This is a genomic window from Staphylococcus sp. EZ-P03 (assembly GCF_003344575.1).
GTDB classification, from domain to species: domain Bacteria; phylum Bacillota; class Bacilli; order Staphylococcales; family Staphylococcaceae; genus Staphylococcus; species Staphylococcus simulans_B.
In genome coordinates this window covers 115344-173014 of sequence record NZ_QPMO01000015.1, presented here as the reverse complement: position 1 = coordinate 173014, position 57671 = coordinate 115344, and the positions used below count along the sequence as shown (strand labels likewise).

At 37.0% G+C, this 57671-nt stretch carries 64 protein-coding genes and 1 riboswitch (2 of these 65 cut by a window edge); of the genes, 53 read left to right on the top strand and 11 right to left on the bottom strand.

Annotated elements, in window-relative coordinates; all coding sequences use genetic code 11:
- On the top strand, positions 1-245 hold the 3' end of the coding sequence (locus DVJ99_RS08530; RefSeq protein WP_114603897.1) for an alpha/beta hydrolase. 778 nt of this gene lie to the left of the window's left edge; only the last 245 of its 1023 coding nucleotides appear in the window; the start codon falls outside the window, past its left edge; the stop codon is at positions 243-245.
- 148 nt (positions 246-393) lie between these two features.
- Here the strand turns inward: DVJ99_RS08530 and DVJ99_RS08525 are convergent, their stop codons facing one another.
- On the bottom strand, positions 394-900 hold the full coding sequence (locus DVJ99_RS08525) for a GNAT family N-acetyltransferase (protein ID WP_105993470.1): 507 nt from the start codon (positions 898-900) through the stop codon (positions 394-396).
- 206 nt (positions 901-1106) lie between these two features.
- Here DVJ99_RS08525 and DVJ99_RS08520 point away from each other — a divergent pair, with 206 nt between their 5' ends.
- From DVJ99_RS08520 to DVJ99_RS08495, 6 genes are all read left to right on the top strand, one after another.
- A complete protein-coding gene (locus DVJ99_RS08520) occupies positions 1107-1787 on the top strand; it encodes a response regulator transcription factor (RefSeq protein ID WP_105993471.1) in 681 nt (226 codons plus the stop codon).
- Entirely contained in the window at positions 1774-2817 is a 1044-nt protein-coding gene (locus DVJ99_RS08515; RefSeq protein ID WP_114603896.1) for a sensor histidine kinase, read from the top strand. Before DVJ99_RS08520 ends, DVJ99_RS08515 begins: the two co-directional genes overlap by 14 nt.
- Positions 2818-2908: 91 nt before the next feature.
- Positions 2909-3670, top strand: a complete 762-nt coding sequence (locus tag DVJ99_RS08510) for an ABC transporter ATP-binding protein (protein WP_114603895.1) — start codon at positions 2909-2911, stop codon at positions 3668-3670.
- Positions 3660-5558 (top strand): FtsX-like permease family protein, encoded by a 1899-nt coding sequence (locus DVJ99_RS08505; RefSeq protein ID WP_114603894.1) that lies wholly within the window; start codon positions 3660-3662, stop codon positions 5556-5558. Before DVJ99_RS08510 ends, DVJ99_RS08505 begins: the two co-directional genes overlap by 11 nt.
- A gap of 397 nt (positions 5559-5955) precedes the next feature.
- Complete coding sequence (locus DVJ99_RS08500; protein ID WP_105993475.1) at positions 5956-6573, top strand: DUF47 domain-containing protein; 618 nt, start codon at positions 5956-5958, stop codon at positions 6571-6573.
- Between the two features lie 12 nt (positions 6574-6585).
- Entirely contained in the window at positions 6586-7593 is a 1008-nt protein-coding gene (locus DVJ99_RS08495) for an inorganic phosphate transporter (protein WP_105993476.1), read from the top strand.
- A gap of 172 nt (positions 7594-7765) precedes the next feature.
- Here the strand turns inward: DVJ99_RS08495 and DVJ99_RS08490 are convergent, their stop codons facing one another.
- On the bottom strand, positions 7766-8569 hold the full coding sequence (locus DVJ99_RS08490; protein ID WP_114603893.1) for a LysM peptidoglycan-binding domain-containing protein: 804 nt from the start codon (positions 8567-8569) through the stop codon (positions 7766-7768).
- A 366-nt stretch (positions 8570-8935) separates the two neighbouring features.
- Between DVJ99_RS08490 and DVJ99_RS08485 the strand changes: the two genes are divergently transcribed.
- The 22 genes from DVJ99_RS08485 (at position 8936) to DVJ99_RS08380 (ending at position 25867) form a co-directional block, all read left to right on the top strand.
- Positions 8936-9565, top strand: coding sequence for a Bax inhibitor-1/YccA family protein (locus DVJ99_RS08485; protein WP_114603892.1), 630 nt, complete (start codon positions 8936-8938; stop codon positions 9563-9565).
- A 278-nt stretch (positions 9566-9843) separates the two neighbouring features.
- Positions 9844-12018 carry a helix-turn-helix domain-containing protein gene (locus DVJ99_RS08480; protein WP_114603891.1) on the top strand — a complete coding sequence of 725 codons (2175 nt, stop codon included), beginning with the start codon at positions 9844-9846 and terminating at the stop codon, positions 12016-12018.
- A 155-nt stretch (positions 12019-12173) separates the two neighbouring features.
- Positions 12174-12530, top strand: coding sequence for a transcriptional regulator, SarA/Rot family (locus DVJ99_RS08475; RefSeq protein ID WP_105993480.1), 357 nt, complete (start codon positions 12174-12176; stop codon positions 12528-12530).
- A gap of 205 nt (positions 12531-12735) precedes the next feature.
- Positions 12736-13452, top strand: coding sequence for a YebC/PmpR family DNA-binding transcriptional regulator (locus DVJ99_RS08470; RefSeq protein ID WP_105993481.1), 717 nt, complete (start codon positions 12736-12738; stop codon positions 13450-13452).
- A 3-nt stretch (positions 13453-13455) separates the two neighbouring features.
- The gene (locus DVJ99_RS08465; RefSeq protein ID WP_114603904.1) at positions 13456-13950 is read left to right on the top strand and encodes a cupin domain-containing protein; all 495 of its coding nucleotides are present in this window, start codon (positions 13456-13458) and stop codon (positions 13948-13950) included.
- Positions 13951-14398: 448 nt separating this feature from the next.
- Positions 14399-14848, top strand: a complete 450-nt coding sequence (locus DVJ99_RS13120; protein ID WP_162912159.1) for a hypothetical protein — start codon at positions 14399-14401, stop codon at positions 14846-14848.
- A 32-nt stretch (positions 14849-14880) separates the two neighbouring features.
- A complete protein-coding gene (locus DVJ99_RS08455; protein ID WP_114603890.1) occupies positions 14881-15372 on the top strand; it encodes a hypothetical protein in 492 nt (163 codons plus the stop codon).
- 420 nt (positions 15373-15792) lie between these two features.
- Complete coding sequence (gvpQ, locus tag DVJ99_RS08450; RefSeq protein ID WP_114603889.1) at positions 15793-16281, top strand: gas vesicle protein GvpQ; 489 nt, start codon at positions 15793-15795, stop codon at positions 16279-16281.
- A 42-nt stretch (positions 16282-16323) separates the two neighbouring features.
- The gene (gene gvpJ, locus DVJ99_RS08445; protein WP_114603888.1) at positions 16324-16662 is read left to right on the top strand and encodes a gas vesicle protein GvpJ; all 339 of its coding nucleotides are present in this window, start codon (positions 16324-16326) and stop codon (positions 16660-16662) included.
- 81 nt (positions 16663-16743) lie between these two features.
- Complete coding sequence (gvpO, locus tag DVJ99_RS08440) at positions 16744-17013, top strand: gas vesicle protein GvpO (RefSeq protein WP_114603887.1); 270 nt, start codon at positions 16744-16746, stop codon at positions 17011-17013.
- A 51-nt stretch (positions 17014-17064) separates the two neighbouring features.
- On the top strand, positions 17065-17823 hold the full coding sequence (locus DVJ99_RS08435) for a GvpL/GvpF family gas vesicle protein (RefSeq protein WP_114603886.1): 759 nt from the start codon (positions 17065-17067) through the stop codon (positions 17821-17823).
- A gap of 9 nt (positions 17824-17832) precedes the next feature.
- Positions 17833-18087: a gas vesicle protein GvpG gene (locus tag DVJ99_RS08430; protein WP_114603885.1), complete on the top strand. Its 255-nt coding sequence runs from the start codon at positions 17833-17835 to the stop codon at positions 18085-18087.
- A gap of 3 nt (positions 18088-18090) precedes the next feature.
- Entirely contained in the window at positions 18091-18900 is an 810-nt protein-coding gene (locus DVJ99_RS08425; RefSeq protein ID WP_114603884.1) for a GvpL/GvpF family gas vesicle protein, read from the top strand.
- A gap of 17 nt (positions 18901-18917) precedes the next feature.
- The gene (locus DVJ99_RS08420) at positions 18918-19184 is read left to right on the top strand and encodes a gas vesicle protein (RefSeq protein ID WP_114603883.1); all 267 of its coding nucleotides are present in this window, start codon (positions 18918-18920) and stop codon (positions 19182-19184) included.
- The gene (locus tag DVJ99_RS08415) at positions 19162-19446 is read left to right on the top strand and encodes a gas vesicle protein K (RefSeq protein ID WP_114603882.1); all 285 of its coding nucleotides are present in this window, start codon (positions 19162-19164) and stop codon (positions 19444-19446) included. Before DVJ99_RS08420 ends, DVJ99_RS08415 begins: the two co-directional genes overlap by 23 nt.
- Positions 19447-19488: 42 nt before the next feature.
- Entirely contained in the window at positions 19489-19866 is a 378-nt protein-coding gene (locus DVJ99_RS08410; RefSeq protein ID WP_114603881.1) for a gas vesicle protein, read from the top strand.
- A complete protein-coding gene (locus DVJ99_RS08405; RefSeq protein WP_114603880.1) occupies positions 19859-21799 on the top strand; it encodes a hypothetical protein in 1941 nt (646 codons plus the stop codon). The genes DVJ99_RS08410 and DVJ99_RS08405 overlap by 8 nt, the downstream gene beginning before the upstream one ends.
- A gap of 24 nt (positions 21800-21823) precedes the next feature.
- The gene (gene gvpU / locus DVJ99_RS08400) at positions 21824-22204 is read left to right on the top strand and encodes a gas vesicle accessory protein GvpU (RefSeq protein ID WP_114603879.1); all 381 of its coding nucleotides are present in this window, start codon (positions 21824-21826) and stop codon (positions 22202-22204) included.
- Positions 22205-22422: 218 nt separating this feature from the next.
- Entirely contained in the window at positions 22423-23001 is a 579-nt protein-coding gene (locus DVJ99_RS08395) for a ribonuclease FAU-1 family protein (protein ID WP_162912158.1), read from the top strand.
- Positions 23002-23124: 123 nt separating this feature from the next.
- Entirely contained in the window at positions 23125-23994 is an 870-nt protein-coding gene (locus tag DVJ99_RS08390; protein WP_114603878.1) for a LysR family transcriptional regulator, read from the top strand.
- Between the two features lie 173 nt (positions 23995-24167).
- Entirely contained in the window at positions 24168-25376 is a 1209-nt protein-coding gene (locus tag DVJ99_RS08385) for a sugar efflux transporter (protein WP_114603877.1), read from the top strand.
- Positions 25377-25378: 2 nt separating this feature from the next.
- On the top strand, positions 25379-25867 hold the full coding sequence (locus DVJ99_RS08380; RefSeq protein ID WP_114603876.1) for a DUF456 domain-containing protein: 489 nt from the start codon (positions 25379-25381) through the stop codon (positions 25865-25867).
- 148 nt (positions 25868-26015) lie between these two features.
- Here DVJ99_RS08380 and DVJ99_RS08375 read toward each other — a convergent pair whose 3' ends face one another.
- The gene (locus DVJ99_RS08375) at positions 26016-26702 is read right to left on the bottom strand and encodes a DUF1129 family protein (RefSeq protein WP_114603875.1); all 687 of its coding nucleotides are present in this window, start codon (positions 26700-26702) and stop codon (positions 26016-26018) included.
- Positions 26703-26905: 203 nt separating this feature from the next.
- Here DVJ99_RS08375 and DVJ99_RS08370 point away from each other — a divergent pair, with 203 nt between their 5' ends.
- The 3 genes from DVJ99_RS08370 (at position 26906) to DVJ99_RS08360 (ending at position 28412) form a co-directional block, all read left to right on the top strand.
- Positions 26906-27292, top strand: a complete 387-nt coding sequence (locus DVJ99_RS08370; RefSeq protein ID WP_114603874.1) for an SA0632 family lipoprotein — start codon at positions 26906-26908, stop codon at positions 27290-27292.
- Between the two features lie 71 nt (positions 27293-27363).
- Positions 27364-27675, top strand: coding sequence for a hypothetical protein (locus tag DVJ99_RS08365; protein WP_114603873.1), 312 nt, complete (start codon positions 27364-27366; stop codon positions 27673-27675).
- A 191-nt stretch (positions 27676-27866) separates the two neighbouring features.
- Complete coding sequence (locus DVJ99_RS08360) at positions 27867-28412, top strand: GNAT family N-acetyltransferase (RefSeq protein WP_114603872.1); 546 nt, start codon at positions 27867-27869, stop codon at positions 28410-28412.
- Between the two features lie 48 nt (positions 28413-28460).
- Here DVJ99_RS08360 and DVJ99_RS08355 read toward each other — a convergent pair whose 3' ends face one another.
- From DVJ99_RS08355 to DVJ99_RS08340, 4 genes are all read right to left on the bottom strand, one after another.
- Positions 28461-29027 carry an LOG family protein gene (locus DVJ99_RS08355; RefSeq protein WP_162912161.1) on the bottom strand — a complete coding sequence of 189 codons (567 nt, stop codon included), beginning with the start codon at positions 29025-29027 and terminating at the stop codon, positions 28461-28463.
- A 21-nt stretch (positions 29028-29048) separates the two neighbouring features.
- The gene (locus DVJ99_RS08350) at positions 29049-29501 is read right to left on the bottom strand and encodes a YaiI/YqxD family protein (protein WP_114603870.1); all 453 of its coding nucleotides are present in this window, start codon (positions 29499-29501) and stop codon (positions 29049-29051) included.
- A complete protein-coding gene (locus DVJ99_RS08345) occupies positions 29502-30203 on the bottom strand; it encodes a hypothetical protein (protein WP_114603869.1) in 702 nt (233 codons plus the stop codon).
- A gap of 171 nt (positions 30204-30374) precedes the next feature.
- Positions 30375-31274 (bottom strand): undecaprenyl-diphosphate phosphatase, encoded by a 900-nt coding sequence (locus tag DVJ99_RS08340; protein ID WP_114603868.1) that lies wholly within the window; start codon positions 31272-31274, stop codon positions 30375-30377.
- Between the two features lie 411 nt (positions 31275-31685).
- On the opposite strand from DVJ99_RS08340, the gene DVJ99_RS08335 reads away from it, so the two are divergent.
- Both DVJ99_RS08335 and cydC read left to right on the top strand, forming a co-directional pair.
- On the top strand, positions 31686-33326 hold the full coding sequence (locus tag DVJ99_RS08335; protein WP_114603867.1) for an ABC transporter ATP-binding protein/permease: 1641 nt from the start codon (positions 31686-31688) through the stop codon (positions 33324-33326).
- Positions 33323-34990, top strand: coding sequence for a thiol reductant ABC exporter subunit CydC (gene cydC, locus DVJ99_RS08330; RefSeq protein ID WP_114603866.1), 1668 nt, complete (start codon positions 33323-33325; stop codon positions 34988-34990). The genes DVJ99_RS08335 and cydC overlap by 4 nt, the downstream gene beginning before the upstream one ends.
- 367 nt (positions 34991-35357) lie before the next feature.
- Here the strand turns inward: cydC and DVJ99_RS08325 are convergent, their stop codons facing one another.
- Positions 35358-35798, bottom strand: coding sequence for a MarR family winged helix-turn-helix transcriptional regulator (locus DVJ99_RS08325; RefSeq protein WP_105993496.1), 441 nt, complete (start codon positions 35796-35798; stop codon positions 35358-35360).
- A gap of 250 nt (positions 35799-36048) precedes the next feature.
- Between DVJ99_RS08325 and DVJ99_RS08320 the strand changes: the two genes are divergently transcribed.
- From DVJ99_RS08320 to DVJ99_RS08300, 5 genes are all read left to right on the top strand, one after another.
- The gene (locus DVJ99_RS08320) at positions 36049-36978 is read left to right on the top strand and encodes a CobW family GTP-binding protein (RefSeq protein ID WP_114603865.1); all 930 of its coding nucleotides are present in this window, start codon (positions 36049-36051) and stop codon (positions 36976-36978) included.
- A 196-nt stretch (positions 36979-37174) separates the two neighbouring features.
- On the top strand, positions 37175-38083 hold the full coding sequence (locus tag DVJ99_RS08315; protein WP_114603864.1) for an aldo/keto reductase: 909 nt from the start codon (positions 37175-37177) through the stop codon (positions 38081-38083).
- Between the two features lie 27 nt (positions 38084-38110).
- Positions 38111-38398, top strand: a complete 288-nt coding sequence (locus DVJ99_RS08310; RefSeq protein WP_114603863.1) for a hypothetical protein — start codon at positions 38111-38113, stop codon at positions 38396-38398.
- Positions 38399-38563: 165 nt separating this feature from the next.
- Positions 38564-39502, top strand: a complete 939-nt coding sequence (gene mdh, locus DVJ99_RS08305; RefSeq protein ID WP_114603862.1) for a malate dehydrogenase — start codon at positions 38564-38566, stop codon at positions 39500-39502.
- Between the two features lie 321 nt (positions 39503-39823).
- Positions 39824-41365, top strand: a complete 1542-nt coding sequence (locus tag DVJ99_RS08300; protein ID WP_114603861.1) for an SLC13 family permease — start codon at positions 39824-39826, stop codon at positions 41363-41365.
- Positions 41366-41454: 89 nt separating this feature from the next.
- Here the strand turns inward: DVJ99_RS08300 and DVJ99_RS08295 are convergent, their stop codons facing one another.
- Both DVJ99_RS08295 and DVJ99_RS08290 read right to left on the bottom strand, forming a co-directional pair.
- Positions 41455-41730, bottom strand: coding sequence for a hypothetical protein (locus DVJ99_RS08295; RefSeq protein WP_114603860.1), 276 nt, complete (start codon positions 41728-41730; stop codon positions 41455-41457).
- On the bottom strand, positions 41727-42344 hold the full coding sequence (locus tag DVJ99_RS08290) for a DUF1361 domain-containing protein (protein ID WP_114603859.1): 618 nt from the start codon (positions 42342-42344) through the stop codon (positions 41727-41729). The genes DVJ99_RS08295 and DVJ99_RS08290 overlap by 4 nt, the downstream gene beginning before the upstream one ends.
- A 298-nt stretch (positions 42345-42642) precedes the next feature.
- Between DVJ99_RS08290 and norA the strand changes: the two genes are divergently transcribed.
- From norA to DVJ99_RS08225, 13 genes are all read left to right on the top strand, one after another.
- Positions 42643-43809, top strand: a complete 1167-nt coding sequence (norA, locus tag DVJ99_RS08285; RefSeq protein ID WP_114603858.1) for a multidrug efflux MFS transporter NorA — start codon at positions 42643-42645, stop codon at positions 43807-43809.
- Positions 43810-43949: 140 nt separating this feature from the next.
- Positions 43950-44055, top strand: a riboswitch (SAM riboswitch).
- A 97-nt stretch (positions 44056-44152) separates the two neighbouring features.
- Positions 44153-44971, top strand: a complete 819-nt coding sequence (locus tag DVJ99_RS08280; RefSeq protein WP_114603857.1) for a MetQ/NlpA family ABC transporter substrate-binding protein — start codon at positions 44153-44155, stop codon at positions 44969-44971.
- Positions 44972-44990: 19 nt separating this feature from the next.
- Positions 44991-45941 carry a lactate/malate family dehydrogenase gene (locus DVJ99_RS08275; protein WP_114603856.1) on the top strand — a complete coding sequence of 317 codons (951 nt, stop codon included), beginning with the start codon at positions 44991-44993 and terminating at the stop codon, positions 45939-45941.
- Between the two features lie 352 nt (positions 45942-46293).
- Complete coding sequence (locus DVJ99_RS08270; protein WP_114603855.1) at positions 46294-46635, top strand: hypothetical protein; 342 nt, start codon at positions 46294-46296, stop codon at positions 46633-46635.
- 110 nt (positions 46636-46745) lie between these two features.
- Positions 46746-47231 carry a Cys-tRNA(Pro) deacylase gene (ybaK, locus tag DVJ99_RS08265; protein WP_114603854.1) on the top strand — a complete coding sequence of 162 codons (486 nt, stop codon included), beginning with the start codon at positions 46746-46748 and terminating at the stop codon, positions 47229-47231.
- 113 nt (positions 47232-47344) lie between these two features.
- The gene (locus DVJ99_RS08260) at positions 47345-48106 is read left to right on the top strand and encodes a DeoR/GlpR family DNA-binding transcription regulator (protein ID WP_114603853.1); all 762 of its coding nucleotides are present in this window, start codon (positions 47345-47347) and stop codon (positions 48104-48106) included.
- Between the two features lies 1 nt (position 48107).
- The gene (pfkB, locus tag DVJ99_RS08255; protein WP_114603852.1) at positions 48108-49022 is read left to right on the top strand and encodes a 1-phosphofructokinase; all 915 of its coding nucleotides are present in this window, start codon (positions 48108-48110) and stop codon (positions 49020-49022) included.
- Between the two features lie 13 nt (positions 49023-49035).
- Positions 49036-50979: a PTS fructose transporter subunit IIABC gene (locus tag DVJ99_RS08250; protein ID WP_105993511.1), complete on the top strand. Its 1944-nt coding sequence runs from the start codon at positions 49036-49038 to the stop codon at positions 50977-50979.
- A gap of 413 nt (positions 50980-51392) precedes the next feature.
- Positions 51393-52781: a hemolysin family protein gene (locus DVJ99_RS08245; RefSeq protein ID WP_114603851.1), complete on the top strand. Its 1389-nt coding sequence runs from the start codon at positions 51393-51395 to the stop codon at positions 52779-52781.
- Between the two features lie 187 nt (positions 52782-52968).
- Complete coding sequence (locus DVJ99_RS08240; RefSeq protein ID WP_114603850.1) at positions 52969-53397, top strand: DM13 domain-containing protein; 429 nt, start codon at positions 52969-52971, stop codon at positions 53395-53397.
- A gap of 30 nt (positions 53398-53427) precedes the next feature.
- Positions 53428-53904 carry a DoxX family membrane protein gene (locus DVJ99_RS08235; protein ID WP_114603849.1) on the top strand — a complete coding sequence of 159 codons (477 nt, stop codon included), beginning with the start codon at positions 53428-53430 and terminating at the stop codon, positions 53902-53904.
- Positions 53879-54589, top strand: coding sequence for a response regulator transcription factor (locus DVJ99_RS08230; RefSeq protein WP_114603848.1), 711 nt, complete (start codon positions 53879-53881; stop codon positions 54587-54589). The genes DVJ99_RS08235 and DVJ99_RS08230 overlap by 26 nt, the downstream gene beginning before the upstream one ends.
- A complete protein-coding gene (locus tag DVJ99_RS08225; protein ID WP_114603847.1) occupies positions 54565-55599 on the top strand; it encodes a sensor histidine kinase in 1035 nt (344 codons plus the stop codon). The genes DVJ99_RS08230 and DVJ99_RS08225 overlap by 25 nt, the downstream gene beginning before the upstream one ends.
- A gap of 70 nt (positions 55600-55669) precedes the next feature.
- Here the strand turns inward: DVJ99_RS08225 and scdA are convergent, their stop codons facing one another.
- A complete protein-coding gene (gene scdA, locus DVJ99_RS08220; RefSeq protein ID WP_114603846.1) occupies positions 55670-56365 on the bottom strand; it encodes an iron-sulfur cluster repair di-iron protein ScdA in 696 nt (231 codons plus the stop codon).
- 439 nt (positions 56366-56804) lie between these two features.
- Between scdA and DVJ99_RS08215 the strand changes: the two genes are divergently transcribed.
- Positions 56805-57671 carry the 5' end (the start) of a nitric-oxide reductase large subunit gene (locus tag DVJ99_RS08215; RefSeq protein WP_114603845.1) on the top strand. Its footprint extends 1431 nt past the window's final position, so only the first 867 of its 2298 coding nucleotides appear in the window; the start codon lies at positions 56805-56807; the stop codon falls past the right edge of the window.

Sequence of the window (57671 nt, the reverse complement as noted above, 5' to 3'; positions counted from 1 at the left end):
CCGATCCGTTTGCGAGTCAAAACGAAGAATTTGCACAAGTGTTAGATGAAAAAGGCACTTCTGTAGATACCTTATTATATGATGGCTCCCATCGACTCAGACACCAGTACCAATTCCATTTGAATCTGCCGGAATCTAAAGAGAACTTGACACAGGTACAACGCTTCTTAAGCCGCAACACAAGCTCTACAACGATGAAAGAGCAAGATGAACAGACGGATTCTGTTCAACTTAATCCTTATTAATAAAATTGAATAGTAATAGATGAAAAGAGATATTAGATGCATGTGCTTTATCTGATATCTCTTTATGCTATAAAATAATAAATAGTGAGGTGAATGAAAAAGGCAAAATAAAAACCTAATATGCAAAGATACATATTAGGAAAAAGTATTAATGTAATAATTTAGCCATTACATATTCACTGTAGAATTTATTATCTATCTTTAATTTATCGCGCATTTCGCCTTCAATTTGATAACCGGCGGATTTAAATAAATCCACGGCTGTTTCATTTTCAGGAACAACTAATGCTTCTAAACGGCGAATACTGTGGTTATATGCCCATGCATCCACCGCGTTTAGTAACGATTGCCCAACACCTTTGCTGCGGTATTGTTCGCGTATACCGATACGTACGCGTGTTTCATGACGTGTACGCTCGTATTTGCGGGAAGTTACAATTGCAAACCCAATCAGCATACCGTCGATTTCAGCGAGGTAAATGGTATTTGATGGAGAAGTGATGAAATGTTCAAGCTGCTTGAGTGCACTTGAAAGCGAAGGGACATATTCACCAGGACTATACAGCATGTAATTAGACTCATCGTAGATATCTTTCAACAATACAATATAATCATCCGCATCATTTATACTTATTTCTCTAATCGTATGTTCCATAGACACCCTCCATTTTATAAGGTAGTATTACACTGAGTATATACTAATTCGTACCGGACTGCATTGATTTAGTTCAATGCTTATCTAAAATGTATAAAACAATATATTTTAGAGTAGTACGTATTCAATAGTGTAAAAGAAAAACAGTGAAATGTAAATGAAATGTTTTTGCAATGATTTTGAAATAAATACAGGCTGGTGAAAGCATGAAAATTTTATTGGTAGAAGATGATAAATCTTTATTTGAACAATTAAAGAAAGAATTGGAACACTGGGACTTGCATGTATACGGTATAGAAGACTTTAACCATGTCTTAGAAGAATATACAGAAATCCAACCAGAGATTATCATTATGGATGTTGAATTGCCGAAATATGATGGTTTCTATTGGTGTCGTGCCATTCGCAATCAATCGAATGTGCCGATACTCTTCTTATCCGCTAGAGACAATCCGATGGATCAAGTAATGAGTATGGAGTTAGGGGCGGATGATTTTATGCAGAAGCCGTTCTATACCAATGTGCTGATTGCAAAGTTAAAGGCGATTTACCGCCGCGTTTATCAATTTAATATAGAAGAAAAACGTATGATGACATGGGGAGATGTGCAAGTGGATTTGGCAAAAGGTGTTTTAGAACGAGATGGTGAAAGTGCGCACTTGTCGAAAACAGAGATGTTGATACTGGAAATTTTATTGCAGCACCGCAATCAAATTGTCAGCCGTGATGCGATTATCACTGCATTGTGGGATGATGAAGCCTTTGTCAGCGATAATACCTTAACGGTGAATATCAATCGTTTAAGAAAGAAACTGGCAGAATTCGGTTTAACGCATGCGATTGAAACCAGAGTCGGCAAAGGATATATGGCACATGACTTCGATTAAAAGAATTTATCATTATTTAGTGTCGCGGTTGAATTGGCTGGCGCTTATTTTAGGCTTTCAAGTCTTTTTGGTTGTATTAGCTTATTTGGATCCTGATTTATCACTTGGTTCGGTAGGCTATGTGATTTTATGCAATCTGATATTTACACTGGTGTTCTTAATCTTTGCTTACTTTTATGAAACAGCATTTAATAAGCAATTGTCAGAGATGCGCGAGATTGAAGAGTTAAAACATAAAGAAGCAGCAAATACACCGATGGAGAGTGAAGTACTGGATTATCTGTATACGATGATTCAGCGTCAAAAGCACATTGTATCGGAACAAGCCATTCAATTGAATGCACACGAACAAAGCTTAACGGAGTTTGTGCATGAAATTAAAACACCGCTGACTGCGCTGCAGTTATTAATTGACCAAGAAACAGATGAAACACGTCGCAATGAAATGTTGTACGAATGGTCTCGTATGAATCAAATGCTGGATAACCAGCTGTATTTAACAAGACTGAATTCGAAGCAGCAAGACCTCTATTTTGATAAAGTCTCCCTGAAACGAATGGTGATAGGAGAAATTCAGCTCACGCGCAATATCTGCAGGCAGCGCGGTATCGGCTTTGATATGGATTTCGAAGCGGATTTTCAAGTGTTTACAGATATGAAGTGGTGCAAAATGATGCTGCGGCAAGTGATTTCAAATGCGGTGAAATACAGTCATCCAAGTACCGAAATCACAATCAACGCTTATAAAGCACAAGAGCAAGTGTGCTTAAGCGTCACAGATACTGGACGCGAGATTGCGACGAATGATTTGCCGCGGATTTTTGAACGCGGTTTTACTTCTACGCAATATCGTCATGAAACGACTTCTTCAGGTATCGGTTTATATTTAGTGGACCAAATTAAAGATGCACTTCAGATTCAAGTAGAGGTAGATTCAACGGTCAATAAAGGGACAACAGTAACTTTTGTTTTCCCAAAACAAAATGAAATATTGTCACGTATGTCTGAAGTGACAAAATTGTCACTTTAAGCCTGTGTTTTGTAACATCAATCCAACGACCTAAAAGCAGTAGTTGCGTACACTGAAAGTACAATAAGTTAAGAAAAGGAGCGCTATCAAAATGGCAATTCTAACAGTATCCAATTTAACGAAAGTATTTGGAAACAAACAAGTGGCGCAAGAGGTGCTTAAGGGTTTGTCGTTTAAAGTTGAAAAAGGTGAATTTATTTCAATTATGGGGCCATCAGGTTCTGGTAAAACGACATTATTGAATATGTTAAGTTCAATTGATTATATTACACAAGGATCAGTTGAGTTGAATGGACATCAACTTCAGAAGTTAAGCAATAAAGCTTTATCTGAAGTACGCAAGAAAGAAATCGGATTTATTTTCCAAGATTACAATCTGCTTGATACTTTAACGGTTAAAGAAAATATTATGCTGCCGCTATCGATTCAAAAGCTGTCTAAAAAAGATGCGGAAGTACGTTTTAATGAGGTTGTTGAAGCATTAGGTATTACAGAAATCGCACATAAATATCCTTCAGAGATTTCAGGCGGTCAAAAGCAGCGTGTTTCAGCAGCACGTGCATTTATAACGAGACCTGCAATTATATTTGCGGATGAGCCGACAGGGGCATTAGATTCTAAAAGTGCGCAAGATTTATTGCGCCGTTTAAAATCAATGAATGAACGTTTTAATACAACGATTTTAATGGTGACACATGATCCTGCCGCAGCAAGTTATTCTAACCGTGTCATTATGCTGAAGGATGGACAAATTCATTCTGAATTATATCAAGGGGAACGTACAAAACAGGCGTTCTATAAAGAAATCATTCAAGCACAAAGTGTCTTGGGCGGTGTTCAATATGAGTTTTAAGCATATTGTATTCAAGAACCTGAGACAAAATATCAGACATTACGGCTTATACTTATTTTCATTAATTATGAGTATTGCCTTATATTTCAGCTTTGTGACTTTAAAGTATACAGATACCATCAACAACAAAGAAGCAACAGTATTTATTCAAAAAGGTGCGAGCATCGGAAGTACCTTTCTCTTCATTATCATTATAGTATTCCTGCTCTATGTGAATCAGCTGTTTATAAAACAACGCGATAAGGAGCTTGGGCTATATCAATTAATCGGTTTGACCAAAGGTAATATTATCCGCATGTCGATGTTGGAACAAATTGCGATATTCCTTATTACAGGTGCCGTAGGTATGATTGCAGGTTTAATCGGTTCAAGACTATTGCTTTTGATATGTATGAAACTGATGGATATGGATATGAGCATCCATCTGCACTTTAGTATTCAAGCGTTCACTGCTACATCACTGATGTTGTTATTAGCTTACATCTTGATTATTTTGCAGAATACTATTTTTATTCAACGCCGTTCGATTTTAAAATTGATGCAGACACGTCAAACTACGGATGCTAAAACGAACAAAATTAAAGTGTTAGAATTTATCAGCGGTGTTTTAGGACTAGGTATGATTGTTTCAGGATATCTTATGGCACTCAATACGAAGTTATTAATCAGTCTCGTTACGCCATATCTTATCTTATTATTAACTATCGTCGGTGCGTACTTATTCTTTAGAAGTACAGTATCACTGTTATTCAAAACACTCAAGAAAAGAAAGAAAGGCAATGTGACCATCAACGATGTCATCTTTACAGCATCGATTATGCATCGCATGAAGAAAAATGCGTTATCGCTGACGATTATCGCAGTGATTTCAGCGATTACGGTAACTATCCTGTGCTTTGCGGCCGTTACCGTCAAATTAGAACAAGAACAAGTGAATTTGCGTGCGCCTTATGATATTACAATGCAAAGCAAAAAGGATGCTGATCGCTATCAAGAGACATTAAAATCACATGACATTCCTTTCAATTTGAATTATAAAGAGCTGACTATGTTCAAAGGTGAAAGCAGCAACTTGTATGAAAGTCGTATCGGCAGTATGATGGGCATGCGTGTTACGAGTGATAAATATGTTAAAGATGCGAGCCTGTCTGATCATTCGGCTAAATTAGCACATCCGTTTGGTACGGGACAATTTTTAAAGCCGATTACAGACAAATCTTATGTTGAATTTAAAGATAAGCAGCAAAACAAATTGCTGCGATTGAATGTACAGCGTTCAGATACAGATATTCGCTTTAGTTTAGTGACATTGCGCGGCGGTCCATTATTAATTATAGATGATGAAGATTATCAGCTGTTAAAAGAGAAAGGGCAGTTTGAGAAAGATAGTGTTGCCCAACAATACGGTTTCACGATAACAGATGATTCAAAAATGGACGAAGCAACAAAATTACTGCACAAAACATTGCCGCATTATGAAACGAGAGAAGAAGCGGCTAAGGACTTCAGAAACTTCAGTGGTATTTTCTTATTCGTCACATCATTCTTAGGCATCGCCTTTTTAATGGCTGCAGGTTGTATCATCTATATTAAACAAATGGATGAAACCACAGACGAAATCGATCATTTCAAAGTACTGCGCAAACTTGGATTTACGCAATATGATATGCGCAAAGGCTTGAAACTGAAAGTATTGTTTAATTTCGGTTTGCCGCTGGTTGTTGGATTATTGCATGCGTATTTTGCGTCATGGTCCTTCTTAAAATTAATGGGGTCAACTGATCACTCTCCAGTCTTTGCAGTGATGGCAATTTACACAATGATTTATGCTGGTTTTGCGGTGATTGCCTACGTGCATATGAAACGTACAATAAAACAATCGATTTAACACTATGAATGTAAATGTACTCTGGAAACTAAAATTATTTGGTTTTCGGAGTATTTTTTGTGCTGAAAATGTGTGAAAATAAGGAAGTTAGGTAAAAACTTTAGTGGGATGCTTAACAATCAAGGTGAAATTTTATATAGGATACTGATTTTATTACAGTAATCGTACATTACAATTATGTTCAATTGTTAAGATTTTGTAAATATAATTGTAGTGGTGTAAATTTTATGCTATTTTCTTTTTAGGAAGGTAAATTTTATTTGAAGCTAGTGTGAAGATGACATACATATTAGTTTCGAAAGTATCAAACGATTACTTTTTACAACTATATACTTTTGAGTTTCAAATTTACGAAATGTGATTGAAAAGCAATCGCTGAAAATGGAGGATTTTCAAAATGTTTAATAAGAAAAAGGATAAGTTCATGGTTAAATTGGAGGAAATGGTGTTCAATTTAGATCGCGCAGCCATTGAGTTTGGGAAAATGGACTTTAACACACATCTAGATTTGAAAGCTTATTCTGATAATATCAAAACATATGAGTCACACGGTGATGACTTAATGCATCAAGTTATTTCTGACTTGAACCAAACTTTCATTACCCCAATCGAACGTGAAGATATTTTATCTTTATGTAATGCAATTGACGATGTATTAGATGCAATGGAAGAAACATCTGCGATGTTTGAAATGTATTCAATTGAATATTCAGATGAATACATGGCAGAATTCGTTGATAACATTCAAAAAGCAGTAGCAGAAATGAAACTTGCTATTGGTTTATTAGTAGAGAAAAAACTTTCTCATATGCGTATTCATTCAATTAATATTAAAGAATTCGAAACAAACTGTGATGGAGTGTTAAGACAATCTATTAAGCACATCTTCAACAGCGAAACAGATCCAATCACATTGATTAAAATCAAAGATATCTATGAAAGCTTGGAAAACGTTGCGGATAAATGCCAAGCAGTAGCAAATAATTTCGAAACAATTATCATGAAAAATAGCTAAGGAGTAATTTAAATGGATTATATTATAATTATCACTGTAGCTATCGTTATTTTTTCATTGGTGTTCGACTTTATTAACGGCTTCCACGATACAGCGAATGCGGTAGCTACTGCAGTGTCGACTAGAGCATTAACGCCAAGACGTGCAATCTTTTTAGCAGCGATTATGAACTTTATCGGTGCTTTGACATTTACAGGTGTAGCAGGAACAATTACGAAAGATATCGTCGATCCATTTAAATTGACGAATGGCTTAGTTGTTGTATTAGCAGCGATTTTTGCGGCGATTTTCTGGAACTTGTTAACATGGTACTTCGGTATCCCAAGTTCTTCATCACACGCATTAATCGGATCTATTGCTGGTGCAGCTGTAGCATCGCAAGGTTCATTTACAGTCTTGCATTTCCAAGGTTTCACAAAAATTATTATTGTATTAATCGTGTCACCGTTAATTGCGTTTTGTGTAGGTTTCTTGATTTATTCATTTATCAAAGTAGTTTTCAAAAACGCAAACTTAACGAAAAGCAACCGCAACTTTAGAATATTCCAAATCTTTACTGCGGCATTGCAATCATTCTCACACGGTACAAACGATGCCCAAAAATCAATGGGTATCATTACATTAGCGTTAATTGTTGCTAACTTGCAAAATGGTAATAACGTAGAACCGCAATTATGGGTTAAAGTTGCCTGTGCTGCCGCAATGGGTCTTGGTACTGCAGTAGGTGGTTGGAAAATCATCAAAACTGTCGGCGGCAACATTATGAAGATTCGCCCGGCTAACGGTGCTGCTGCGGATTTATCTTCAGCATTAACAATCTTTGTGGCATCTTCATTGCATTTCCCACTATCTACAACTCACGTTGTATCTTCATCTATCCTTGGTGTAGGGGCTTCTAACCGTGCAAAAGGTGTTAAATGGAATACAGCACAACGTATGATTGTGACTTGGGTAATCACATTACCGATTTCTGCAATTGTTGCAGCAATCATTTACTGGATTATGAATATTTTCTTATAATGCAACGCACACATACTTAATTACAACATAAATCTGTTTAGCTTAGAGGCAAACAGTGCGAAATAAAGAACGGACAATCTTCGATTTGTGAAAGATTGTCCGTTTTTCAATGTATATGTGTATATAAAAAAGGCGATGGGGGTTCCATCGCCTTTCGTGTATGTGTTAAAGATTAATGAATGTAATTGTAGCTTGAAGCCATTGAAGCTGGAATTGTACGGTAATCTACCACACCTGGAGGTGTATTGAAGTTCATTTCTGAAATTAAAATACTTCCGTCGCCGTTCACTTGTTCTACATAAGCTACGTGTCCAATCGGACCTTCATAGTTTTGCATGATTGAACCAGCTTGAGGTGTGTTGTTGACTGTATAACCATCCGCTTGTGCATTGGCTGCCCAATGATCTGCGTTCCACCAGTAAGTACTGATTGGTTGGCCTGTTTCAGCACGACGATTGAATACATGCCAAGTACATTGACCCCAGTCATATAAGTTAGCATGATTGAATGTCGGTGATTGGTTTGTAGTTGGTGCTGTCGGTGTACCGCCGCCGCCAGTTCCGCCGGAACTTGGAATAGTCAGTTGCTGACCAGGATGGATAAGGTAACCATTTAAGTTGTTAGCTGACATAATTGCTTCAGCAGAAGTACCATATTGACTTGCAATAATACCTAATGATTCACCAGCTTGTACATTATGTACGCCGCCTTGGCCTGTTGAAACATTAACGCTAGCGCCGCTGTTTGAACCTTGGCTGCTGCCGTTGACTGTAATGACTTGTCCTGGGAATACCATATTGTTCGATAAGTTATTGTCTTGCTTGATACTATCAATAGAAACACCGTATTGATTTGAGATAGACCACAGTGATTCACCAACTTGAACTGTGTGTTGTGTCGAAGCATCAGCATCTTGATGCGTAAGTGCTAAGGCAGCGCCTGTCGCAACTGAGAATGTAACTGCTAACTTTTTCAAAAGAGATTCCTCCTCTATCATTGGTTCTTTATTGACTTATGCATTTGATTTCCTATGTAACTTTGATATTAATCAACATTTCTATACTTCCACATCTTATCAGAAATAATCTCGGATTTGTGTATTGTTACGTTCTTGTAATATTTTTTAATAAAAGATGAAAAGAATTATAAATATCAAAAGCCGTAATACAATCAGGGTTGAACGGTGAAGCAGAAAAGTTTGTGAAAGAGGTAACGTAATGTTTGTAATAAAATTATGAACATCTTTCGAAACATAGGAAATCATTTATGTTTAAATTGGAATTTTGATATACTTATATGACAGAATAATTATTAAGTCGTACCAATGAGGGAGTTGAACAATATGGTTCATTCAGCACATACTGTTTCAAAATCAAGTGCTTATGCAAAAGTATGGCTTTATTTTATGTACTTTTGGATTATTTTCGGGATCGGTACTTATTTTGGCCAGTTCTTACCTGATTCATGGAGAAGACCGCTTTCGATTGGTTTAACTGTGTTGATATTGATTTCGCTCTTTATTAATCGTTCGCGTAAATTCGGTTTTATTATTTCAAATATATATGCAGTGATGATCGGTTTGCTGGCTTATGCGGCATTTGCGACGTATATGCATAATTTAGGTCCAGCACTGTTTTATAAGAACGTCGCTCTTGCAGTAGGTGCTTTCGCAGCATTCGGTATTGTAGGGTATTTCTTTGTACAAAATGCTTCGAGCCTCGGCAAGTATTTATTTGTAGTTTTAGTGGCACTGCTTGTCGCTACATTAATCGGATTCTTTATTCACAATCCGATCTTCTATACGATTATTAATGTTGTCGCAGTAGGGCTTTTCTTGCTTTACACATTATATGATTTTAACCGGCTGAAACGGGGACAGTTTACACCGAGTGAAATGGGCTTTAACTTATTCGTCAATTTATTAAACATTATCATTAATATTCTAAGTTTAGCCAATCGGTTTAGAGACTAACATCGCAGAGGACTGGAACAGTATTGTTATATGTTCCGGTCCTTAAATATATCTGATTGATTTTTTAACAAACTATTATAGTTAATGCGATACAGTTATGCGTTACGTAATTTGAAACAACATAAAAATAGTATTAAAAATTAACATTTGTGTCTAATTCCATTATGTGCTAAATTTGTATAGTATAGTCCTGGAGAAATTACAAGGAAGGAAATAAAATAAAGAGAATATGTATCATTGTGATTATGAACAAGTTTATTTTATTAAAGGTTATTTGAATGAGAAGTAGTATTATTGATCTGTATACAGCCCAAAACTTACCTGTCAATCGTTGTTATGATGGACTTTTATTACTTTGGCCTATAAATAGCACAGCAGAAATCCAACACTCAACCCATACTGATACAGTTGAAGACTGTATTTGCATTATCAATCATAGCGAAGTCTTTCAGGTTAAGAACAATGATAAAATGATGATGCTGTACATTGCGAGTGATTGGTTTTTAGAAAAAGGGTTTGCCTTTTTTAATTATGCATTCAATGCGCAATTGATTCAGTCAAATAAACATGTTGAAAAAGCAATGCTTATTTTATTGAAGAAGTACTTAGAAGGTACGCTTTCCGAAGATAACATCAATCAATATGTGGGCGAAATTTGCGATATATTAATTAATGAAGCCAGTGTTGAATTGCAACATGTGTCGCATCATTTATCGGCCTCTTTGAATAATCGCGATAAAAAAATCGTCGAATATATTCATAAGCATATTGATGAAAAAATCACTTTAGAGACAGTTGCTAAAGAGATTTATACCTCACCTACATCGCTCTCATCACACTTCCAAAAAATCTTTAATATGGGATTCAGAAATTACATTGAAACATTGCGTATCGGACTTTCTATGGAATTGCTTGTCTCAACAAAAATGAAAATAAGTGAAATTTCGCAAAAAGTAGGTTTCAGCAGTTTCAGTGTATTTTCAAGGAAGTTTAAGCAGCATTTAGAAACAACACCTAATGATTACAGACATAAGTCTAAAGTAAGCAAAAACATGTGTTACATAGTGAAAGACCAGGAATCTGAGTTAAGTAATCAAGGAAAGCAGTTCTATATAGAGAAAGTCGATGAATTACTCTCGAATTGGAAAGAAGATAAACAAAACATAGTTTATATCGACGATTCGGATGCTTTCTATAAACCAACACATCCATTTGTGATGACGATTCAAATTCATACGCTTGAAGAATTGAAACAAGCCATGGTTAAAAAGAGAAATAAGCAGATTATGGAATTTGACAAGGAAGTTATGTTCTTAATCAATATCAGTATTCCAGAGATTCATCAAGCATTCAGTGATGAGGAACTTACAGCACTATTAGATACCATGCATAACAATCAAATTCGTGTAGCATTCACCATTAATTCTAAAGATGACATTGATTATATGAAGCAAGCGCTGCTGCAATCAGAGGTCTTTACAGGGCATCCAGCTTATGAAGCATTAAGATCTGAAGGGTCGAACATTTCATTTACGTTTAGTTTGCACAATGAATCTTTAAAAGACATTTATATTCAAAAAATGCGGCTTAAAGAATTAGGATTCAATGTTAAATTCAACTTAGAAATCAGCAAACTCTTCAATGATTCGGAAAAGTTCAAATCATTAGAACTGCCTATGAAGCGTGTTAACTTTGACTATTACATTATTGATAATGAAAAGTTGAAGTATCCTTATTTAGAGAAATCTTATCAAAATATACCGATGAAACAAATTGCAAATTTAGCACCGCTTAAAGCTGTCATGGATCAAGTTCATCTAGAAGAACGCAAATATATTCTTGTTAATATACCGAATCGAGAGCTGTTTAATGAGAATATGAGTTTGTTAGACAGTACACCATTGATGATGTATATGTATATGCAGTTTTATGAAGTGTTTTCAGGCATCGGTGTAGATTTGTATAAGCAGACACATAATAATGCGGCATATCTATTTGATAGAAACGGATTTAAATCAACACTGTATTTCTTATATCAGCAATTGTCGGATTTTGAAACGTATTATTTCTATGAAAATGAGGCGTGTTTAGTGAGTAAGGACGATGAACGTCTCAGTATCATTGTCTATGACTGGAGAATCATTGAAAATGAAGTCCATGAAACAGAACAAAGCAGCCATCGTTTTGATTTAGGTTTTAAAGATGTTTCTTTAAGAAAGAATTATCTTGTTACGCGTGAAATTACGGATTATCAGTATGGTAATATCAATCAGATTATTTCACCGTCTCTGCTTAATACGTATCAATGGTCAGAACATCTGAAAGAAAAAATTGAAAGCGTCAATGTTCCGAATTTTGATGTTTTCGAGCATGATTTTAACCAGGACTTTCTTAGTGTTGAAGTTAACTACAATTCACTGCAGGTGATTTCTCTGTATAAAATGAAAGATTGAGCAGAACATTTTGAAGGATATGTATATTTTGTACAATTTAATTTGCCGTACTTGGAAAAACTGCAAAGACAAAGTGGGGAAACACTAAAGACTTTCATATTTTAAATATTCATAATGAATGTATTATATCGATATAAGTTCTGGAGGCGTGTACTTTGAAAAAAAGTAAGTTAGAAAAATTGCTCAAAGAATACAAAAAGTATATGGATTTAACGAGTTACATCGAAAAAACATACAAAATCAACATGAACGATTTTGTTATACTTAACTGTATTCATGAGAATTGCACCGAAGAAAAGATGTTAATGCAACCTTTTTTAAAGATTGCTACAGATTCATTTGAGATCAGCCGTACGAAAGTTTTGGCTTCTATCCGCAAGCTTGTAAACCAAGATCGCGTCAGCAAAGTCAGATCTGATTCTGATGAGCGTAAAGTTTACATTTTCATGGATGACAAAGACATAGATAAACTTAATGCAATGCTTGATGACATTGATAAGTTTTTAGGTTGATTTTACATCACATCATCGCACACTAGAGAAAGATATAATATTGTGGATTTGGCAGCCTGTTGTTTAACAGTGCTGTCTTTTTTTATCTGATTTTAAAAGTAATTCTGCACAAATTGGGAATTAGGTTTGCAAAAACTATATATTAAAGGAAAAATCATGTATAATAGTTGATGTTAAAAATTGAGAGCGAAAGCGAGATGGAAGTATGGGACGTAAATGGAATAACATCAAAGAGAAAAAAGCCCAAAAAGACAAAAATACGAGTCGAATTTATGCGAAATTCGGTAAAGAAATATATGTAGCCGCAAAATCTGGTGAACCTGATCCGGATTCTAACCAAACACTGCGTTTAGTGTTAGAGCGTGCAAAAACATATAATGTACCGAGAAACATCATTGACCGTGCAATCGATAAAGCGAAGGGCTCAGATGACGAAAACTATGACGAACTGCGTTATGAAGGGTTCGGTCCTAGCGGCTCTATGTTAATCGTTGATGCTTTAACTAACAATGTGAACCGTACTGCATCAGACGTACGTGCAGCTTTCGGTAAAAACGGCGGAAACATGGGTGTTTCCGGTTCAGTATCTTATATGTTCACACATACAGGTACATTCGCATTTGAAGGCAAATCAGCAGATGACATCTTGGAACTGTTAATGGAAAAAGACTTAGATGTGCGTGATGTCGTAGAAGACGGCGATTTAACAATCGTTTATGCTGAACCTGATCAATTTGCACAAGTACAAGATGCATTGAAAGAAAGCGGTATTGAAGAATTCCAAGTAGCCGAGTTTGAAATGCTGCCGCAAAATGATATCCAATTATCAGATGAAGATAAAGCAACGTTCGAAGGCTTAATCGATGCATTAGAAGATTTAGAAGATGTTCAAAACGTTTACCATAATGTGGATTTGGACTAAATGATGCAGCGAACAGTGGCAGATTGGGTGAATGAATTAGATTTAATTCCTCATCCGGAAGGTGGCTATTATAAAGAGATTATTCAAGCCGAACGACAAGTGGCGCAAACAACGCGCCCAGCTTATACAAGCATTTATTTTTTACTGACTGATGATAATATTTCACACTTTCATCGTATCGATACAGATGAAATCTGGTATTATCATTACGGTCAAACATTGACTGTTCATATGATTCATAAGAATGGAGAATATGAAGCGGTACACATCGGTCCTAATATTGCACAAGGAGAAGTCCTTCAATATGTTGTACCAGCCGGAACAATCTTTGCATCTTCAATCAAAGATGAGTCTGGTTATGCATTAGTCGGCTGTATGTGCCAGCCCGGTTTCATGTTTGAGCATTTTGAGATGTTTGATCAAGCAACTTTAAAAGCTGACTATCCGCACTTAAGACAAGTAATTGAATCTTATGCGGCAGCATCATTAAATGAATAGTTTACTTAAAAGCAGGACCCTGCAAATGTTAAGGGTTCTGTTTTTTTTGTGCTCTGAAACAAGACATAAGATGAAAGTTGACTAAGACTATAAGGTGTTCAATAAAGAAAAAATAAGTATAGTTGATGATTTCTACATATTGAACAATATTAGGATTGTTACTTATATGAAAGTACACCGTTTGTGTATTGAAACAAAAGTTTGTAATTGTCGAAAATGATTATTATTGTAAAATCAAAATTATAAATAATCAAAACTTTTTATATAGAAAATATCAAGAAAATCAATTTGTTTACAAAGAATGTGTGAGGGTAATTTAAATAACATGATTTATGAAAAACGATAATTTCACTCCTTGTGCAATTCGCCACGTTGCAATATATGGCAAATTGATACTTGGATAATTGAAGGACGTTTGATTCAACCATGAAAGGGGTGGTAGAGTGTGATGAAAAAATCAAAGGACAAAAAATTGAAAAAGAAAAAGCAAACCAACAAAAATATTCATGTTGCTGATGCAGTCATCGGCGGTGTCTTTGGTGCAACGTTCGGTTGGTTCTATAGAAGAGAAGGAACGCAAGAAATGATTCATCGTATAAAAAAATCAGAGTTGTTCCAAAACATTGCGGCGGATGTTTATCAATCTACTGAAGAAAACATCAAAGCATATATTGCAATGAATATTGAAAATCAAACAAGAAATCTCTTCCAAAAAGAAGACGTTGAAGAAGAGGACGATGAAGACTTTGAAGACGATGACTTCGAGGAAGAAGATTTTGAAGAAGAAGAAGTAGAAGAAGAGGACGAAGAGGAAAGTTACGAAGCGTTAGTAGAAGAAAATTTACAGCTTAAAGAAGCAATCAGCCGACTAGAAGAACGCTTTGAAGACTTGCCTTAGGACAAAATCAGGAAAGTCGAGGGGAATGTAGTATGACTAAACCAGTTAAAGATCAAGTAGATACAGTTAAAAAAGCTAAAAAATTCAAGGATGTTGCGGAGAATCCTGTATATAGAACTGTTGCAGGCGGAGTTGTCGGTGCAGGTATCGGCTATGCTTTAAAACCGAAATTAGCAACAAAAGCAGTTGCTAAAAAGTATCCGAAAAAGAAATTAAAAGATGCAACATCATTCAAAGGCAGAGCTTCAAGCCTTACAGATTCATTATTCAACAATGACAGCAAGAAAAAGAAAAATAAGAAGAAGGACAAAAAGAAATCCGGCTTATTCAGCAAAGATGCTAAGAAGAAAGACAAACGCGACAAGCGTGATAAAAAAGCTAAGAAAAAGCCGAATAAAAAGCAATATCAATCATTAAAATCTGAAAATGAATCATTGCAGCAGCGTTTACAGTTCTTAGAAGATAAGTTTGATCAATATGCAGCTTCTAAGAAACGTAAAAAATCATTATTCGGAAGAAAATAATGGATGATGCAACTTCTCAATTTAAAAGGTGTACAGAAAGATAACTCTGTACACCTTTTGTTGTAATTTTTACAATCATTTACCTGATTTTTTGTGTTTCAGCAAAAAATTTGTTTTGCAGTTGTATATTACGCAAAACCTTGAATTTCGGCGCAAGGATTTTTGTATAAAATCATTATTTATGTTTTCGTAAAAACTAATGTGGTAATAAAGATAATACACAAACACCAAAGATTTTCAACAAAGGACATTTTACAAACAAAGGTAATAAACAAATTATTGTATAATGCGTCATTGAACTATGGCTTGGTTGAATCAGTTGAATGACAGCAAAAAATCATTTTGTTTATACCGGATATAAAGGTGGTTGCTAATACTGTAAATGATAAAGGCAAACCTCATAGTTAAGGGAGGACTTTGATGCCGAATAAACTAGTAAAAAAAGCAGCAGGAACATTAGCAAAGAAAACAATTGAAAAAACTCCTGACGCCATTGAAGACAAAGCTAAAGACAAGTTGAAAGACAAAGCACATGAAATGATGGAAGAAAAAATTCAAGATGGTGTACAAACGAAGGCGGATCAAGCAGCAGGAAAGTTACAGCAAGTGAAAGAGAAAAACCAAGAAGTTGTACCCGACGTTGCGGATGAAGCAACGGATAAAATCCAAGGTGCTTTGCTTAAGACACGCGATAAATTAGGAAAAGTAAAAGAGGCTGGGGAAGCCTTTCAAGATAAAATCAACACCAACGATTCAGGCAGCAGCAAGAAAAAAGTCAAAGGTGTTCAAGACATCAAGAGTTACAGAGACATCAAAGGCGTTTCCAAAATCAAAAGCGCAGCAGATATTAAAAAGTCAAGCGAAGTCAAAGGTTTGCAACACAATAAATCGTTGTTAACTGACAATTAAAAGTATTGATAAAAATACAAATTTGAGAGGGGATTAAATAGTATGAGTGTACAAAGAAGCGCAGATACTTCAAGTTTAGCAGAGGTAATCGACCGTATATTAGATAAAGGTATTGTAATTGACGCATTTGTGAGAGTTTCAGTCGTAGGTATCGAAATCTTAACAATTGAAGCAAGAGTAGTTATTGCAAGTGTGGATACTTGGTTAAGATATGCTGAAGCAGTCGGCTTATTAAGAGATGATGTTGAAGAAGAAGGTCTGCCAGGTCAAACACCTGAAAGACTTACAGCAGACAACAATGAACAACAGCAAATCGAGCAGCAAAGCCAATCAGATGACGATGACAAGAAAGAAAAGAAAGAATCGTCATATAGCGTTTAATAACTGAATCAAATTCCAGAGAGGCGACAACTATGAGAGTTTGTCGTCATCTCTTACTATTTGCATATATGGAGGATAAACATGGCTATCAAAGAACTTTTAAATAAAATCACTGAGTTTTTCAATGAAAACGTTGCACCGCCATTTAAAATCACATCAGTTGAAAAAAGCGAAAGTGATGAAGGCGGATGGACAGCAACTGTTGAAGTGATTGAAGAGAAAGAGTATATGAAACGTTATGCAAAAGATGAAATGTTAGGAACGTATCATGTAGAACTTGATAAAGATGGAGAGGTCACGTCATTTAAACGTGAGGGCATCCGCTACAGAAGTAAAGTTGATAATAATTAATCATAAACTTATAAGGATTAAACAATAGATACAATCAAAGGAGCTACGCATATGGCACAAGAAGATACAGGCGTTTATGTTTTTTGCGGTACACAAACAGATCGCAATGATGATTTTGGAACAGTAGAAGTTGAAGGTGAGGAAAGAGAACTCTTCACTATCAGATATAAGGATGCAGCGATTGTTGCTGCAGTTGTTCCTATGAAAATATATGCACCAAAGAAAGAAAACCTGATTATGCATCAAACGGTAGTATCTACAGTCATGAAAGAAAAAGATGCAGTCATCCCTATCAGTTTCGGGAATGTCTTTAAATCTAAAGATGATGTGAAAGTATTGCTTGAAAAGCTTTATCCGCAATTTGAAACATTATTCCCAGAAATCAAAGGCAAATTCGAACTCGGTTTAAAAGTAATCGGCAAACAAGAATGGCTGGAATCAATAGTAAAAGATGATCCGGAACTTCAAAAAATGGCCGAATCAGTCAAAGGCAAATCAGAAGATGCAGGCTATTACGACCGTATTAAGCTCGGTTCAGCTACGCAAAATGTATTCAAAGCATTAACACAAAAAATCGAAGAGGATATTTATCAACCGCTCGCAAATATCAGTACGGCTGCTAAATCTAATGAACCGCAAAGCGAGAAAATGTTGTTAAACGCAGCATTTCTTGTCGACAGCGAACATGATCAAGCATTTGATGATAAGGTCAATCAACTTCATGAAGAATGGAAAGATAAAGTTGATTTCAAATATACAGGACCATGGGCAGCGTATAACTTTGTGAATATCCGTCTTAACATTGAATGAGGGATGTAAATGTTGATATACGGCTCAATCAAAACTTTGACGGCCATCGCTAAAAAAGTCAAAGAAGAGGCAGACAAGGAACTCTATGACCTTCCGACAATTGAACAAAAACTCATCCAACTTCAGATGATGATGGAATTAGGCGAAATTCCAGAAGATGTATATAAAGAGAAGGAAGCAGAGCTGCTTGCACGCTACGAAACTGCCAAACAAAAAGAAATTGAAGAAGTTGAAGCAATGATTGAACAGAAGGAAGATGAATAGATAATGGAGAATTTGTTATATTTGTATGCACTTGTTCCAGCATCGGAACTTGAAGACACCGAACTACCTTCTTTAACAGGTTTTGATAAAAAGGGCAGTTTATACACTGTACCGATTGATGACAATATTACTAGTATCGTTTGTGATTTAGATGGAGATGAATACTCTGAATCTGTGATTGAAAATAAAATCGATAACGACATGGAATGGCTTCAAGAAAAAGCCTTTCACCATCATGAAACGATTGAAACGCTCTACCAGAACTACACGCTGATTCCGTTGAAATTCTGTACGATTTATAAAACAAAAGACAGCTTAAAATCCACAATTCAAGATGTTGAAGAAAAAATCAATGCGACATTCGATTTCTTGCAAGACAAAGAAGAATGGACATTGAAACTTTATACAGATGACAACAAGTTGAAAAAGGAAATCAGCAAGCATAATAAAAATGTCGAAGAAAAACGCCGCGAACTCGATGGTATGTCAAAAGGCAAACGTTTCTTTGCGGAGAAAAAAATCGATACGTTTGTAGATACAGAACTTGAAAATGAGAAAGACCGTGTCGGAGAAGCATTGCATCAAAAAATCAAAGCATTAGCAGTAGATTACTCTATTAAGAAGAATTGGGGAAGAGATGTGACCGGATTAAAAGAAGAAATGGTTTACAACAGTGTCTATCTTTTACCAAAAGACAAAGTTGATGCGTTCTTAGAGATTATCGATAACGAAAAAAACGAACTGCCAGAAGAAGGTTGGCGTATAGAAGCAACAGGCCCTTGGCCTGCATACCATTTTTCTAGCTTTAATTAATTGTGAGGTGTATGTAGATGCCGTCAACAAGAGAAACCATAGAAAATAAAGAAGTTGGGCTCATAGATGTTTTAGATGTCATTTTGGATAAAGGTGTCGCAATCAGAGGTGACTTAATCATCTCCATTGCTGGTATTGATTTGGTTTATTTAGACTTGCGCATTTTGATTTCTTCTGTTGAAACGTTGGTTCAGTCTTACGAAAATAACCGGCACGATATCACATCTGACGAATTCGAAAAACAAAGGAGGGAACTTCTAGATGCCACAGATCAATCAGAATAATGCACGTATTAATATAGGACAAGATGATGCTGAAGATGGATTAGCGCAATTAGTGATGACAGTCATCGAGCTGTTAAGAGAAATTGTCGAACGCCACGCTATCAGACGTGTAGAAGGCGGCACACTGACAGAAGAACAAATCGAGGACTTAGGTATCGCCTTAATGGACTTAGAAGAAAAAATGGAAGAGCTGAAAGAAGTTTTCGGTTTAGATGATGAAGACTTAAACATTGACCTAGGTCCATTAGGAAGATTGATGTAATGATGTCATATTCGAATGATAACAAGGGAGTGAGAATAAGTTATGGCAAATGAACAACTGCCTCCTGCTTCAAACGGAACGAGTAACTTAGTCGATGTATTAGAGAAAGTATTAGATAAAGGTGTCGTTATTGCTGGTGACATCAGAGTCGGTATCGGAGATGTTGAATTATTATCTATCAAAATCCGTTTAATTGTTGCATCAGTCGATAAAGCTAAAGAAATCGGCCTAGATTGGTGGGAAACAGATCCTTATCTCACTTCTAGAGCAACAGAATTTGCTAAAAAGCGCGATGATGAAAATGAAGCACTTCAAAAGAGAGTTGAAGAATTAGAAAACAAACTCAACGAAAGCAACCAAGCTCAATTAGAAAATGCATCACCTGATAAGCAGCGAGATGGAGAGGATAAGCATGAGTAAAAAGTCAAAAAAGAAACTAAAGAAAAAACTGCAAAAGCAAAAACAACGTGAGCTGACACTTACACAAACGATTGCAGGAACAATTGTCGGCGCCTCAGTCGGTTATCTGTCAGCACCAAGCCGTCGCAAAAAACTGCTTTCTAAACTCAACCCATTCCACAAAGAAGACAAGCTTTATGTAGATGAATCTGATGAAGACACTCATGAAAACGAACTCGTCGCAGATGACGATACAGACACAGAAGATGAAGAAGAGACAAACCAAGAAGAAACAGCAGAAGAAGAAACAGATTCAGATGAAGCAACAGAATCAGACGAAGAAGACGAAAACTCAGATGAGGAAACATCAGAAAACGAATCATCCAATGAAACCTCTTTAGATCATGATGATGACACAAAAGAAACAGAACCTGATGAAGAAGAAACATCATCAGAAGATGAACCAGAAGAAGACACAGGAGAAAGTGAATCAAATGATGAAGAGGAAAGTACTCAATCTGAAGATGAGTTAGAAGAAGACGAGTCTGACGAAGAAGATGAATCTGATAAAAAAGAAGAGAGTGCTCAATCAGAAGATGAGTTGGACAAAGATGATTCAGAGCCTGACACATCAAAAGATGAAGATACTAAATCAGAAGATGAAGATACTAAATCAGAAGATAACACGTCTTCAAAAGCTCCTGATTCTGAACAAGATGAAGATTCTGAAGAGGATTCTAAAGCTGAATCATCAAAATCAGATGGCGAGTCTGACAAAGAAGGATCTGATGATAAAGAAGAGACAGAAGAGAAGGACTCAAAAGCATCTGATTCTGATCAAGAGGATAAACAATCAGACAACGATGAGAAATCAGAAGATAAAACTGAGGAAGATAAAGCATCGTTAGATAAATCAGAAGATGTAGAAGATAAGGATGAAAAAGAATCTGAAGATACTTCAGATGAAGATGTTAAATCAGAAGATGACTCGTCTTCGAAAACACCTGATTCTGAACAAGATGAAGATTCTGAAGAGGATTCTAAAACTGAATCATCTAAATCAGAGGACGAGTCTGACAAAGAAGAATCTGATGATAAAGAAGAAAGTAATCAATCAAAAGACGAGCTAGACGAAGATGATTCAGAGTCTGAAGCGTCAAAAGAAGAAGATGCTAAGTCAGAAAAACCTGCTTCTAAAAAAGCAACAGAAGAGAAAGACTCAAAATTTACTGATTCTGATTCAGAGGAAAAACAATCAGACAACGATGAAAAATCAGAGGGTAAAACTGAGGAAGATAAAGCATCATCAGAGAAAGCAGATGATGCAGAAGATAAGGATGAAACAGAAGCGGTAGTTTCTAAACCTAAGCGTGGTACAGCTGCTAAAAGAAAACCAGCAAGAAAGAGAAAATCTAACAGCACAAAAGCTTCTGAAGTAAAGCAGTCAGATGAGTCTGAAGCTTCAGAAGAGGAGAAACCATCCGCAACTAAGAAAACATCTTCAAGAAGAAAGCAGCCGGCAAGGAAGACATCTGCTTCAAGCAGAAAGAAAAGTACAGGGAGTACAACTAATAAGCAACAAAAGGCAGATGATGCCGGAAAAAAGGAAGCGACAACTTCTGAAGATACTTCAGAAGAAAAACAAACGCTTAAGCAAAGAGGTTCTAAACTTAATCTTTCCGCAAAGAATAGGATTAAAAGATTAAGAAACTCAACTTCTAGAATGTTCAAAAAGGATGATAAAGATGAAAAAGAGCAATCAGAAAAAACTAAAGAAGATGAAGAAAGATCTGAAAAAACGTCTCAAGAAAATGAAAAAGAAAAGCAAAAACAAAAGCCCGAAAAAAGTACTAGGAAAACAAAAAGGGCTCAAACCCAGAAAAAGCAAAAAGAGAAAACTGAAGAAGAAACTAAAACGTGGTTAGAAAGTAATGATGATACCCACAATTCTTAAATAAAACAAAGAGGGGTGATTAAAATGAGTAGTAATTCTGCTAAAGATGATGTATTAGAATCCTTTGTACAAGCCGCAAATCAAGATGACTTTTCATTGGATATTACACTCATGATTAACGGTGCGATTGTTACAGGGACATTGATTTCAGCATCAGAGTACTTTGAAACACAAAGCAAGTATTTTAAAGGCGGAAATAAACGTTCTAAAGAATTCAGCGAAGGACTTGCCGGGGCAAGCGAAGCAGCTGAATCATCTGACGGAGAAGCAAACTATATCCATTTAAAAGATGTCAGTATCTTTTTAGGAGACAGCAAGCCGACGCCTTCCAGCGGTAAGATTACTTGGAGAGGAAACTTAAGTGCAGTCGACAGTTTCTTCCTTGGAAAAATTAAAACGAGTTAACACTAAGGCTGCAAATGGGGCAGCCTTATGTTTTTATGCAGCCGTACTTATGTCAGATAAGTACGGTATTTTATATTGCGGGGAAAAACAAAGGGAAGGCACTATCGCTTATTAATGTGTAAAAGGTGTGCTTCTTATTGCAATAATGTAAAGAATATCAAACATTGAGTGACATGTATGTGACAGTTTTATATAATAATGTCAAGGAGTTGGTGACTGTGAAAGTAAAATACATCGATAAACGTCACTGGCGTCGTCTGATTGAAAGAGATTATACTGAAGTTAAGGTGAATAATAATAAATTCAAAGGAATCATTGGTCTAATCACAATGAAGAAAGTAAAGGAACCTTTAAAGGTTTCAGTCGTGGGACAGACGATTGTTGTCGCAGATAACAACTATCAGTGGCTTCAGATCGTTCCCGATAAGAAACGCTACAGTATAACAGTGATGCTAGATGAAAAAGGCAACCCGCTTGAATATTATTTTGATATCAACATCAAGAATATTACACAAAAGGGCAAAGCACGTACAGTGGACTTATGTCTAGACGTCATTGTGCTGCCTAACGGAGAATATGAGCTGGTTGATGAAGATGACTTGTTACGTGCATTAGAGACAAAGCAGATTTCGAAGAAGCAATATCATGAAGCATACATTATCGCGCATCAATTGATGATGAAAATCGATCATGACTTTGCGAGTATGCAAGAAAATATTATGTATTGCTATAATAAGATTAAACATAAATATTTAAACGATAAACATACGACGCATCATCACCGCGACAAATCATGAGCTGGTTATCACGCTGCATGTCATGTACAAAAGATGTTTGTATGAAAGGTGCCATGCTGTCAGATTGACTGCCGCATGGTTTTATTTATTAGAAATGGATTGAAGTATCTAGGAGGATAAAGTGTGAAGATTGAGGATTACCGATTGTTAATCACGTTAGACGAAACGCGTACATTGCGTAAAGCAGCTGAGATTTTATATATTTCTCAACCTGCTGTAACACAGCGATTAAAAGCGATAGAGAATGCATTTGGAGTGGATATCTTTATACGTACCAAAAAGCAGCTGATTACTACGACTGAGGGCGCAATGGTCATAGAACATGCCAGAGATATGCTGAAACGCGAGCGTTTGTTCTTTGATAAGATGCAAGCCCATATGGGAGAAGTCAACGGTACAATCTCTATAGGGTGCTCTTCTTTGATAGGTCAAACATTGCTGCCTGAAGTGCTGAGTCATTATAACGATAAGTATCCGAATGTAGAAATTCAAGTACGCGTGGGTTCCAGTGATCACATAAAAGCACATCATCGAGACTATCACATTATGATTATCCGCGGCAGTAAAATTTTAAATTTGAACAACCAATACTTATTCAATGACAAACATTTCTTTATTTACCCCAAAGGCAAGAGAGACCAAGCACCAGAATTACCATTTATCGAGTTCCAAGCAGACCCGATTTATATTAATCAAATCAAAGAATGGTATGGCCGCAACTTAGGCAAAGATTATCATGCAATGATATCTGTAGACCAAGTTGCTACATGCAAAGAAATGCTTGTTGGCGGTGTCGGTGTGACGGTGCTGCCGGAAATTATGATTAAAGATTTAGATCCGAAGCGTTTTGATTTTGAACAAGTTGATATTGAAACACATCCATTAGTGCGTTCAACTTATTTGAGTTATGACTCCAGCATGCTGCAATTGCCGCAAGTAGAATCATTCGTTGATTTAGTGGTCAATGATATTGCGGAAAAGCCAGAAGCATAACGCTGAGTATTGAATGCAAACTATCACAAAGACATCCGTATCGTGCTGGATGTCTTTTTAATGTGGAAAAGAAATAATATGAGAAATCCATAAAAATTATGTCTATCTATTCCAAATAAGCTTTAAATTGATTAAACTAGTAGTTACTATTAATTGTTGAGTGAGGTTAGAATATGTTTGCAGAGTTACTGCATATTAAAAACTATAAATTATTTGTCATAAACATGATGCTCATCGGTATGGGGATTGCGATTACCATTCCTTATTTAGTGCTCTTTGCTACGAATGAGTTAGGCATGACGACATCGCAATTCGGTTTATTGCTGGCATTAGCCGCAATCAGTCAATTCAGTGTCAATGCGATTGTTGCACGTTTCTCTGATAGAGGCGGTGTGAATCGTAAATTAATTATTATTTGTGCGCTGTTTATGGGCGCAATGAGTTTTGGTATTTACTTCTATGTGCATAGTATTTGGTTATACATTGCACTTTATGCCATCTTCCAAGGGTTATTCGCACCTGCGATGCCGCAGCTTTATGCGTCAGCACGTGAGTCGATTAATGCTTCATCTTCACGAGGACGCGCTAAATTTGCGAATACTGTTTTGCGTTCGATGTTCTCATTTGGTTTCTTATTCGGTCCGTTAATCGGTGCTGTATTAAACGGTACGATGGGCTATGCCGGATTATTCGGCGGAACAATTGTTGTAATCTTATTAACATTAATTCTTCAAGTCTTCTTCTTCAAAGAAGTGCCGGTCAAGCGTTCTATCGGGGACGGCCCGCATGTTGAAAAGAGAGCACCAAGTATGTTCAAAAATATGAAACTGCTGATTCCGTTTATTGCCTTTATCCTGCTGCATATCGGTCAGTGGATGTATACTTTAAATATGCCGCTGTTTGTAACGAAATATCTGCATGAGAGTGAAGACTATGTTGGGATACTAGCAAGCTTATGTGCAGGCTTAGAAGTACCGTTTATGATTATCTTAGGTGTTTTATCTGCCAAATTAGAAACACGTACGCTGTTGATTTTCGGCGCATGTTTTGGAACACTGTTTTTCTTTAGTATCGGTGTCTTCGATAATGTTTATATGATGATGGTCGGACAAGTCTTCTTAGCTATGTTCTTAGCTGTCTTATTAGGTTTAGGTATTACGTATTTCCAAGATATTGTACCTGAATTCCCAGGTTATTCTTCAACACTGTTTGCGAACGCGATGGTTATTGGTCAATTATGCGGAAATTTACTTGGCGGTGTGATGAGTCAAATTGTAGGATTAGGGAATGTGTTTTATGTATCAGCTGCTTCTTTAGCTTTAGGTATGATATTAATCTTCTTTACTAAAGAGCAGAAATTTATCGAATCAGAAAGAGGTTAAGCATGGTCGCAACGATTTTATGGCTATTTATTATTGCATGTTTTGTGATTGCATTTATTGGACTGGTTAAGCCGGTCATTCCATCAATGCCGGTAATGTGGATCGGTTTCTTGATTTACCAGATCGGTTTCCACAACGGAAAATTATCATGGGTCTTCTATATTTCCATGATTATCTTAACGATTTTTATCTTTTTAGCAGACTTGATGATGAGTCAGTATTTCACAAGACGTTTCGGCGGCTCTAAAGCAGGCGAAATCACGGCACTTATCGGTGTTATTTTAGGCTGCTTTATCTTCCCGCCATTCGGCATTATTTTAGTTCCGCTTATTGCGGTATTTGTTGTAGAAATGATTTTGCAAAAGGATCCGGCAACTGCTATAAAAGCAAGTTTCGGATCAGTTGTAGGCTTCCTTGCCAGTACTGCAGCACAAGCTATTGTAATGATTATTATGGTAGTGTGGTTCTTCTTAGCGATTTTAATCAATTAAGCGGAATCATCTAATAAAAGAACAGCTTCAAAAGCAGGTTGGATAACTTTGCTTTTGAAGCTGTTTTTGTTTATAAATACGTATTGCTGTTTTTGTTTATAAATACGTATTGCTGTTTTTGTTTATAAATACGTATTGCTGTTTTTGTTTATAAATACGTATTGCTGTTTTGTTTTATGAAGTGATGATCAATATAGAACGCGATAGGTGTGATGATAAATGAAATAATGATAAAGGTCCAGTTATTGATTTGGATAGATGGACCAAAAGCCAAATAAGATTGCGGGATATATAAGACGTAAAAGAGCAATGCAATTAATGCAAAAATCACGACGTAGGTTAATATCCACACCCAATTCGACTTGTTAAAGGCTTGGATTTGTACGGTTTTGAACGTCCACCATACGAATAAGAAAATGATGAACAATCCAGCCAGGACTACAATAGGAAACGTAAAGTAATAAATCGGCTTTGCGCCTATAAAGAAACCGATGAAGCCTTTAAAGAAGCAGAATATCCCGAGTAAAAACAAGATATGATGCCATACATATTTAAAGATGTTCTTTAAGGTTTCGTTTTTTAATTCTTTAATGGTTTTCACCGCATGCGCTTTAGGATTATGGTCAAAGAAATCCATGGCCAGCATCCCTTGGTTCTCTGATTTAAGCAGCTGTCTTAATATACGGTTCAGTACACGTTCAGAATCGTGGGGATTGACACGCAGATCAGCACGAATATAAGTCATGTAGCTTTCGAATATTTCTCGGTCGGTATTATTCAAATGCAGCGACTTAACATTATTTTCACGCATCAACCGTTCCGTGGATTTAGGCATATTGCAAACCTCCTCGATTCTTTTTATCAATCAAGAATATTATGACTAAGTTAAGCGTATAAATCAATCACAGACGCATCGAAAGCGAAAATTTTCTGCGGTTTGATTGTAAACTATGAAGCAACGTACGATACATGGTAAAATATAAGTAGAAAATCAGCGCAATGATGAGCTGGATTGAGGATTAAAGGAGTACAAATCAAATGAAGAAGGTAATCATGCTGCTGCTGGCTTCAACCTTAGTGTTAGGTGCTTGCGGAAAGAGCGATGAAAAGGCAGCGCTAGAGAAAGATATCGATAAGCTTGAAAAGGAAAATAAAAAATTAAAAGCAGCAAAAGATAAGCTTGAAAAAGAAGAAAAAGCGACACAAGAACGTGTTGATAAATTACAAGACGAAGTCAAAGATAAAGTTGCGACTGAAAGTGCTAAGCAACGTTCAAAACAAGAGGAAAAAGATAAAGCAGCAAAAGAAGCAAAAGAAGACAAAGCAAAAGACAAAACAGATTCATCTGCACAGTCTGAGACTTCAACCTCTAAGTCTAAGACAAATTCAAAACAACAAGAGCAGGACACAACGAAGCAGCCTTAGGCGTTTGCACAAAAAGCCTAAAGGGTATGAAAGAGGTAACAGAGTAACGAACTAAAGGAGTCGATTAAACCATGCACGAACAACAATTTTTCGAATTAGAAGGCAAACAAATGACTTTAAGAGAAGTCGGCAAAGCAATTGAAAAAATTACGGGGTATGAACATACATCACCTTCTGCACAAGTTAAACGCAGAGTTGCGCAAAAACCAAACTTCGAGTCGGATACAGATACTTTTGAAGCTACATATCAGTTGAGCCACTTAGGCGACTTTGTAGACGTTGTATTTACTGCGCCTAAAAGCGAGAAAGAACGTCTGCAAGAAGTTCCGGTCACAATACAACTGATCAGTTACAACACACGCTCTGAATATCCTCAAGCTTAATTTGAGGGCAATCTACTGCAGCTTTGCAGTTAACAATCAAATAGATAGTGTGAAGGGCACTCGTAAGTGAAGTGCAGTGATAACAACCATGTATAAGAACGAGAGTACAATCTACTTTGCTACAGTGCTTTTTTGTATATCATTTTTTACGCGATCACAAGAGATTGAATGGGTATACGAGGTGGAATCAAATGAGCGTATATTTGGAAACACAACGTTTAAAGTTAAGAGATTGGGAAGAAAAAGACTTATTGCCGTTTCAAAGAATGAATGCTAACCGGCAAGTGCGTCGCTTCTTCCCGAGCATTTTGAGTTACAGACGATCTGAATTGGATATGCAAGCCATGCAGAACAACCTCCAAAGAGAAGGCATCGGGTTGTTTGCGGTAGAACTCAAAGAGAGCGGTGAATGGATAGGCTTTGTCGGGTTGAATTATCTGCCTAAGAACAGTAAGTATCCATTTAAAGAATTGCCGTTTTATGAAATCGGCTGGCGCTTAATCCCAGAAGTTTGGGATAACGGTATAGCCACAGAAGGGGCGAAAGCGGTATTGGAGTATGCTGCAAAAAAAGGTATTGATGAAGTCTATAGTTTAGCAGCAGCAGAAAATACAGCATCACGCCGCGTAATGGATAAAATCGGTATGCAGCATTTTGATGATTTCGAGCTGCCTACTGTTTCTAAAATCCATCCGTTAAGACAACAAGTCAGATATTATAAGAAGCTGAACGAATAAAGAGAGCAACGCATGTTGAAGCGCTGCTCTCTTTTCTTATGTTGTTTATTAATCATAGGTACGTGTGCCGACAGAATGGTAATGTTCAAGACCGTTGAATAAGCTGTCTAAGTCGTTGTAAAGCGGTGCTAATGAGCGGTATTTATCATCGATAAAACCAGCTTTGATCATTTCATCGATTAAGTGTTGAAGCGGTTCGAAGAAACCATTGATATTAAAGACTGCCATTGGTTTTGTGTGAATACCGATTTGTGCCCAGCTGTATGTTTCAAAGAATTCTTCTAATGAGCCGGCACCACCGGGTGCTAAAATAAAAGCATCTGCGCGTTTGCTCATTTCAGCTTTGCGTCCATGTAATGAATCTACGAGTACTAAATCTGTTAAACGCTGGCTGGTAATTTCTTTATCATCTAAACTTTTAGGCATGACACCGATTGCACTGCCGCCATTATCTAATACACCATCAGAAATTGCGCCCATAATACCGACAGAACCTGCACCAAAGACAAGTTCATAACCATGCTCCGCCATATACTTGCCTAAAGCATAACCCTGCTGCATATAAATTTCGTCTTTGCCTTTGCTTGCTCCGCAATAGACTGCAATACGTTTTATTTTACTCATGCTTTTCATCTCCTAAGAAGAAATCTGTGCTATGACACGCTGGAAGGATTGTTCGAATTTTGCACGTGCTTCATCTGAGAACTTTTTAGGACCTTTATGTCGTTTGCCTTGATGTCTGGTTTGTGCATTCAAATAACGCTGTTCCAATAGTTGTGCCATATTCTTATCACTATATAGCATACCATTATGATGAAGAACATACTGGATTTTACCGATTAACAGACTTGCTAAACCGTAATCTTGTGTGACGACAATATCATCAGGTTGTGCAAGCTGGACGATTTTGTAATCGACTTGATCAGGACCGTCATCTACATATGAAACTTTGACATGTTCAGGATAATCTCGCATTGAGAAGTGGGAATAACTGCGTACTAACACAACAAAAATGCCTGTCCCTTCAGTCAATTGGATAATTGAATCTGTAACAGGACAAGCATCTCCGTCAATAATCACTTGTGTCATTTAGAGATTCGGCTTTTTCTCGTGTTTTTGAATTTCCGCAATACGTTCTTCTTGGTTAGTACGTCTGTCTTCTTCTTCTGCTTTTAAACGTTGTTCAATGCGGTCTTCTAAAATACGATTCATGTCATAAGCTTCATCTTTATTTTCTTGTTCAAGTTCTTCGCCTTTATTTTCAAGCTGTTTATCAGATTGTCCGCCTGGTACGAGACCTACTTTTTTCTCATACTTTTGAGCGTCTTTCATTTCTTTAACGAGGCGTTTGCGTGTTGCTTCTGCGTCTTTATCTTCTTGTTTTTGACGCTTCTCGATGTTCTTCTCTAATTTCTTCGCCATCTTTTCAGCTTCTTTTTCGTTTTTCTTCTCTAATTTATCGCCTTTTGCTTTGATACGCTCAGGGTCATTGGCTTTTGCTTCTTTTTTAGCTTGGCGTTTTTCTTCCATTTCTTGTTTCTTCTCGCTGACATATTGTTTAAGGTCAGAAGATTTATTAGAAACCGCCGTTGCTGCTTTAGAAGATTTATCTGATACATTGCTCGCAAATTGCGATGATTTGTCAGAAACATTTTGTCTTAAGTTTGCAGTTTTATCATTCACTTTTTTCACATCAGGATGATCCTTGATGCGTTTACGTTCTACAATTAAAGGCACAAGAATGATAGGCAGTACCGTTAACAATGTTCTAATTAATCTTTTCTTCTCCATTTGAGTGGCCTCCATTTATTAGTATATAACTACTTAATACCCTGAGTCAGACAGGGATAAACGAATACATTTGTATCATACACTACTTTTTTTAAGGGTCAAAGCAATTGTGCAGATAGGTGTTTGAAGCACAAACAACCAGCACGCAATTTGTGCTGGTTGTCTTCTGTATTAAATGCCTTTGCCGATACCGAATCCGAAATAAAGAATAGCGATAAAGATAACTAAGATGATACGGTAAATCGCAAAAGGTACTAATTTAATACGGTTGATTAAGTTTAAGAATAATCGGATTGACAGTAAGCCGAATAAGAATGCGGCTAAGAAACCGATAATATAGAATGGGATATGATTCAAATGAATGTATCCGATATGTTTGATTAATGATAAACCGCTTGCGGCTAACATAATCGGTACAGCCATAATAAATGTAAAGTCAGATGCGGCTTTATAATTCAATTTCATTAATACCCCTGTTGAAATTGTAGAGCCTGAACGGCTGAAGCCCGGCCACATTGCGACCGCTTGCGATAAACCGATAACGAAAGCTTGCAAGTAAGTAATCTGATCAATTGTTTCACGATGTGCATAACGGCGGCTGAATTTTTGTGCGAAAATCATATAGAAAGCACCTAATAAAAGGCCAATCATAACCGTCGGCACACTGAATAAGTATTTCTCGATAAAGTCGTCAAACAATAAACCTAAAATACCTGCAGGAATCATCCCGACTAATACATGCCATAAAGTTAAACGTTTTTGTTTTGTTTGTGCAGTTCTGCTTAACGTTTCGCCTTCGGCTGTATCTGGTGCTTGTGCTCCATGTTTATATTTTCCAATGTGCAGCATTTCAAAATAACGTTTTCTGAATACCCATGCTGCGGCGAAGACTGATCCGAGCTGAATGACAATTTTAAATGTAAATGCGGATTGAGACCCTAAGAAATCAGGGGATTTCAACCACATGTCATCAACGAGAATCATATGCCCAGTTGAGGAAACAGGTGCGAACTCTGTTAATCCTTCAACGATTCCCAGAATCAACGCTTTGAGTAATTCTAACAATAACATAGCGTACCATCCTTATTTGTGATTAATAGTTTTAATTGTAGTATGTAAATACTTGTTGAAACAACTTTTATGATAGCACATAAAAATTCTTTGTGCTACTAATTATTGAAGGAATTTGAAAGATAGGACTTAAGATGTAGCATGAGGATGGGTGTAATTATGACAGAATCTTGAATGATAAATTCAAAATTAAAAAGAATTCTAAGACGAAAAAATTGAAATAGCTACATAGATGTTTTAAGTTGAAGATAAGACATTTTTGACACAAATGACTACTTGAGAAAACAATCAGGTCGTTACATCTTAGAAAAGATGAAACCAAACACAGTGGGTGGGACAAGTATGCTTGATACACATACGTGTTCCACCTTTGTTTTATCACTTTCAGATAAATACATAAGGGTGAAAACAATGAAGAATTTAATGCACTATGCTTTGAAATATATACACTATCCCATAATAATGGGCATAATATGTGCAGCTTTAGCCGTTATTGTGGTGGTACAAAATGTGACCATCGCTAAAGTGTTAGATGCGATGTTGATCAAACAGAATCATCATATTGCTGTGAGTGTACTATTAAGCATCTTATTAGGTGCTTTATTACTGCGTGCTGTCTTAAATATGGCGAATCAATGGATAGGAACGCAGCTTGCTTATAAAGTGAAACGGAATTTGCGTCTGCGTATGGTAAACAGCAGAATCCCTCAGCCGATTGGTAAGCAAATGAGTGTGATGACAGAAAGTATCGATGGCATTACACCGTTTTATCAAGATTATCTGCCTCAAGTCTTCAGAGCGATTATGATACCGCTGGTGATTATCATTACGATGTGCTTTATTCATCTGAATACAGCATTGATTATGCTGGTCACTGCACCATTTATTCCGGTCTTTTATATTATTTTCGGACTTAAGACACGTGATGAATCTAAAGAACAAATGACGTACTTAACACAATTCAGCCAACGCTTCTTAAACCTTGCACAAGGTTTGGTGACTTTGAAGCTGTTCAATCGTTCGTACCAAGCTACAAACGCTATCTACAATGAAAGTACACGTTTTAGGGATTTAACAATGAAAATATTGCGCAGTGCATTCTTATCAGGACTGATGCTTGAATTTATCAGTTTACTAGGTATAGGAATTGTCGCATTAGAAGCAGGTTTAGGTTTGGTATTGTTTCATAGCGTCACTTTTGAAACAGCGGCTGTCGCAATTATTTTAGCACCTGAATTTTACAATTCGATCAAAGATTTAGGGCAGGCGTTTCATACCGGTAAACAAAGTGAAGGTGCTGCAGATGTGGTCTTTGAAACATTAGATAACAGTAATGATACTAAATCTGAACGCACACATATAATCAATCAACAGCAAGCACCTTTGATGCGATTGGAACATGTGGATTATCGCTATCCTGGTGCTAAAAGCGATGCAGTGATGGATGCACACTTTGATATTTATCAAGGTGAACATATTGCTTTAGTAGGACCGAGCGGGGCAGGCAAAACCACGCTTTCCGAATTGATACTACAAGCATTGCCGCCGACTTCAGGCAGTATCTCGATACAATCAGAGCAGCTGCGCATGGGTGTGTTAAGCCAGCAGCCGTATATCTTTAATGCTTCTATTAAAGATAACGTTGCGATGTTTGAAACAGTGTCAGATGAACACGTACATCAAGTATTGGATGCAGTAGGTTTAACGGATAAAATCAATCAGCTGCCACAAGGTATCGACACTTTCATCGGTGAAGGCGGAGAGATGTTGTCCGGCGGTCAAATGCGGCGCATTGAATTATCACGCGTCTTATTAGCCCAGCCTGATCTTGTTGTGTTTGATGAACCTGCAACGGGATTGGATGTATGGACAGAGCGCGTGATACAAGAAGCGTTAAAAGCTTACTTTCATGACCGTACAGTGATTATGATTGCACATAGAGAAAGTACCATTCGTCGAGCAAAACGTCGTATTTATATGGAAAAAGGTCGCATTACAGCCGATGATAATGACATCTCGACGCAATGGCATAAAGGACGTGATAGACAATGAAGCGGCGCAGTATTCAATTCAAATTAGATAAAGATTTAGGATTGGCCATCTTATTCGGCGTTATCGGCAGTTTAGTTGCTATCGGTATGTTCTTCTTAAGCGGTTTAATGATTACACAAGCAGCACAAAATGTACCGCTCTATGGTTTGATTGTCTTAGTCGTCTGTGTGAAGTTATTCGGAATGGTACGTGCGGTCATGCGCTATTTTGAACGTATTTTATCGCACCGCACAACCTTTACTATGTTGAGAGATGTACGTGCGCAATTTTTCAATGGTTTGATTCAAGTCGTACCTGATATTTACCGAAAGTTTAAATCGAGTGATTTGATTGCGCGTATGGTTTCAAGTGTTGAAGCACTGCAGAATATCTATTTAAGAGTATATTATCCGCCAGTCGTTATCGGATTAACTGCGACACTGACGATGATTACGCTGTTCTTCTTTTCTTGGGCACATGCTGTGTTATTGGCAGTCAGCATGCTGATTGCATTAGGTATATTGCCATGGTTATGTGCAAAGCGTGCACAACTGCAGCAACAACGTGCTGCACGAGAAGAAGCTGATTTCTTAAGTCGGTACTTCGATTATAAGGAAGGATATGAAGAACTTGAACGATTCCATAAGCAAACAGCGTATCGTCAATCTGTCACTAACCATTTAGAAAGTTACAGCCGAACACAAAGAAAAGAACAACGATTTCTGACGTTGTATGAATTTGCATTAGACCTTGTGTCCATGATTGCTTTATTCTTTTGTGTCGCATTAGGTGTAACACAAGTGCAGAACGGACAGTTGGATGTTATCTATTTGACAAGTATTGTTTTAATGCTGCTGACGTTGTTTGAACAAGCTGTTTCAATGAGTAACGTCGCATATTATAAAGCAGATACTGATCAAGCATTATTAGATTTAGAAAGTGTGCTGAAAGGGGCACCTGCCAAAAAAGATAAAGTAGATTTAGATAGTACTTCTAATGCATCGTTGACAGTAGAACACATGTCATTTAAATACGAACACCAAGTGAATGCAGTGCTGCAAGGCATTGATTTAAACGTTCAACCTGGTGAACGAATCGCGATTGTCGGTCCTTCTGGTTCAGGCAAGAGTACATTGCTGCAAGTGATGGCAGGTTTATATCAAACTTCATCTGGCAGTGTGCAGTATGCTGATCAAACGACGTATGATTTGACCGAACAGCAAAAAGCACAAGTCTTTAATGTGCTGCTCCAGCATCAGCAATTATTCGACGGTACAGTACGCGATAATTTATTATCTGATGCAGATGATAAAGAAATGCGCAAGGTATTAAATGATTTAGGACTAGAGTATATAGATTTAGACTACGTCATTACTTTAAGCGGAAAAGGATTATCCGGAGGAGAACTGCAGCGGCTTTGTTTAGCAAGACTCTTCCTCAAAGCAGCACCGGTTTGGCTGATTGATGAACCGACACGTGCACTGGATTGGGAGAACAGTCAAAATGTCATGCATCGTTTATTCTCAGAAAGCGAAACATTGATTGTAGCAACACATGATTTAGAATTGTTGCCGCAATTTGATCGAATTGCGGTCATGGTGGAAGGGCGAATCATTGAAATAGGCACTTACACTGACTTGATGCAGGAGCAAGGTGCACTGTATGAAATGGTGACATTAAATTAGTGCCAGCAAATATTTCGAGATACAACTTTATAATCAATATTAATAGAAATAAGCGCAAAACAGCTAAAAACTTTCATAGCATGTTTTGCGCTTTTAATAGTTAGTAGTTCTATTATGTATGTACTTTGAATGGTAAAGCATCTAATCTTCGCTGCTTTTAAGTTGTTTGATATTAAGCAGTGCGATAGCAATTGGACTGATGAAAAACAATACATTTAAAAATAAGTTTGCTTTTCGTGCTGATGTGTTGGAAGATAGAGTAAAGAAAAAGGCTGAACCCTCTAATTAATAGAAGATTCAGCCTGAATGCTTTATCTTAAAAGTGAAAAAACTGCAAGTTATCACTCTAATTTTAATGGCGTTAGAATTATGAGTTTTCTTTTGTTAAAGAATCGATAAGTTTATCAAGTAAACGGTTCAATTCTTTTTCTTCTTTTTTGTTTAATCCTGAGATGTCGCCTAAGTGGTTGCAAGCACCGCCTAGGTCTGCTTCAATGGCTTCGCTTTTTTCTGTTAAGTGAACAAATACTTCACGTTGATCCACTTCAGAGCGTTCTCTCTTGATTAAATCAACTTGTTCCATTCTTTTTAATAATGGAGATACTGTACCAGTATCAAGTGCCAATTCAGTCACGACTTTTTTGACATTGACTGGTGATTCTTCCCATAAAATTGTTAATACTAAAAACTGCGGGTACGTTAATTTGTACTTCTTAAAAACGTTATTTGAGTAGTAGCGATTGACTTGTCTTTGAGCATTGTACAAACTAAAGCATAAACGCCCGCCTAAATTAAGTTTTTCAGTCATAAGTTCTCCTCCAGACATTCTATCCGATATATTTTTCTGTGTTCCGGAAATCGTTCCGTCTCGTTGTAAAAGTTTGAGATGTGACAATTAAGAAAATATCCAAGGTCTTTTGTCGACAACTCACAAGCCATGTTAAAATTAAAGCATGTATTGATTTTAGAAGATATCTTGCATTAAATCAAGTTGAAACATAATATAATATGTCCATTAATGGTTGTACCATTAAGTCCTTTAGAAATGAGTGTTAAAATTGGAACGAAATAATAAATCTAAATTATCTATTTGTATTGTAACAGGTTTTCTAGGAAGCGGTAAAACGTCTTTCCTTAAATATTATACTGAGCAATTATTAAAAAGAGATGAGAAAATTACGGTCATAATGAATGAATTTGGTGACTTTGATGTTGATAGTAAAATCTTAGGGGATAAAATTCAAACAATTTCTCTACAAAACGGTTGTGTTTGCTGTGATTTACAGCAAGATTTGATTAATCAATTATCAGTATTAATCAATCAAAAACAATCGCAATTTGTCATCATCGAAGCAACAGGTATCGCACATCCGCTCCAACTCATTGAAGCATGTTTTGATCCGTCTCTTGCACAATACGTCCATCCGCCGCTTGTAGTAGGTTTAGTCGACGCGCCGAGATTTTTAAATCGCGAGCGCTACACAGCATCTACTCAAGCTTTAATGGAAGAACAAATCGCTGTCAGCCAAGCTTTGATTGTCAACAAGACTGACTTAGTCGGACAAGAAGAGCAGCATAAAATTGAAACTGCATTAAAACAAATCAATCCTAACGATACGATTTACTTCACGTCGTACGGTCATGTGAATATAGATGAGTTAGAAGCACTTGATACTGCAAGACAAGACGTACGTCATCGTCATTTGCATCATCATGGTATAAGTTCCATCGCATATACCTTCACAGCACCGATAGACAGACAGATATTCTATCAATTCATTTTGCGCTTGCCAGATAATATTTACCGTTTGAAAGGTTACGTCAGATTCAGAGATGATCCTGAGACAACTTATCTGTTCCAATTCGCCAATGGGCTGCCCGATTACGAGCCTATTCAAGGTGAAGTACAAAATACAATTGTGCTGATCGGCGAAAATTTGGATAAAGAACGTTTGCGCAATCAGCTGGATGCACTGCAATTCACCTGAAAATTGACGTACAGATAAAGGTGCCACTATAATGGATACAACGTTTAATAGTACAAGGATTTTGAGGGGAATACAATAGTAAAATTTTTACATCTAACTATAACCCCCACTACTTAATAGTGAACCTCATTATCAAATTAAGCAAGGGTTAGTATACGGTTGTAATGAAATTGAAAAATCAGGAGGAGAGACATCAATGGAACGTGTTCAAATTAACCGTAATGTGGAATATTCCAAAATTATTCAAGGCTTTTGGCGATTAAATGAATGGCAAATGACGCCGCAAGATCTTAACCGCCACTTGCATCAACTCGTGGAGATGGGTGTAACAACGATGGATCATGCGGATATCTATGGAGATTATACGTGTGAAACGTTATTCGGCGAAGCACTGAAGTTATCTCCAGAATTGCGTAATCAAATCGAGCTGGTTTCAAAATGCGGAATTGTTTTGCCGACAGACCGTTTTGAACAATTCGATGGGCATCGTTACGATTTAAGCCGCCAACATATTGTTGCATCTGTCAACCATTCGCTTGAAGCGCTGCAGACAGATTACTTGGACACATTGCTGATTCATAGACCTTCACCGCTGATGAATCCGGATGAAGTCAGAGATGCCCTTGATATTTTAGTAAAAGAAGGTAAAATCAAATCATTCGGAGTTTCAAATTTCAATAACGATCAATATGATTTATTAAATAGAGGGATTAAATCCCATAAGCTACATATAGCGGTTAACCAACTTGAAGTTTCTCCTTATCATGCAGCACCGATTTATGACGGTACCATTGATCACATGTATCGTGATGACGTCAAAATCACAGCGTGGAGTCCGCTTGCCGGCGGTAAATTGCTGGATGTTGAGGATGAAAAGTCAAAACGTGTCATGGCGATTATCGGGCCTTTAGCACAAAAATATCAGGCAGCACCAGCTTCGATTGCGACAGCATGGCTGATGAAACATCCTGCAACTATTATGCCGATTATGGGCACAAGCCGAATCGATCGTATCAATGATGCGGTTAAAGGTTTAGATATTAGTTTAACCGATCAAGAATGGTTTGATATTTATACGGCAGTTTTAGGTCATGATATCCCTTAACTGATTAACTTTAAAGGAGTAAGAAGAATGAAAAGAGACGAACAATCACGTTCACGTATTCAGTTTGAGCGTAATTTTATTGTATTTCCTTATATTATATTTGCGATTATTATCTTTTTCTTTACGACAATCATCTCTATGCCGACAGTGGTGTTGACGTTATTCGGTATATTCTTTATTTATAACGCTGTTTTGCTTTTCACTGCGTTTATCAAACACTATACGCGTACCATGATTTTATTGTTGATTTTAACAATTTTTGTCGGTGTCATGTTTACAATTTCAGCTACTGCACATTTTGCAGGAAGATATTAAATGTTAAGTCCCAGGTAAAGTTGACCTGGGCTTTTTTATGTTTGGATTACATATGGCGCAATTGGTTCAAATTCAAAATTAAGCGTTTTCTTTATTATTATATTCGGCTTTGCTATGATAAAAGTGAACCAAAAATGCAATCATTCATATCAAGGGGGAAATAGGATGAGTAAGAGAAAAATTGCAATTATCGGTGCAGGACATACAGGTGCAACTTTAGCATTTATAGTGGCTGAAAGAGCTTTGGCAGATGTAGTATTGCTGGATCAGCCGCATAATGAAAAACCTGCTAAAGGCAAAGCATTAGATATTTCAGAAAGTGGTCCGATTTTAAACTTTAACAGTAAAATCAAAGGCACTTCTGATTATCAAGATATTACAGGTGCAGATATTGTTGTTATTACAGCAGGGGCTGCACGTAAACCTGGCATGAGCCGTGACGATTTGATTCAAATTAACGAAGGGGTTATGGCGCAAGTAACAGACGGCATTAAAACTTATGCACCAGATAGTACGATTATTGTACTCACAAATCCAGTGGATGCGATGACGTATGCTGTGTATAAATTATCAGGCTTCCCTAAAAATCGTGTCTTAGGACAATCAGGTGTATTAGATACAGCACGTTACCGTACATTTGTCTCTGAAGCATTAAATGTTGCGCAAACGGATGTTACAGGTTTAGTGTTAGGCGGACACGGCGATACCATGGTGCCATTATTAAGTACGACAACAGTCGGCGGTGTTCCGTTAACTGAATTGCTGGAACAAGAGAAAATTGATGCGATTATTGATCGTACAAGAAAAGGCGGCGCTGAAATCGTCGGCTTATTGGGTAATGGCTCTGCGTATTATGCACCGGCTGCCGCAATTTATGAAATGGCCGCTGCCATCTTAAAAGACGAAAAACGATTATTGCCTTCTATTACGTATTTAGAAGGGGAATACGGCTTTAATGATATTTGTTTAGGTGTGCCGACTATTTTAGGCGAGAATGGTGTAGAACAAGTCGTTGAAACGACATTGAATGATGATGAAAAAGCACAACTTCAAGCTTCTGCGGATGCAGTAGAAGAAGTTAAAAAGGCATTGAAAAATAAATAATAAATTTAACTGAAAAGAAGAGTACTGGTATTGATTTAAATCTAATAGGAGGCTGACTTTATAAGTGAGTCTCCTTTTGCATTTTGTGAATTTATTGTGAAAATTTCTACAAATTTTCAGATATAACCATTTTGTAAGCGCATTCTTGTTATAATAAAATTGAAATAGATTAAATATTAAGAAAAGCATCGGAAGTCAAAGCGTGATGTAATTAATTATGGGTCCTATATCATAGCATACTGCTTTCTTACTATTTAATAGTATTTTAAGTGTTGCTCTGCGACAGATGAGCAGGGTCAACTTTAAAGGAAGGAAAATGTTATGTCAGGAGCAAAAACACAAGATAAAACGGCTAACAAAAAGAACAAGAAAGTTAAACCACTGTGGATCATTATTAGTTTTGTAGTGTTAATCGCTATTATGCTGATTCCGACAGGCAGCAGTATTCCTGTGATGGCTAAAGTTTCACTCGCTATCTTAGCATTTGCGGTAATTATGTGGGTGACAGAAGCGGTCTCATATCCTGTATCATCAACGATGATTGTAGCTTTGATGATATTAATGCTCGGATTCAGTCCGGTGCAGGATTTGGCAGAAAAATTAGGAAATCCGAAAGCAAACGGTGCTGCATTGCACGGTGCTGATTTATTTGGGACAGGGAATGCGTTGAAACTTGCATTCAGCGGGTTCTCTACTTCAGCAGTAGCCCTAGTTGCGGCAGCGTTATTCTTAGCAGCAGCGATGCAAGTTACTAACTTGCATAAGCGTTTAGCATTGCTGGTTTTATCGATTGTAGGAAATAAAACCAAACGTATTGTCATTGGTGCTATTTTAGTATCGATTATTCTCGCTTTCTTCGTTCCTTCAGCAACTGCACGTGCGGGTGCAGTCGTACCGATTTTGCTAGGTATGATTGCGGCGTTTAAAGCATCGAAGGAAAGTAAGCTGGCTGGATTATTGATTATCACAGCCGTACAAGCTGTTTCGATTTGGAATATCGGTATTAAAACAGCAGCCGCCCAAAACATTGTTGCGGTAAACTTTATCAACCAAAGTTTCGGTCATGATATTTCATGGGGACAATGGTTCTTATATGCGGCACCTTGGTCTATCTTAATGTCGATTGCATTGTACTTCATTATGTTGAAAGTAATGCCGCCGGAACAAGATGAAGTCAAAGGCGGTAAAGAATTGATTCGTCAAGAATTGGATAAACTAGGTCCAGTGTCGCCTAGAGAATGGCGATTAATCGCTATTTCAGTATTATTGCTGCTCTTTTGGTCAACAGAGAAAATCGTCCATCCGATTGACTCCGCATCTATTACATTAGTAGCAATGGCTGTGATGCTGACACCTAAAATCGGTGTAATGACATGGAAAGAGGCAGAAGGCCGTATTCCATGGGGTACAATTATCGTCTTTGGTATCGGTATCTCACTCGGTAATGTGCTGTTGAATACAGGCGGTGCGCAATGGTTAAGTGATAAAACATTCGGTTTAATGGGCTTGCAGCATTTGCCGTTGATTGCAACCATTGCATTAATTACGTTATTTAACATCTTGATTCATTTAGGCTTTGCGAGTGCGACAAGTTTATCATCCGCTTTGATTCCAGTCTTTATCTCACTGACAGCAACTTTGAATTTAGGAGATCAAAACATCGGCTTTGTGCTGATTCAACAATTCGTAATTAGCTTTGGTTTCTTATTACCTGTAAGTGCACCGCAAAATATGCTGGCATATGGTTCTGGAACATTTACAGTAAAAGATTTCTTAAAATCTGGTATACCATTGACAGTTATCGGATACATTTTAATTTTGGTATTCAGTATGACTTACTGGAAATGGTTAGGCTTAATTTGATAAGTAGGTAAATTTTATAATAAATAAGAAAAGGCGCATGCTGCGGGTGCACTGTAATTAAGTGACACCGTACAGCATGCGCTTTTGCTTTATATCATAAAGAAACATACATAAAGTGCAATATATTCTGCAAATGTAATGAGATACATATATTTGAGTCGTAATTTCGTACGCAAGTCAACTTCCCAATTCGGATATTTCTGTTCAAAATAAATGATTTGAAGCAAGAATAAACCGAGACCTAACGGCAGACACATTAATCCAATACTGACAGTGAGCGAGAAGCCGATTTCATGTATAAAATGTCCGATTATCAGCTGCAAAATAATGGTGATAGCTAAAAAGAGTAGTAAGTGCATCATCATTTGGCCATTCGCACTCCTTTCACTAAGATCAATACAAATCCTTGCAAGAGTGTCATGATGACCACAAAGAAGATACCCTTAATATCGAAAAAGTGTATCACATCTCTTAGAATCGAGAACGGCTGATTGATCAAATATACACTGTGAAATCTTAAAAATCGACCCATCGCAATACCGACACTATTTGCAATCATCAATGTAATGACAAGGATGTAGTTGAATAGAGGTTTGTCAGTAAGGTGGAAGAGTTCGATATTGATTAAAATATAACAATACAGCGCAAATAAAACGCCGCCGACTAAATAAGTGAAGTAGAGCCATTCTGTTGCGATCACACCATTCATAATACTAAAACCGAATTGATTCAAATGGATTAAATCCGTCACCATATAAAAGGTGTTAGGGAAGATTAAAATAAAAATCGCTGAGAAAATAATAAATAACGGCCATTCAAACCGGCGCTTAGGTATAAAGAGTTTTATTAACCATACCAATTCAAAAGGGATATATGCTAAAAATAAGTTCAATGCCATGAATTGGTAGAAATTGTCTAATGGCAGTGTCATCAGCATCAGTATAACGAAAAATATGCGTGCAATATATCGTGATTGCATCTTTAAAGCCCTCTCTCTTCATTCATCCATCATAGGGATGTATTGTCTTGCTTCTAAAACAGACAGCAAACGTGCTTTTCTGTCAGACTTAAGTGAATATAATACATCTTTTTAACGGAGATATCAATTAAAAGCGTAGGTTAGGCATACCTTGAAAGGAAGCATAAATTTTAAATAATCAGGGAATAATGCTACTAAATTAAGATAAAATTATTTGATTGAGCTATAGAATAACTTTGGTGTATAATAGGTAGTCATTACAAAAATCGACGTAAAATACGCAATAAAGGAGGCTATCATGAGTAAGCAATTAATCACACTTTACTTTAATATATTTCTGGTTTTCTTAGGAATTGGATTAGTTGTACCTGTATTACCTGTCTATTTAAAGGATTTAGGTTTAAATGGAAGTGATTTAGGTATTCTTGTTGCGGCCTTTGCATTAGCGCAAATGGTAATTTCTCCATTCGGAGGCAACCTTGCTGATAAATTAGGCAAAAAACTCATTATCTGTATCGGATTGATATTATTCTCTGTTTCTGAATTTATCTTTGCGATGAGCGGTAATTATACATTATTAATTATTTCAAGAATTATCGGAGGCTTTAGTGCTGGTATGGTCATGCCGGGTGTAACAGGCATGATTGCGGATATTTCGCTGCCGCAAGATAAAGCTAAGAACTTCGGCTATATGTCTGCCATTATCAACTCAGGGTTTATTTTAGGACCAGGGTTCGGCGGTTTTATGGCTGAATTTTCCCATCGTCTGCCATTCTATTTTGCAGGAAGTTTAGGGATTATAGCTTTTCTTTGTTCGGTATTCTTTATTCATGGCGCAAAACGCGAAACAACAGAAGGTTTCCACCAATTTGTAGAGCCGCAAGAATTAGCTAAAGTTAATATCAAAGCTTTTATTACACCAATCATTATTACATTCGTACTCGCATTCGGTTTAGCAGCTTTTGAAACACTGTATCCTTTATATACTGCAGATAAAGCACACTATGCTCCAAAAGATATTTCTATCGCTATAATGGGCGGCGGTTTAGCAGGTGCTATCTTCCAAATCTTCTTATTTGATAAGTTTATGAAGTATTTCAAAGAATTGACCTTTATTCAAATTTCGCTCTTTTATTCAGCAGTAGTCTTATTCTTATTAGTAGTTGCACATCACTATTGGTCAATCATGATCATCAGCTTTATTGTATTTATCGGTTTTGACATGATCCGACCTGCGATTACCAACTACTTTTCAAATATTGCAGGCAATCGCCAAGGACTTGCTGGTGGATTAAACTCGACATTTACTAGTATGGGCAACTTTGCAGGACCGCTTGTCGCGGGTTCATTATATGACGTGAACTTTGAATTCCCGTTGTACATGTCTATTACTGTTATGCTGCTTGGAATTGTAATTATTATGATAGAGAAGACGATTAGAAAGAATAAAGGAATGAAAGTGTAATTTTAAAAAGAAAAGATATACGTGCCAGCAGTTTATTGTTGGCACTTTAATTATTACAGTGTTTTTTCAGAAAAATATGAAAATAAGATTGACGAATTATATAACTGGTGGTAACCTTAATACAATTCAATTTAATAAGACTCTTATCAAGAGCGGCGGAGGGATGTGCCCTATGAAGCCCAGCAACCATCGTATATACGAAGTGGTGCTAATTCACAAAAAAGCAATTGCTTATGAAGATGAGAGAAAGAACGAAAAGCTTTCTCTTAATTTAAGGGGGAGCTTTTTCTATTGAAAGGAGTCTTGTTATTTGTAAATTACATAGGGATGGTGTCATAGTAAGATGAAAAAATTAATCAGTTTTATCGGGTTATGTATTTTGTTAGTTGTATTAGCAGCCTGCGGTCAAGGTAAAGGCGGAGAAAACAAAAAAATTACAGTTGCGGCCTCTCCTGCGCCTCATGGTGAAGTGTTAGAACATGCTAAGAAAGAAATGAAGAAAAAAGGTTATGACTTAGAAGTTAAAGTCGTTAACGATTATAAAGTGCCGAATAAATTATTAGACAAAGGCGATGTGGATGCGAACTTATTCCAACATGTTCCTTATTTAAAAGCCGAAAAGAAATCACATGGTTATAAAATAGAAGAAGTCGGCAAAGTCTTCACAACACCAATGGGTGTATATAGTAAAAAATACAAAAACATTAAAGATATTCCGAAAGGATCAACAATCTATGTTTCAAATAACCCAGCAGAAGAAGGACGTTTCCTATCATTCTTTGTAAATGAAGGTTTGGTTAAAATCAAAGATGGTGTCAAAATCGAAGATGCAAAATTCGAAGACATTGTTGAAAACAAGAAAGATTTGAAATTCAATAATCAGCAAGGCGCAGAATTCTTGCCGAAAACATATAAAAGCGGTGAAGGTGCAGCTGTTGTCATGAACTCTAACTATGCGATTGATAATGGTTTAACACCTTCTAAAGATGCTATTGCTTTGGAAAACGAATCTTCACCATTTGCGAATATCCTTGCGGTAAAAGAAGGACATAAAAATGATGAAAAATTCCAAACTTTGATTAAAGTATTGCAATCAAAAGATATGAAAGCATTCATTAAAAAAGAATACGGTAAAGACGTAATACCGTATGAAGCTAAGTAAGACAAGGGAGAGAATTATAATGACAAAATTAGGGATTATCGGTGTAGGCAGAGTAGGTAGCCAAGTGTTGACTGATGCGCAATATTTAGGATGCTTTTCACAAATCGTTGTAGTGGATTCAGATACTTCGCAAGCTGAAGGAGAAGTCTTAGACCACTTGCATATCCAAGGTTTGAAACGTTCGCATCATGTGGATATTCAAACCGGAGGGTACGAAGATTTAAAAGATGCGGATATCGTAATTATTTCAGCCAGCGCACCTTCTACACCAGATATGAAGGATCGTACCTTATTGACGAAAGCGAACAGTACCATCGTTCATGAAGTCTTCAGCAAGCTTTCTGCTGTAACGACAGAGCCTATTGTTATCTTAATTTCTAATCCTGTGGATGCAATGACTTATTTGGGTCATCAGGCAGGTTATCCGGCTGATAAAGTCATTGGAACAGGAACAATTTTAGAGTCTTCGCGTTTTCGTACTTTAATTGCAGATCACTACGATGTCGATCCTAAAGACGTAGAAGCTTTTGTCTTAGGCGAGCATGGTTCTCACTGTGTACCTGTTTGGAGCCGTGTACGCATTCATGGTGTTGAATTGCCTGAGTTTGAACAGTTAACAGGCGCAGAACCAATTAATCAAGCAGCTGTGTCGCATAGTATTGATGAAGTAGCGTTTGATGTCTTTATCAAGAAAGGCTGGACGAATGCGGCCATTTCAAGAGCAGCTGTACAATTAGCACACGCTGTTGTATTGAATGAACATACGATTGAACCGGTGAGCGGTCTAGTCAATCATGAGTATGGCTTATCTGATGGCGCATTAAGTCTGTTAACATTGATTGATCGACAAGGTATAAAACAACGTTTGCCGATAGCACTTTCTGATACAGAGGTACAGCAATTAGAAGCCGCACATCAATTTATTCAACAAGCTATTGAACAAGGCGAACAAGCTATTAAAGAAAATTAATAATAAATCAGCAGGTCAGTTGCGAGGTGTTTAACACCAGCAGTTGACCTGCTTTTTCTATGAATAGTCTTATTTGTAGTGTGTTTGTAACATGATTTCAATTTTATGGACAAAATTTGAAGGGAAAGATGAGAAGGAAAGCAATCAGATAGACATTAAAACTTGTTAAATAGGATGTTCGCAACCAAAAAGAGGCTTGTGTCACTTTGTGATGTCACCGTTATTTTCGTGTCGGTTCTGTTACATATATTACGTATATTACATTTGGTTTAAATAGCTTACTACTTACCGTTTATGTAAAGTTTTTGTGTTAATATTGTAATCACGAATCAAGGGTGAAGAGGTTATAAGAATGAGAGCGTTAATTTTATGGGTATATGCTGGCATTCTGGCTTGTTGCTTGATTTTTCTGTTAGTATTAGTGACGAATGAAAGCGAACTTGCTAAGTTCCAAAACGGTGTCTCTGCTTTCATGCAAAGCGAGCATGTTTCGTCAAACAACAATGCATCAGAAACTCCTCCACCTACATACAGTGCAGTGGCTGGGGGGCCATCAACACAACATACAGAAGCAGCACATAATACAAAAGCAGAATCCAATTCAGTATTTGTGATTTCACTAACATCTATCGCAAATGATGTGAGTCAGCAATGGCTTCAGCATTTTACAAAACAAGGCGTATCGGGCAACTGAACTCAGAAATGAGCAGAAACAGTGTCGGGGCGCCTTGTTTTTTTAGGTTTGAAGCGGTATTGATGTTGTCTGTTTGCTTTGCGTGCTATATTAAATATGAGGTGAACGCAATGAAACAGAAGAAGACAAATGCGATGCGCATTTTAGATCGCGAAGGCATCGATTATGAAATGCGTACATTTAAAATGGGCAAGGAACACATTGAAGGACAAGAGGTCGCAAAGCTGATTGGGGCAGATCCTGAACAAGTGTTTAAAACCTTGCTGTTTATCAACAACAATCATGACCCGTATGTATTTGTAATACCGGTAGAAAGCCACTTGGATATGAAACATGCGGCACAAGCTGTAGGAGAGAAGAAGCTGCATTTACTCCCGTTAGATGAACTGACTAAAGTGACAGGATATATTCGCGGCGGCTGTTCTCCAATCGGCATGAAGCATGCGTATCCGACGGTCATTGATCAATCTGCTGAGCAACAGGAGAAAATCTTTGTCAGCGGAGGACTGCGCGGTGTACAAATGGGTGTGAATGTTTCAGAACTTATTCAAGCTACCGAAGCAAAAGTTGCGGATGTAGCAACACATGAAGGATGAGCAGAAGCTCATCTTTTTTTATAGGTTTATGATTGGTTTTGAATGAAAATGAATGTTTTTGGTTGAAATTTGAAAGCGGACACATTATAATAAAGTAGAAACGAGGTGGCGATATGATAACGCAAAAAAGATTTGACCTGATTATACAGTTGTTAAAAGAAAAAGAATTTTTGACGCTGCAAGAGTTAATCCAAATGACAGGATGCAGTGCTTCCACAATCCGTCGGGATTTATCGAAATTGCAGAAAATGGGTAAACTGCAACGTGTCCATGGCGGCGCAACACTTAAAAATACGGCTTTAAGCGAGCCTGAAATGTCGGAGAAGAAAGAACGCAATATTCAAGAAAAAAGAGAAATAGGCAAACTGGCGGCTGAACAAATCGAAGATCGCGACTGTATTTATATTGATGCGGGTACGACGACCTTTGAAATGATTGATTATATAGAAGCTAAAGAAATTGTAGCGGTTACTAATGGCTTAACCCATGTAGAAGCATTATTGAAACGAGGAATTAAGACACTGATTATCGGTGGAGATGTTAAAGCCAACACACTTGCTTCAGTAGGACCGCGTGCCATCGAAACTTTGAAACATTATCATTTCGACAAAGTCTTTATCGGCATGAACGGTATTGACACTGAAGGCAGATTAACAACGCCAGATGAGCAAGAAGCTTATGTAAAAGAAAATGCGATGAAAGTCGGTCAGCATATCTTTGTTTTAATAGATAGTTCTAAATTCGGTCATACTTATTTTGCGGGCGTAAGTGTCAATACTAAAGTACCTTGCGACATATTGACATCAGCCAAAGCGTTAACACGCGGAGATATCAAAACCTATCGCAACAGTTATTCCATCATAGGAGGACAATAAATTGATTTATACAGTAACTTTCAATCCATCCATTGATTACATTATGAAAGTAGATAATTTTCAAACAGGCGGACTCAACCGCGCACCAGAAACTTATAAATTTGCCGGAGGCAAAGGGATTAATGTCTCACGTGTATTGCATACATTAAATACACCTTCTACAGCATTAGGATTTGTAGGCGGCTTTCCAGGACAATTTATCAAAGATGCATTAGAGAAGGCAGGCATTGCGAGCGGCTTCGTTGAAGTAGAAGAGGACACACGCATTAATGTGAAGCTGAAATCAGACGCAGAAACTGAAATTAATGCAGGGGGTCCTTCAATTTCAAATGCAGCATTCGAAGCTTTGTTAACACAGATTAAAACAACAACTTCAAAAGACACTGTTGTTATAGCAGGAAGTGTACCAAAAAGCATTCCAGATGATGCGTATGAACAAATCGCAAAAATCACACAAAGTACCGGAGCTAAATTGGTCGTAGATGCAGAAAAAGATTTAGTAGAAACGATTCTGCCGTATCAGCCGTTCTTTATTAAACCGAATAAAGGTGAACTTGAAGTGATGTTTGATACAAACATTACGACAGATGCTGAGGTAGTAAAATACGGTCTTGAAATTATTGAACAAGGTGCACAATCTGTAATTGTTTCGCTCGGCGGCGAAGGTGCGATTTATATTGATAAAGCTAAACAAATTAAAGCTTCAGTACCAAAAGGCAAAGCAATCAACACTGTAGGTGCCGGCGACAGTACCGTTGCAGGTATGTTGGCAGGTTTAGCACAAGGGTTATCGACAGATGAAGCATTTCGAAACGCAGTTGCTTCAGGAACAGCCACTGCATTCAGTCAGGACTTAGCAGATAAAGCAATGATAGATAAGGTACGTGCTCAAATTGAGTTAACGGATTTGAAATAGGAGTGAAATAAATATGAGAATCACTGAATTATTAACGCGTGATACGATCGCGATGGACGTAGAAGCAACGACAAAAGAAGGCGTTATTGATACTTTAGTTGCACAATTAGACCATGCTGGCATATTAAGTGATGTTGATGCATTCAAAGATGCTATTATGGCACGTGAAGGTCAAAGTACGACAGGTATCGGTGAAGGCATTGCGATTCCGCATGCGAAAGTGGATGCGGTAAAACAACCTGCAATTGCTTTCGGGAAATCAAAAGCAGGTGTAGATTATCAAAGTTTAGACGGACAACCTGCACATTTATTCTTTATGATTGCTGCGCCTGAAGGCGGCGCGCAAACACACTTAGATGCATTAGCTAAATTATCCGGTGTCTTGATGGATGATAAAGTGCGTGAAGCATTACTGCATGCATCAACACCAGACGAAGTCTTAGCCATTATTGATCGTGCTGATGATGAAGCACCAGATGAAGAAGAGGAAGCTGCTGCAGTTGAAACGAAAGACGACACTGCATCAGATGAACCGTATGTCATTGGTGTGACTGCATGTCCTACAGGTATTGCACATACGTATATGGCAAAAGATGCTTTATTGAAACAAGCGAAAAAAATGGGCGTCAAAATGAAGGTAGAGACGAATGGTTCAAGCGGTATTAAGAACCGTTTAACATCTGAAGATATCGAAAAAGCACAGGGTGTTATTGTCGCAGCGGATGTTCACGTTGAAACAGATCGCTTTGACGGCAAAAATGTAGTAGAAGTACCTGTAGCAGACGGTATAAAACGTCCTGAAGCTTTAATTGATCTTGCACTAGCGACAGACCGTACTCCATTTAAAGCAAGAGGCGGCCAAGGCAAAGGGCAAGCAGGCGGCAAACAAGAGAAGCAAAGCGTAGGCAAAACAATATATAAACACTTGATGAATGGTGTTTCTAACATGTTGCCGCTCGTTATTGCCGGCGGTATTTTAATGGCGATTGTATTCTTATTCGGCGCTAACTCATTTGATCCTAAATCATCTGAGTACAATGCATTTGCTGAACAGTTGTGGAACATAGGTAAGAATAGTGCATTCTACCTCATCATTCCGATTTTATCAGCATTCATTGCACGCAGTATTGCTGAGAAACCAGGTATGGCTGCTGGTTTAGTCGGCGGTATGTTAGCAATGAGCGGCGACTCTGGATTTATCGGCGGTATTCTTGCAGGTTTCTTAGCCGGTTATTTAACTGAAGGTATTAAATTGGCAACACGTCGTATGCCTCAATCATTAGAAGGCTTGAAACCTACATTGATTTATCCGATTTTCTCTGTAACAATCACTGGATTATTAATGATTTATGTTCTGAATCCGCCGGCAGCGTGGGTAAACCATTTATTATTAAATGGTCTGAACAGTTTATCAGGAACTAATATTATGTTATTAGGTTTAGTTATCGGTGCAATGATGGCCATTGATATGGGCGGTCCATTCAACAAGGCAGCATATGTGTTCGCAACAGCAGCACTTACTGAAGGCAACGCAGCACCGATCACAGCAGCGATGGTCGGCGGTATGGTGCCTCCGATTGCATTAGCTTTAGCAATGCTTATCTTTAAACGCAAGTTTACTAAGACGCAACGCGGTTCTATCGTACCAAACTTCGTAATGGGTGCATCATTTATTACTGAAGGTGCGATTCCATTTGCAGCGGCAGATCCGTTGCGTGTAATTCCATCTATGATGATCGGTTCAGGTATCGGCGGTGCGATTGCACTTGGTTTAGGTTCATCTATTCAAGCACCGCACGGAGGAATATTTGTAATCTTTGGTACAGACTTCTCTCATTCATTGCAAACCATTTTAGCGATTATTATCGGTGCTTTAGTTTCAGCATGTATCTACGGTTTCCTTAAACGCAAACCGACAGCTGATGAAATTGCTGCTTCAGAAGCAATGGATGAATAATCAGTTGAATTTTTTATGAATTTGGCGCATGATAAGAAAGGCATGCGTACATTAATCGTATGCCTTTGGAATCATATTTACTGTGGTAGGTAAATGTATATTCAGATAAACAGTTAAGAAAGAGGTAAAACCTGTTCCCAGGATATACTCTGATCTTAACTGTTTATTTTTTGTTTAATCACTTAATTTCAAGGATAAAAAAACTCATAATATCCTTTCAAAAAACTTACTATATCAATCATGATTATGATATGATATTCTTGTTAGATTTTACGCTAGTTGGGAGGTGTCGCTGTGAGCATGGGAAGGATGAACTAAGATTTTGTATAGTCGACTGTAACTACGAACTTAACATCATTGCTGTGCATAGCGGCATATAACATGGAGGTGAATCCCTAGTATTAGGGAATTAATTGGATAGTACGACCATAATTAACTTGTTTATTTTTATATTTTTAATCGCACTTACTACAGTCTTTGTAGGATCGGAATTTGCGCTTGTAAAAGTCAGAGCTACAAAAATTGAAGAATTAGTTGCTGAAGGTAATCGCAGCGCAGTTGTAGTTAAGAAAATGATTACCAACTTGGACTATTACTTATCTGCGTGTCAGTTAGGTATCACTGTGACATCTTTAGGATTAGGTTGGTTAGGTGAACCTGTCTTTTCTAAATTATTACATCCTGTCTTTGAATTGATACCGCTGCCTGACGCATTAAATACTACGATTGCAATTGTTGTATCATTCTTAGTTGTGACATATCTGCACGTAGTACTTGGCGAGTTAGCGCCAAAATCATTTGCGATTCAGCATACTGAAAAAGTCGCGTTGTTTTATGCGCGCCCGTTATATTATTTCGGTTTATTCATGAAACCGCTCATTTGGTTGATGAACGGTTCAGCACGTATGATTATTCGTGTGTTCGGTATTGATCCGGATGAGAATAATGATGCGATGTCAGAAGAAGAAATCAAAATGATTATCAACAACAGTTATAACAGCGGGGAAATCAATCAGACTGAACTTGCATATATGCAAAACATCTTTTCATTCGATGAAAGACAAGCGAAAGATGTTATGGTGCCAAGAACACAAATGGTAACATTGAACGAACCTTTTACTGTGGATGAGTTATTAGATACGATTAGAGAATACCAATTCACCCGTTACCCAATTACAGAAGATGGCGATAAAGACCATATCAAAGGCTTTATTAATGTAAAAGAATTCTTAACAGAATATGCATCAGGCAAACCGATTAAAATTGCCAATTATATTCATGAATTGCCGTTGATTTCAGAAACAACACGTATCAGCGATGCGTTAATCAGAATGCAGCGCGAACGTGTACACATCAGTTTAGTCATTGATGAATACGGCGGTACAGCAGGTATCCTTACAATGGAAGACATCTTAGAAGAAATTGTAGGGGAAATCCGTGATGAATTCGATGAAAATGAAGTCAATGATATTATTAAATTGAATGAAGACACATACCAAATCAATGGTCGTGTGTTATTAGATGATTTAACAGATCAATTAGGTATCGAGTTTGATGATTCAGATGATATCGATACAATCGGCGGTTGGCTGCAAGCACACAATACGAACTTGCAAAAGAATGATTTTGTCGACACTTATTTTGATCGCTGGATTATCTCAGATATCGAAAATCACCAAATCATTACTGTTATCTTGAAAGTAGAATATAATGCAGAACGTCATGAATTCGAAGAAGACGACGAAGATAACGACGATAATAATAAAAGAAACAAAAGAGATAAAAAAGATAACGATGAATAACAGTAACAACGCAACCCTTTTAAGCTGCACATTAATGTGTAACTTAAAAGGGTTATTTTTATGCCTTGTTTTTTTAGGTATGAATAAAAGTTATAAATGAGTTAATAAATAGTTAATGGTATGTGTTAAAAACTCAAATTATAATAAGTGTAATCATTATAAAAAACAAATGAAATGAGGGCTTATTATGAAAAAGAAACATTTATTTGCGACAACACTTTTAGCGGCAGGTATCGCTTTAGCAGGCTGCAATGCACAAGATGAACCTAAGCAAGAAAAAGAAAAAACAACAGAAACTTCTCATCAGCATGACCATCAGAATCATAAAGTATTAACAGGTACTTTTAAATCAGGTGAAGAAGAGGTAAGCGGCGATGTTAAAATCGAAAACAATCAAATCAAACTCACGAACTTTAAATCCGCAAAAGGACCTGATTTATTCGTGTACTTGACGAAAGATGGCGATATTAAAGGCGGTAAACAGTTAGATGCTGTGGATTACAATAAAGCAACACAAACTTTCGATACTAAGGGTGCAGATTTAGATCAATATAACGAAGTCACAATCTACTGCAAAAAAGCACATGTTATTTTCGGTTCAGCACAGGTTCGCTGATTAATCTGAAGCAGAAAAGAGTTGAGAACAATGAAAGAGAAGTTACGTTTGATTTGGATGAGTATCATCTTCGTGCTGCGTATCGGTTCAGGCGGTTATATTTTTGCACAAGGATGGGAGAAATTAACCGGTGGTTTTAAAATTGAACCATTGATTCCGGTAGTGATTCAAAATGAGGATTCGCCAGTATGGTTCAAGCTTTTCTTTGAACATATCGTAACACCAGCAGCACCAGTATTTAACCTTATCGTGCCTTTAGGGGAAATTGCGATAGGTTTAGGGTTATTGTTAGGTATATTGTCACATATTGCAAGTTTCTTCGGCGCTTTTGTTATGCTAAATTATATTTTATCGGATATGATTTTTACTTATCCGCTTCAATTAGCAATTTTTATCATTTTGCTGATGAATAAAAATATAGTAAATCAAACAGCGTTGAAATCTATCATCGCGTATATAAAAGAAAAAGGTGATATAAAACGTGAACACAATCTTAATCGTAGATGATGAACAAGATATTGTAGATATCTGCCAGACTTATTTCGAATATGAAGGCTATAAAGTAGTGACGGCCGAAAACGGCGAAGAAGCATTGAATCAATTGGATGCCTCTATTGATTTGATTGTCTTAGATATTATGATGCCGAATGTCGATGGTTATGAAGTCATCAAACAAATGAAACAAAGAAAGCTGGATATCCCATTTATCTATATGTCCGCAAAAACCAAGGAACACGATACGATTTATGCATTAACTTTAGGGGCGGATGATTATATTAAGAAGCCTTTCAGTCCAAGAGAATTAGTGTTACGTGCTAATAATTTATTGAATCGAGTCAAACGCTGCCAAGTGCAAGAAAATATTTTAGTATTTGATACATTGGAACTAAATGACCAGCGCAAAAGTGCAGTAATTGAGGATACAGTTGTTAATTTGAGAGTGAAGGAATTTGAACTCTTATGGTATTTGGCAACGCATGAAAACCAAGCTATTTCTAAGTCGCAGTTGTTAGAGGAAGTTTGGGGTTATGATTACTACGAAGATGCGAGTACTGTAAATGTACACATTCATCGTATCAGGGATAAATTTGATCAGCTCAAGTTTGATGATTATACGATTACAACTGTTTGGGGCTTAGGCTATAAATTCGAAAGGAATGTCCAGCCATGTTTTCAATCAGAACACAAGTAATAATGGGTGTATTGACCAGTGTCTTATTAGCTTCTACGATTTTAGGCATTGCTTATAAACTGATGTTGTTTAATGGACATACGACACTATTACTGACAATCAGTGCCATCGTCTCCAGTTGTCTGACTTTGTTTATTTGCAGTTTCTTTTTAACTCCGCTTGTCCAAAAGATTAAGCATTTCAATATGCGTACAAAACAATTTGCGGACGGCAATTATGATATAGAACCGACACGTTTTAAATCACCGCGTGAAATAAAAGAGTTAAGTCATTCATTTAATAAAATGGCACATGAAATTACGAATCAAATGGCACAAATCAAGTCCGAACAACAAGAGAAGTATGAGTTAATTCAAAATTTGGCACATGACTTAAAAACACCTTTGTCTTGTATTATTTCTTATTCAGAGGCTTTAAAAGATGGTGTGATTCATCAACAAGATGATTGTCAAAAAGCGTATGAAAGTCTCATGAAACAATCCAACCGTTTGTCCAATATGTTCGATGAATTGACCAATGTGGCTACTGTAGATGCGCCGAACACGCATTTAATTAAAATGATACAAATTGATCAGCTGCTTTTGACTATCTTGAATGGTTACGAACAGCGCATGAAGCTAGATGCACGAGAATTAGAAATAAAACTTTGCAATCAATTGCTGCCGTTCAGACAATATCAGCAACCGCTTGAACGTATCATCACTAATTTAATCGATAATGCATTGAACTTTTCACCGTCAGGCAGTCCTATCTATATTGGCCTGTCAGAAAGCGCGCATCAAATTAAGATTGAAATTAAAGATGAAGGTATCGGTATTGCTAAATCAGATATACCGCGTATTTTCGAAAGAACATTCAGAGTAGAAGATTCCCGCAACTATCATACCGGCGGTTCTGGATTAGGACTTTATATTACACAAGCATTGGTCCATCAAATCGGTGGAACCATTACCGTAGAAAGTGTACCTAATATCGGCACTGCAATGACTGTGCAATTTCCTAAACTCTAATAAGTTTTTAAAGTGAATCATACAAAAATAAGGTTGGATAGGCAAAAGTACCTATCCAACCTTATTTGAATTAGTGAGATTGCAATTTTTCGCGGCATTTTTCAAATAAAACATGATTTTCTAAATGCACATGTTGTAATGTTACTTTTTCTAAAGCAGCTAAACGTGTATATACTAAACGCCATGTACCGCAAGCTTCAACAGGAGGTTGGAAATCATTTGTGATTTCATCCATTCTGTGGAGCAGATTGCCGGTACTATCATGATCTGCAGTTAAATCTTCGATAATTGCTTCTACATTGTCTACAGCTTCGCCATTCGCAAAAGCAATCAATTGAGGAAAGTCTTGTTCGTCTTCTTTTTGTGTATGTTCTAACATATTATTCTTGAATGTTGTATATAGGTCTTTCAATTCTAAGAGATAGTCGTGTTGAGGGCCGTGTACTTTCGCTAATTTCGTTACGTAAGGCGTTAAGTTTTTGAATTCCTCTTTCATAGGTGCATGATATGCATCTTGAATGTATTGAATTAATGAAGGGATACTAAGATATTTAGGGTTTAAACCTTGTCCGCCTGCATCTTGTTTGCTCGCTGCTTCTAATTCGGCTAATAGATCTTCTAATACGACACGCTTTTTATCTTTAGCAGCTGCTTCAATCGTAACTTGCCCGCCGCAGCAAAAATCTATACCAGAATGTTTAAATACATCCGCAGTTTTAGGATAGTCCGTCACAACATTTGCTACAATATCATTTTTAGTAATCATCAACATTCTCCTTCTTCGACTCATCTTTATTATAAGAAGAAAAGTGATAAATAAAAAACAAAAAGTGTTCTAAATCAGAAGAATTATTGTAATCTTCACAAAAACTTCAAGAGCACTTATTGCAAATCAATTTCAAACACTGTAAGCGTAAGACCTTAAAAATTTATTTGTGACAAGTTTCTGAATGATTTCTTATCTCCCTGGATTAGTGTAAAAATATAAAAGTAGGAAGATTACACTGCTTATTAAATCATTTGTAGAACACAAAAATTGTTTAAAAGCAAAAAACTTAAAATAAAACTAAAATCGAAGAAAGTAACATTTTATGCATAAATACATTTATGACAAAATCAAGAACTAATTGAGAATGATATTTACTATCAATTATAGTAAGCGTATTCTGAAATTGAGAGTCGAAGTTACTGAGGAGAAAATCAGAATGAAAAATCCATACAGTAGATTGTCGAAGGTTTTAGTAACAATTTTAGTCATCGTATTCGGTATTTTGCTAGCTGGTGGTTGGTTGATATTTAAAAATGAAGCGCCCCGTCCGACAAAAGTGGTGAATGAAAGTGGACAGACGGTCATTTCTAAATCCGAACTAATCAGCGGTCAAGCTATTTATGAAAAATATGGTTTGACGGATTATGGTTCATATTTAGGAAACGGATCTTATTTAGGGCCTGATTATACTGCAGAAACATTGCATCATTATTTAAAAGGCATGCATCGTTATTATGCTGAAAAGCTTTATGACAAACCTTTTAAACAATTAAACCAAATGCAGAAAGCGGGGATTGAAGACAAAGTTAAAAAAGAAATACGAGTGAATCGCTATTCAAAAGCTAAAGATGAACTTGTATTAACAGATGCACAAGTTGCAGGATTGAATTATGTCAGAGATTATTACAATAAAGTGTTTGTGAATAATCCTAAACAAGCAGGTTTACCGCAAAATATGATTGATCAAATCAAGACGAATGATTATATGGTCAAAGGGAATAAAATTGAGCATTTGAGCGATTTCTTCTTCTGGGGAGCTTGGTTATCTTCAACAGACCGTCCAGATAGAGATTTCTCATATACAAACAACTGGCCATTTGATGAACAAGCTGGTAATACAATGCCGAGTGAAGCATTAATATGGTCAGCAATTTCTGTTGCGATATTAGTTGCGGGTGTTGCAATTATCATTTATTTCCAAAGACGCTATCAATTCGATATGGAATCGACATATGACAGTGAATACCATTTGCCTGAAATTAAAATTCAAAATACGATTTCATCAAGCCAAGCGAAAACAGCA

Excerpts from the sequence above, each read along its gene's own strand:
- DVJ99_RS08345 (WP_114603869.1), bottom strand. The coding sequence starts at position 30,203 with ATGGAGAAGAAAAGATTAATTAGAACATTGTTAACGGTACTGCCTATC.
- DVJ99_RS08520 (WP_105993471.1), top strand. The coding sequence starts at position 1,107 with ATGAAAATTTTATTGGTAGAAGATGATAAATCTTTATTTGAACAATTA.
- DVJ99_RS08420 (WP_114603883.1), top strand. The coding sequence starts at position 18,918 with ATGCCGTCAACAAGAGAAACCATAGAAAATAAAGAAGTTGGGCTCATA.
- ybaK (WP_114603854.1), top strand. The coding sequence starts at position 46,746 with ATGAAACAGAAGAAGACAAATGCGATGCGCATTTTAGATCGCGAAGGC.
- DVJ99_RS08425 (WP_114603884.1), top strand. The coding sequence starts at position 18,091 with ATGGAGAATTTGTTATATTTGTATGCACTTGTTCCAGCATCGGAACTT.
- DVJ99_RS08270 (WP_114603855.1), top strand. The coding sequence starts at position 46,294 with ATGAGAGCGTTAATTTTATGGGTATATGCTGGCATTCTGGCTTGTTGC.
- DVJ99_RS08335 (WP_114603867.1), top strand. The coding sequence starts at position 31,686 with ATGAAGAATTTAATGCACTATGCTTTGAAATATATACACTATCCCATA.
- DVJ99_RS08455 (WP_114603890.1), top strand. The coding sequence starts at position 14,881 with ATGACTAAACCAGTTAAAGATCAAGTAGATACAGTTAAAAAAGCTAAA.
- DVJ99_RS08300 (WP_114603861.1), top strand. The coding sequence starts at position 39,824 with ATGTCAGGAGCAAAAACACAAGATAAAACGGCTAACAAAAAGAACAAG.
- DVJ99_RS08525 (WP_105993470.1), bottom strand. The coding sequence starts at position 900 with ATGGAACATACGATTAGAGAAATAAGTATAAATGATGCGGATGATTAT.
- DVJ99_RS08510 (WP_114603895.1), top strand. The coding sequence starts at position 2,909 with ATGGCAATTCTAACAGTATCCAATTTAACGAAAGTATTTGGAAACAAA.
- norA (WP_114603858.1), top strand. The coding sequence starts at position 42,643 with ATGAGTAAGCAATTAATCACACTTTACTTTAATATATTTCTGGTTTTC.
- DVJ99_RS08275 (WP_114603856.1), top strand. The coding sequence starts at position 44,991 with ATGACAAAATTAGGGATTATCGGTGTAGGCAGAGTAGGTAGCCAAGTG.
- scdA (WP_114603846.1), bottom strand. The coding sequence starts at position 56,365 with ATGATTACTAAAAATGATATTGTAGCAAATGTTGTGACGGACTATCCT.
- DVJ99_RS08500 (WP_105993475.1), top strand. The coding sequence starts at position 5,956 with ATGTTTAATAAGAAAAAGGATAAGTTCATGGTTAAATTGGAGGAAATG.
- DVJ99_RS08250 (WP_105993511.1), top strand. The coding sequence starts at position 49,036 with ATGAGAATCACTGAATTATTAACGCGTGATACGATCGCGATGGACGTA.
- DVJ99_RS08325 (WP_105993496.1), bottom strand. The coding sequence starts at position 35,798 with ATGACTGAAAAACTTAATTTAGGCGGGCGTTTATGCTTTAGTTTGTAC.
- DVJ99_RS08405 (WP_114603880.1), top strand. The coding sequence starts at position 19,859 with ATGAGTAAAAAGTCAAAAAAGAAACTAAAGAAAAAACTGCAAAAGCAA.
- gvpO (WP_114603887.1), top strand. The coding sequence starts at position 16,744 with ATGGCTATCAAAGAACTTTTAAATAAAATCACTGAGTTTTTCAATGAA.
- DVJ99_RS08375 (WP_114603875.1), bottom strand. The coding sequence starts at position 26,702 with ATGCCTAAATCCACGGAACGGTTGATGCGTGAAAATAATGTTAAGTCG.
- DVJ99_RS08370 (WP_114603874.1), top strand. The coding sequence starts at position 26,906 with ATGAAGAAGGTAATCATGCTGCTGCTGGCTTCAACCTTAGTGTTAGGT.
- DVJ99_RS08310 (WP_114603863.1), top strand. The coding sequence starts at position 38,111 with ATGAAAAGAGACGAACAATCACGTTCACGTATTCAGTTTGAGCGTAAT.
- DVJ99_RS08415 (WP_114603882.1), top strand. The coding sequence starts at position 19,162 with ATGCCACAGATCAATCAGAATAATGCACGTATTAATATAGGACAAGAT.
- DVJ99_RS08515 (WP_114603896.1), top strand. The coding sequence starts at position 1,774 with ATGACTTCGATTAAAAGAATTTATCATTATTTAGTGTCGCGGTTGAAT.
- gvpQ (WP_114603889.1), top strand. The coding sequence starts at position 15,793 with ATGCCGAATAAACTAGTAAAAAAAGCAGCAGGAACATTAGCAAAGAAA.
- DVJ99_RS08225 (WP_114603847.1), top strand. The coding sequence starts at position 54,565 with ATGTTTTCAATCAGAACACAAGTAATAATGGGTGTATTGACCAGTGTC.
- DVJ99_RS08315 (WP_114603864.1), top strand. The coding sequence starts at position 37,175 with ATGGAACGTGTTCAAATTAACCGTAATGTGGAATATTCCAAAATTATT.
- DVJ99_RS08430 (WP_114603885.1), top strand. The coding sequence starts at position 17,833 with ATGTTGATATACGGCTCAATCAAAACTTTGACGGCCATCGCTAAAAAA.
- gvpJ (WP_114603888.1), top strand. The coding sequence starts at position 16,324 with ATGAGTGTACAAAGAAGCGCAGATACTTCAAGTTTAGCAGAGGTAATC.
- DVJ99_RS08485 (WP_114603892.1), top strand. The coding sequence starts at position 8,936 with ATGGTTCATTCAGCACATACTGTTTCAAAATCAAGTGCTTATGCAAAA.
- DVJ99_RS08295 (WP_114603860.1), bottom strand. The coding sequence starts at position 41,730 with ATGATGATGCACTTACTACTCTTTTTAGCTATCACCATTATTTTGCAG.
- DVJ99_RS08495 (WP_105993476.1), top strand. The coding sequence starts at position 6,586 with ATGGATTATATTATAATTATCACTGTAGCTATCGTTATTTTTTCATTG.
- DVJ99_RS08240 (WP_114603850.1), top strand. The coding sequence starts at position 52,969 with ATGAAAAAGAAACATTTATTTGCGACAACACTTTTAGCGGCAGGTATC.
- DVJ99_RS08385 (WP_114603877.1), top strand. The coding sequence starts at position 24,168 with ATGTTTGCAGAGTTACTGCATATTAAAAACTATAAATTATTTGTCATA.
- DVJ99_RS08410 (WP_114603881.1), top strand. The coding sequence starts at position 19,489 with ATGGCAAATGAACAACTGCCTCCTGCTTCAAACGGAACGAGTAACTTA.
- DVJ99_RS08290 (WP_114603859.1), bottom strand. The coding sequence starts at position 42,344 with ATGCAATCACGATATATTGCACGCATATTTTTCGTTATACTGATGCTG.
- DVJ99_RS08365 (WP_114603873.1), top strand. The coding sequence starts at position 27,364 with ATGCACGAACAACAATTTTTCGAATTAGAAGGCAAACAAATGACTTTA.
- gvpU (WP_114603879.1), top strand. The coding sequence starts at position 21,824 with ATGAGTAGTAATTCTGCTAAAGATGATGTATTAGAATCCTTTGTACAA.
- DVJ99_RS08360 (WP_114603872.1), top strand. The coding sequence starts at position 27,867 with ATGAGCGTATATTTGGAAACACAACGTTTAAAGTTAAGAGATTGGGAA.
- DVJ99_RS08380 (WP_114603876.1), top strand. The coding sequence starts at position 25,379 with ATGGTCGCAACGATTTTATGGCTATTTATTATTGCATGTTTTGTGATT.
- DVJ99_RS08480 (WP_114603891.1), top strand. The coding sequence starts at position 9,844 with ATGAGAAGTAGTATTATTGATCTGTATACAGCCCAAAACTTACCTGTC.
- DVJ99_RS08435 (WP_114603886.1), top strand. The coding sequence starts at position 17,065 with ATGGCACAAGAAGATACAGGCGTTTATGTTTTTTGCGGTACACAAACA.
- mdh (WP_114603862.1), top strand. The coding sequence starts at position 38,564 with ATGAGTAAGAGAAAAATTGCAATTATCGGTGCAGGACATACAGGTGCA.
- cydC (WP_114603866.1), top strand. The coding sequence starts at position 33,323 with ATGAAGCGGCGCAGTATTCAATTCAAATTAGATAAAGATTTAGGATTG.
- DVJ99_RS08505 (WP_114603894.1), top strand. The coding sequence starts at position 3,660 with ATGAGTTTTAAGCATATTGTATTCAAGAACCTGAGACAAAATATCAGA.
- DVJ99_RS08340 (WP_114603868.1), bottom strand. The coding sequence starts at position 31,274 with ATGTTATTGTTAGAATTACTCAAAGCGTTGATTCTGGGAATCGTTGAA.
- DVJ99_RS08260 (WP_114603853.1), top strand. The coding sequence starts at position 47,345 with ATGATAACGCAAAAAAGATTTGACCTGATTATACAGTTGTTAAAAGAA.
- DVJ99_RS08470 (WP_105993481.1), top strand. The coding sequence starts at position 12,736 with ATGGGACGTAAATGGAATAACATCAAAGAGAAAAAAGCCCAAAAAGAC.
- DVJ99_RS08350 (WP_114603870.1), bottom strand. The coding sequence starts at position 29,501 with ATGACACAAGTGATTATTGACGGAGATGCTTGTCCTGTTACAGATTCA.
- DVJ99_RS08235 (WP_114603849.1), top strand. The coding sequence starts at position 53,428 with ATGAAAGAGAAGTTACGTTTGATTTGGATGAGTATCATCTTCGTGCTG.
- DVJ99_RS13120 (WP_162912159.1), top strand. The coding sequence starts at position 14,399 with ATGAAAAAATCAAAGGACAAAAAATTGAAAAAGAAAAAGCAAACCAAC.
- DVJ99_RS08465 (WP_114603904.1), top strand. The coding sequence starts at position 13,456 with ATGCAGCGAACAGTGGCAGATTGGGTGAATGAATTAGATTTAATTCCT.
- DVJ99_RS08280 (WP_114603857.1), top strand. The coding sequence starts at position 44,153 with ATGAAAAAATTAATCAGTTTTATCGGGTTATGTATTTTGTTAGTTGTA.